The sequence below is a fragment of the Mycobacterium nebraskense genome (genome assembly GCF_002102255.1).
GTDB classification, from domain to species: Bacteria; Actinomycetota; Actinomycetes; order Mycobacteriales; family Mycobacteriaceae; genus Mycobacterium; species Mycobacterium nebraskense.
The window spans coordinates 1-57,671 of the sequence record NZ_LQPH01000132.1 but is presented as its reverse complement, the minus strand read 5'-3'; the positions used below and the strand labels follow the sequence as shown (position 1 = coordinate 57,671).

Genomic DNA, 57,671 nt, shown 5'->3' with positions numbered 1-57,671 from the left:
GCCGGAAGGACCACCCGGGCCCGAGTAACCGCTGGCGCCCGGGGGCGGCCCACCTGCTGCTGTCATCAATAACCCTCCACAGCTCAATCGGACACGACTGCTTGCACCACCACTGTCGTGGGGCCGCGACGTGCCCGCGTCCAACTATTCCAGGCCCGCCGGATTCCGTCGACGCTGGTGGTTCGCCCCCGGGATCTACTAGGCACCCCACCTCGCAACGAACCTGGATCAGTACTCGATGATCCTAGTCAGGAACGGCGTCATACCGGGCTTGCGAACCGGGCTGACGGTCACCTTGCCGGCGAGGCTCGATGCCTCCAGCATCTGGCCGTTGCCCAGGTACATGGTGACGTGCTGGCTGCCGTTCGGGCCGTAGAAGATCAGGTCGCCGCGCCTGGCCTGGTCCTGCGGGATGTGCCGGCCGGCGTTGTACTGGTCGCCGGAGAACCGCGGGATCAGCACACCGGCCCCGGCGAACATGTACCGCATCAGGCCCGAGCAGTCGAAGCCGTTGATGTTGGCGCCGTCGCCGACACCCTTGCTGGGACCGTCCAGCGACCCGCCACCCCAGGAGTACGGGACGCCCATCTGGGATCCGCCGCGCTTGATGACGTATTCGATGGCCTGCCGGCCGTAGACCCGCGGGATCTTGCCGCCGGGGTTGGTGGGAGTGGCCGCTGTGGGCGCGTCATTGCCGCCGATGTTGATGCCGAGCCCGCCGAGGAATTGCCTGCCCAGATCGAACGTGGTCTGGGTGGCCTGCGCGGTGGCCTGCAACGAGGCGTTGGCGACCGCGAGCGGGTCTCCGGGAGCGCCGGCGCTGATCGCCGCCGGCAGGGTGGGGTCCCACTGGCCGGGGTCAGCCGTGGCAGGGCTCGCCATAGATAACATGAGCCCGGTCACCACGGTGGTGATCCAGGCGAAGTTGATCAGGCGAATCCGCTTGTGGCGCATGGCTCCTCGTTCACTTGGCATTCGTTCACCACTCGATGTAGCGGACCACGTAGGGCGTCATACCGCTGGTGCGCACCGGCGCAACGCGGACCTTCAGACCGATGTCGGGAGCCTCGAGCATTTGGCCGTCGCCGAGGTAGATCGTCACGTGCTGGCTGCCGCCAGGGCCGTAGAAGATGACGTCTCCGCGGCGCATCTGCGAGGACGGGATCTTGCGGCCCAGGTTGTACTGCGACCCCGAGTAGTGGGGCAGCTTGATGCCCACCCCGGCGAACGAGTACAGGACCAGCCCCGAACAGTCGAAGCCGGTGATGCCGGCCCCGGAGTCGATGCCCTTGCTCGGCCCGGCCGCGTTGCCGCCGCCCCAGGAGTAGGGCACGCCGATCTGCGACATCCCGCGCCGGATCACGTATTCGGTGGCCTGCCGCCCGTAGACCCGCGGGATCCGCCCGGCCGTCGCGCCGGGGGACGCGTTGGTGATGCCGGTGTCGTCGGGCTTGAGGATGCCGAGCTGCTGCAGGAAGTTGCGGCCCAGGCCGGCCGTGACTTGAGTCGAGGTGGCCGAGATGCCCAGCACCTGGTTGATGACCGCGATCGGGTCACCCGGGACGTTCGCGCTGGGGATCATCGGCAGGGTGGGGTCCCAAACGCCGTCCCACCGGCGGGCCCCGGCCTGCGGCGCCGGCGCGCCCGGCGAGCCGGTTTCCCACCGGTCGCCCGACGTCGGGACGGCGGCCCCGCCCGAAGCGAGAGACCATTGCCGTTTGGCCGCTTCGAGTTTGGCCTGAGCCTCGTCGCGTTCGGCGGCCAGGCGAGTGACTTGTTCGCGCTGTTCGTCGAACTTGTGCTTGGAGTCGGTGAGCGCCGCCACCGCGGCGTCCTGGCTGCCCTTGGCGTCCGCGGCGGCCCTGTCGGCTTTCTGCTTGGCCAGCCGCGCCGCCGATTCCTTGTTCACCTGTTCGGTCCGCGCCCGCTGCAGCTTGGCCATCACCGTCTGGGAGCTCGCGGACAGGGTCTTGGCGGCGGCCTCGGTGGCGATGATGTCGTCAGGGCTGCTCGCGGTCAGGTAACTGCTCGACGGGCCATTCATATAGGTGGCGGCCGCAAAGGTGTCGAACCGCTGCTGCGCCGCGGCGATCGCGACGTTGGCGTCTTTGACCGCCTGCTGGCTGGTCTCCAGGTCGTGTTGGGCCGCCACGGCGTTGTCCCGGGAGGTCTCGACGTCGACCAGGGCCTTGTTGACGCTCTCCTGTTCCGTCTGGATTTCGGCGCTCAGGTTTTCCAGGCGTTGGTTGGCCTTGGCGACGTTGGCGATCAGTCCGGCCATGCTGTCGGCGGCGGGGTCACCGTGTGCCAGCCCCGGCGTACAAAGCAGCAGTGCCACGCTGAGGACCGACGGCACGACCGGCCGAACCAGCCTCGCAACCGGCTGCGCAGCGGAGCCCCGGCGTGTGCGTCTCATTCGACTCAGGTCTCCTACGGCTCAACGCGACGGGCGGCGCCGGCCACAGAGTTCTTTAAAGGCGCCAAAGACAACACCAGCATCATTTGCACCGTACGTCACACTATGAGGCGTGCAAACGCTCCGCAGAAATCGCACTCTCTACGTGCGTTTAATGTGACCGAACGGTGACCTACCGTGTTTGCCGCGAACAGGTGCAGACGACCGACCGGCGGGACGTGCCGAACCTGATGCGCGTGGCTAGGCCGTGTTGGTGGGCGTCACTTCCTGGGCGCCCGGCGAATCCGTCGAGGTTGCTGAACGCCTGCTGCGCAACTGCACGAATCGGGTCCCGACCGCGGCCGCGAGTACGGCGAGCAACAGGAAAATGGTCAGCCCCGTCCAGGGAAATTCGGGGGTGTTCAGCTGGTTCAGGAAATGCTGCGCCGAGACCACCGGATTGCCCGTCTTGGCGATGTCCTCGCCGGCCTCCAGCGTGACCCGCGGGAATTGCGTGCTGTAGCTGCCGACGTAGTTCGGGCTCAGCGTCAGGACGGTGGAGTCGTGGTAGTCGGCGCCGACCACGGTGGAGATGTCGCGCAGCGGGGTGTCGTTCGGAGGGTTGTGATCGAGCAGCACGATCTTGAGGTTGATGCCCTTGGCATGGGCGTCATCGACGATCTTGAGCAGGCCCGGCATGTCCGCGGGCGGCCCGCTGACGCCGGTGGCGGCGACCTGAGCCTTGACCGCGGTCATGTCGACGTCTTGTGGGATGTAGACGGGTAGGACCGTGTGCAAGGTCATAACGTCCCTCCTGCCGTAGCGCTACAGGCACCGTACGCGACTTCACTCCGGGGGGTTTAAACCGTCGACTTACGCGATAAGACTGAAACCACAGACGCCCCGCCATAATGCAGGACAAGCGTACTGTTAAAGTAGCAGCGCACCGCCGGCATGGCCCGCCGGCGGGAGAATTTAATCCTCGGGAGTTGAAGTGACTAAAGAAGATTCTGTGAATTCGTTCGGGGCACGCGACACCCTCAAGGTCGGCGACAACAGTTACCAGATCTACCGTCTCGACGCCGTTCCCAACACCGAGAAACTCCCCTACAGCCTCAAAGTCCTCGCCGAGAACCTGCTGCGCAACGAGGACGGCAGCAACATCACCAAAGACCACATCGAGGCCATTGCGAACTGGGATCCCAAGGCGGAGCCCAGCATTGAGATCCAGTACACGCCCGCCCGCGTCGTGATGCAGGACTTCACCGGGGTGCCGTGCATCGTCGACCTGGCCACCATGCGTGAGGCCATCGGCGACCTCGGCGGCAACGCGGAAAAGGTCAACCCGCTGGCGCCGGCCGACCTGGTGATCGACCACTCGGTGATCGCCGACCTGTTCGGCACCGCCGACGCCTTCGAGCGCAACGTCGAGATCGAGTACCAGCGCAACGGGGAGCGCTACCAGTTCTTGCGGTGGGGCCAGGGCGCTTTCCGCGACTTCAAGGTGGTGCCGCCGGGCACCGGCATCGTGCACCAGGTCAACATCGAGTACCTCGCCAGCGTGGTGATGACCCGCGACGGCGTGGCCTACCCCGACACGTGCGTGGGCACCGACTCGCACACCACGATGGTCAACGGGCTGGGCGTCCTGGGCTGGGGTGTCGGCGGCATCGAGGCCGAGGCCGCGATGCTGGGTCAGCCGGTGTCGATGCTGATCCCGCGGGTCGTCGGGTTCAAGCTGACCGGCGAGATCCAGCCGGGTGTCACCGCCACCGACGTGGTGCTGACCGTGACCGAGATGCTGCGCAAGCACGGCGTGGTCGGCAAGTTCGTCGAGTTCTACGGCGAGGGCGTGGCCGAGGTGCCGCTGGCCAACCGCGCCACCCTGGGCAACATGAGCCCCGAATTCGGTTCCACCGCAGCGATTTTCCCGATCGACGAAGAGACCATCTCCTACCTGCGGTTCACCGGCCGCTCCGACGAGCAGCTCGCGCTGGTCGAGGCGTACGCCAAAGAGCAGGGCATGTGGCACGACCCCAAGCACGAGCCGGCCTTCTCCGAATACCTCGAACTCAACCTGTCCGACGTGGTGCCGTCGATCGCCGGACCGAAGCGTCCGCAGGACCGAATTGCGTTGTCGGACGCCAAGTCCATGTTCCGCAAGACCATTCCCAGCTACGTCGGCGACGATCCCGACAAGCAGGAGTACTCGAAGCTCGACGAGTCCGTCGACGAGTCGTTCCCGGCGAGTGACCCCGGGCAGCCGCAGAACGGCCATGCCGACGACGCGCCGAAGATTCACTCGGCCGCCGCGCACGCGAAGGGCCGGGTGAGCAACCCGGTGACGGTGAAGTCCGACGACCGCGGCGAGTTCGAACTCGACCACGGCGCGGTGGTGATCGCCGCCATCACGTCGTGCACCAACACCTCCAACCCCGAGGTGATGCTCGGTGCGGCGCTGCTGGCCCGCAACGCCGTCGAAAAGGGGCTGTCGTCCAAGCCATGGGTGAAGACGTCGATGGCACCGGGCTCGCAGGTGGTCAGCGACTACTACGACAAGGCCGGCCTGTGGCCGTATTTGGAGAAGCTCGGCTTTTACCTCGTCGGCTACGGCTGCACCACGTGCATCGGTAACTCCGGCCCGCTGCCCGAGGAGATCTCCAAGGCGATCAACGACAACGACCTGTCGGTGTCCGCGGTGCTGTCCGGTAACCGCAACTTCGAGGGGCGGATCAACCCCGACGTGAAGATGAACTACCTGGCATCCCCGCCGCTGGTGGTCGCCTACGCATTGGCGGGGACCATGGACTTCGACTTCGATCAGCAGCCGCTCGGTACTGATAAGGAAGGTAAAGAGGTCTACTTGAAAGACATCTGGCCGTCGCAGAAGGATGTCTCCGACACCATCGCCTCGGCGATCAGCCAGGAGATGTTCACCAAGAACTACGCCGACGTGTTCAAGGGCGACGAGCGGTGGCGCAACCTGCCCACCCCGAGCGGCAATACCTTTGAGTGGGACCAGGATTCGACGTACGTGCGCAAGCCCCCGTACTTCGAGGGGATGTCGGCCGACCCGGAGCCGGTGAAAGACATCTCCGGCGCCCGGGTGCTGGCGCTGCTGGGCGACTCGGTGACCACCGACCACATCTCCCCCGCCGGGGCCATCAAGCCGGGCACCCCCGCGGCGCAGTACCTCGACGAGCACGGCGTGGACCGCAAGGACTACAACTCCTTCGGCTCGCGGCGCGGCAACCACGAGGTGATGATCCGCGGCACGTTCGCCAACATCCGGCTGCGCAACCAGTTGCTCGACGACGTTTCCGGCGGCTATACCCGCGACTTCACCCAGGACGGCGCTCCGCAGGCGTTCATCTACGACGCCGCGCAAAACTATGCGGCGCAGAACATTCCGCTGGTGGTGCTGGGCGGTAAAGAATATGGGTCCGGCTCCTCACGCGACTGGGCGGCCAAGGGCACGCTGCTGCTGGGCGTGCGGGCGGTGATCGCCGAGTCGTTCGAACGCATCCACCGCTCCAACCTGATCGGCATGGGCGTGATCCCGCTGCAGTTCCCCGAAGGCAAGTCCGCCAAGGAATTGGGGCTCGACGGCACCGAGGTGTTCGACATCACGGGCATCGGGGCGCTCAACGACGGCAAGACGCCAAAGACGGTGCACGTCAAGGCCACTAAGGATGGGAAAGACGCTGTTGAGTTCGACGCCGTGGTCCGCATCGACACCCCGGGAGAGGCCGACTACTACCGCAACGGCGGCATCCTGCAGTACGTGCTGCGCAATATGCTGAAGTCCGGCTAACCCGGCGACCCACGCACGGGCCCATGCCAAAAGTCAGCGAGGACCATCTGGCGGCTCGCCGCCGCCAGATCCTCGACGGTGCCCGCCACTGCTTCGCCGAATACGGCTACGACAAGGCCACGGTGCGGCGGCTGGAAAAGGCGGTCGGGATGTCGCGCGGCGCGATCTTCCATCACTTCCGGGACAAGGACGCGCTGTTCTTTGCGCTCGCGCACGAGGACGCCGAGCGGATGGCCGACGTGGCGTCGCGCGAGGGCCTCATCCAGGTGATGCGCGACATGCTCGCCGCGCCTGACCAGTTCGACTGGCTGGCCACCAGGCTGGAGATCGCGCGCAAGCTGCGCAACGACCCCGAGTTCAGCCGCGGCTGGGCGGAGCGGTCCGCCGAACTGGCGGCGGCGACGACCGATCGGTTGCGCCGGCAGAAGGAGGCGCACCGCGTACGCGACGACGTTCCCGGCGACGTTTTGCAGTGCTATCTGGAGTTGGTGCTCGACGGCCTGGTGGCCCGGCTGGCATCAGGCGAAGACCCGCGGCGGTTGTCCGCCGTGCTCGACCTGGTGGAGAAGTCGGTGCGCCGCAACGACTCTGGGCCGCAGGTGTAGCGCACTGCGAACAAGGGGACGTGATTTCGCAGTGACGCTATACCCGTGCGGATCGGGAGGTGTGGTTGGGGCCGCCCCGGCTGCGCATCGTCGTACCCGACTCCAACAGCATGCTGTGAATCGAGCCGTACGACCTGCCGGTGGACGCGACCAGCTTGCGAATGCTGGCCCCGCCCTCATAGGCGTTGCGCAGCTCGAACAGCAACTGCTCGCGGGTCTTCTTGGACCTTTGCAGTGTCCTTTTCATGGATGCCCTCCGCGCCTGAACACGATCGCAAGCACCTAGAGTAAGAACCCGCCGTCGGCCGCGGGCCGATTTCGGCGAAAAGCCCGTCACCAGAAGTCAGGCGAGCTCGATGAGGTCCCGGTATTCGTCGGACCAGAAGTCCTCGGTGCCATCGGGCAGCAGCACGACGCGCTGCGGGTCGAGGGCCTCGGCCGCCCCGGGATCGTGCGTCACCAGCACCACCGCGCCCTGGTAGCTGCGCAACGCGTCGAGCACCTGTTCGCGCGAGGCCGGATCGAGATTGTTCGTCGGCTCGTCGAGCAGCAGGACGTTCGCCGTGGACGCCACCAAACCCGCCAGCGCGAGCCGGGTCTTCTCACCGCCCGACAGGGTGCCCGCCGGTTGGTCGAGTTGCGGCCCGCTGAACATGAACGCGCCCAGCAGGCCGCGCAAGTCCTGCTCACCCGAATCGGGTGCGGCGTGCCGGATGTTCTCCCAGACGCTCGCGTCGTTGTCGAGCGTGTCGTGCTCCTGCGCGAAATAGCCCATCCGCAAACCGTGTCCGGGCTCCAGCCCGCCGGTGTCGGGCTCCTCGGTGCCGGCCAACAGTCGCAGCAGCGTGGTCTTGCCGGCGCCGTTCAGCCCCAGCACCACCACCCGCGAGCCGCGGTCGATGGCCAGGTCGACACCGCTGAACACCTCCAGCGACCCGTACGACTTGCTCAGTCCCTTGGCGACCAACGGTGTGCGCCCGCACGGAGCCGGGGTGGGGAACTTGATCCGGGCCACTTTGTCGGCGACCCGCTCCTCGTCGAGCGCGGCCATCATCCGGTCGGCACGGCGCAACATGTTCTGGGCCGCAACGGCTTTCGTGGCCTTGGCGCCCAGCTTGGCGGCCTGCGTCCGCAACGCGGCGGCCTTGCGTTCGGCGTTGGTGCGTTCACGGCGGCGACGCTGCTCGTCGGTGGCCCGGGCGTCCAGGTACTTCTGCCAGCCCATGTTGTAGACGTCGACCTCGCCGCGCACGGCGTCCAGAAACCACACCCGGTTCACCACATCGGCGAGCAACTCGACGTTGTGGCTGATGATCACCAGCCCGCCGGTGTGGGCCCGCAAGAAATCCCGCAGCCAGCCAACCGAATCCGCGTCCAGGTGGTTGGTGGGCTCGTCGAGTAGCAGGGTTGTCGACGAGCCGGCACCGGTGTCGGACGCGGCGAACAGGATGCGCGCCAGCTCCACCCGGCGGCGCTGTCCACCGGACAGCGTGCGCAACTTCTGCGTCAGCACCCGGTCCGGCAAGCCGAGGCTCGCGCAGATGCGGCTGGCTTCGCTCTCGGCGCCGTAGCCGCCCAACGCGACGAACCGCTCCTCCAGCTGCCCGTAGCGGCGGATGGCGCGGTCCCGGGCCTCGTCGTCGGCGACCTCGGCCATCAACGCCTGCTGCTTCTCCAGGTCGGTGAGCAGAACGTCCAGGCCGCGGGCCGAGAGGACGCGGTCGCGGGCCAGCACCTCGAGGTCGCCCTCTTTGGGATCCTGTGGCAGATAACCGATTTCACCGGCGCGCACGACGGATCCGGCATATGGTTCGGTCTCCCCGGCCAGGATGCGCAGCGTGGTGGTCTTACCCGCGCCGTTGCGGCCGACCAGCCCGATGCGGTCGCCGGGCTGCACGCGCAGGTCCGGACCGTCGGGTGAGAGCAGAATGCGCGCACCAGCGCGGACCTCGAGGTCCGTGGCCGTGATCACATCTTCTCCCTTGTCGTGACTACTTGTCGTCGGTGAAAACCGCGGGGCGTCGCTCCGCGCGCGCGGCAACCGCTTCTTCGAAGTTGGCGGTGAGCAGACGAACGAACAGCTGGCCCAAGCCTTCGGCTTGCATGTGCCCTTCCAGGCTACCGGCGTCCAGTCCCGTCCACAGTGTGCGCTTGGTCAACTCGATTCCCGGCCGCGAGAAGGCGGCTATCCGCGCGGCGATCGCATAACACGTGTCCAGCAGCTGGCCTTCGGGCACCTGATTCGACACCAGGCCGATGCGCTCGGCCTCCTCGGCGGTGACGTCGCGCCCGGTCAGCATGATCTCGAACGCGCGCGACGATCCGATGGCCCTCGGCAACAAGTAGCTGAGCCCCAGCTCGCTGGCCGTCAACCCGTTGTTGATGCCGGCCGCGCGAAAGTAGGCGCCGGTCGAGGCCACCCGGATGTCGCAGGCCAGGGCCAGGCACAGTCCCCCGCCGATGGCCGGCCCGTTGACCGCGGCGATCACCGGCTGATGCAGGCGCCGCAGCCCCAGGATGACCTCATCGAGGATCTCCATCGAGCGCAGCGCGTAGGTCGGTCTCGTCAGCCCCTCGACGTGGGGCACCGAGCCCGCGGACTTGTGGTCGGCACCCGAGGAGAACCCCCGCCCCGCCCCGGTCAGCACGACCACGCGCACCGAATTGTCGTACCTGACCTTCTCGAGTGCCTCTTTGAGCGGCACCATGACGTCGAATGCCATGGAGTTCATTCGCTCGGGCCGATTGAGGGTAACCAGCGCGACGCCGGGCCGCGGGTGCTCTACCAGTACCAGACTCACCCAAGCAACCTAGCGTGTAGCTGGGCGCCGCCCTGCGCGCGCCGCGGTGTCGGAGTCGGAGCTATTCGGCTTGGCCGGCCTGGGCCGCGTCCACGTCGAATGCCCTGATTTGCTGGACCAGGTCTTCAAGAGCCGCCGGCGGCAGCGCCCCGGCCTGGTTGAACAGCAGTTTGCCCTTCTTGAAGGCCATCAGCGTGGGGATGGACCGAATCTGGGCGGCCGCGGCCAGCTGCTGTTCGGCCTCCGTGTCGACCTTGGCGTGCACTATGTCGGGGTGCTTCGCCGCGGACGCCTGGAAAGTGGGCCCGAACTGGCGGCATGGCCCGCACCAGGACGCCCAGAAATCGACGAGCACGATGTCGTTGCCCTCGATGGTTTCGTTGAACTTCTCAGCAGTGAGATCGAGTGTTGTCACATTTGCCGTAACGCCCGAACCCGACTTGATGTTCCCAGCCGGCCAGCCGGCCGGATCGCACGACGCTGACATTCATGCCCGTCCCGCTGGATCACCCGAACCACGTTCCGAGTTTGCTTAGGGCGCAACGGAAGCGGGCTTGCGCCCGGTTCGCCGCGACGACATCGGCGCGTAACCTGCCCGCGGCCCGCCGTAGGTTACGGTTGCGTACGTTTTCCCACGTCGGAGACACTGAGGCAGACGATCCGCCGCCCCAGGGACCAGTGAGGGAATCGCGTTGGGCCACTACATCGCTAACGTCCGTGATCTCGAGTTCAACCTGTTCGAAGTGCTGGACGTGGGCGCCGTGCTGGGCACCGGACCCTACAGCGAGCTCGACGCGGAAACGGTACGCACGATCCTGGCCGAAGCCGCTCGCCTGGCCGAAGGTCCGGTGGCCGAATCCTTCGCCTTCGCCGACCGCAACCCTCCGGCCTTCGACCCCGCCGAGCACACGATCAGCGTGCCGCCCGAGCTGGTCAAGACGGTGCAAGCGATCAAGGAAGCCGGCTGGTGGCGGCTGATGCTCGACGAAGAGATCGGCGGCATGGCCGCACCGCCACCGCTGGCGTGGGCGGTGAACGAGATGATCATCTGCGCCAACCCGTCTGCAAACTTCTTCTGCCTCGGGCCGTTGATGGCCCAGGCGCTGTACGTCGAGGGCAACGAAGAGCAGCGGCGCTGGGCGGCGGAAGGCGTGGAGCGCGGCTGGGCGGCCACCATGGTGCTCACCGAACCCGACGCGGGCTCCGACGTCGGCGCGGGCCGCGCCAAGGCCATTGCGCAACCCGATGGCACCTGGCACATCGAGGGCGTCAAGCGGTTCATCTCCGGCGGGGACGTGGGCGACACGGCCGACAACATCTTCCACCTGGTGCTGGCCCGGCCCGAGGGCGCCGGTCCGGGCACCAAAGGGCTCAGCCTGTTCTACGTCCCGCAATTCCTGTTCGACCCCGACACATTCGAACTCGGTCCCCGCAACGGGGTCTTCGCCACCGGCCTGGAACACAAGATGGGCATCAAATCCTCACCGACGTGCGAATTGACTTTCGGTGCAACGGATCTGCCCGCCGTCGGCTACCTGGTCGGCGACGTGCACAACGGGATCGCGCAGATGTTCACCGTGATCGAGCACGCGCGCATGACGATCGGCGTGAAGGCCGCCGGCACCCTGTCCACCGGCTACCTGAACGCGCTGGCCTTCGCCAAAGAGCGGGTGCAGGGTGCGGACCTCACGCAGATGTCCGACAAGACCGCGCCGCGGGTCACCATCATCCACCACCCCGACGTGCGTCGCAGCCTGATGACGCAGAAGGCGTACGCCGAGGGTTTGCGGGCGCTGTACATGTATGCCGCCGCGCACCAGGAAGATGCTGTGGCGCAACATGTTTCGGGAGCCGATCACGGCATGGCCCACCGCGTGGACGACTTGCTGCTGCCGATCGTGAAGGGTGTGAGCTCGGAACGGGCCTACGAGATCCTGACCGAGTCGCTGCAGACGCTCGGCGGGTCGGGCTTCCTGCAGGACTATCCCCTCGAGCAGTACATCCGGGACGCCAAGATCGATTCGCTCTACGAGGGCACCACGGCCATCCAGGCGCTGGACTTCTTCTTCCGCAAGATCGTTCGCGACCGCGGTGAGGCCCTGCAGTTCGTGACCGGTCAGATCACGGCGACGATCGACGCCTCCGACGAGGCGCTCAAACCGCAGGCCGAGCTGCTGCAGACCGCGCTCGACGAGGTCACGGCGATGACCGGCGCATTGACCGGATACCTGATGTCGGCCGCGCAACACCCCGCCGACATTTACAAAGTGGGGCTCGGATCGGTGCGGTATCTGCTCGCGGTGGGCGATCTGCTCATCGGCTGGCGGCTGCTGGTGCAGGCCGGTATCGCACACGCCGCGTTGGCCGGCGCGGCCGGAAACGACGCGGCGTTCTATCGGGGCAAGGTGGCGACTGCGGCGTTCTTCGCCAAGAACATGCTTCCGAAACTCACATCGCTGCGCAAAGTCATCGAGTCGATCGACGGCGAGATCATGCGCGTTTCCGAAGAGGCGTTCTGACCCGCGCCCGCGTTACACACAGGTTAGCTACAGCTCCGTCGGGTAATACCCATTCCGTTGGGTCCAACCACGATTGGAGAACTGTTGATGTCTGTCAACTGTCCAACGCCTTGCCTCACCCGGGTAGCGGTCTTCGCGGTCACCGGGGTCACCGCGCTGTCCATCGCCGCTTGCAGCTCGTCCAACAAATCAAGCCCGACCACGTCGACATCAACGTCCACCTCGGTGGTGACCTCGACGACCACATCGCCGGCCCCGGCCAACGGCGAAGCCCGAGTCAGCGGCCTGATCGCGTCGGTGGCGGGCAACTCCATTCAGGTCACCAAGGAAGACAACTCCACCGCCGCGGTGAACTTCACCTCCACCACCAAGGTCACCGAGACCACCCCCGCCGCGCTGACCGACGTCACCTCTGGCAGCTGCGTCACCGTGCGGCCGACCCAGCAACCCCAGGGCGGGCAGCCCGTCACCGCGGCGTCCGTGAAGGTCAGCCCGTCGGTCAACGGCGCATGCCCGGCCAAGCCGGCGGGGCAGGGTTCGGGACCGGGTTCCACCACCCCGCCGCCCCCGGGCTCCCCGGCGCCTGCCCCGAAGCCGGCCCCGGTCCGCGGCTCGGTGGCGTCCGTGTCGGGTAACACCATCAACGTCACCGGCACCGACCCCAGCGGCAACACCACGCAGACCGCGGTGACGGTCGACGACAAGACCAAGTACAGCAAGCAGGCCTCCGCCACCACCGACGCGATTGCGCAGGGTAAGTGCCTCTGGGCGCGCGGAACGATGGGCAGCGGCGGCACGCTGCAGGCGACCAGCATCAACGTTCGGCAGGCCAGCGACGGCAAATGCGGCAAGCCCAAGCAGCCCGGCCAGGGCGGCTGATCGCGGCCCAGGCCGCCTGAGATTACCGTCACACCAGGCGAGCGCGGTTGTGATAACCGCGCTCGCCTGGGTATCCGCTGGCCACGGTGAACCCGCGCGATCGGAGATGTGACGATGCCCGCCACTTCGGTGAACTCCCGGCTCGCTCGGCTCGCGCTCGTCGCCGTCCTCGCGGTGGTCCTGCTGGGCGTCGCCATGTGCCGTTCCAGCGACACGAATTCCAGCATTCCCGCCAAGCCGACGGTGACGGCGGCCCCGCCCAGCCCAGCACCGAGCGCGGCGCCCGCCCCGGCGGCCCCGCCCGTGGGCAAAGACTATGTCGAGGGCCTGATCGAGTCGGTATCGGGCGGCACGATTGCGCTCAGGACACGAACCGGAAGCGCGACGGTGGACTTCGCGCCGTCGACGCGGGTAGTGCGGGTCGCCCCGGCCACGCTGACCGACGTCACCCCCGGCAGTTGCGTCAACGTGCGCGCCACCCCGCAGAGCGCTCCGAACGGTGGCGCGATCACGGCCCAATCCGTAACGATCACCTCCGCCGTCGACGGCAAGTGCCCGCCGCCGGCCGGCTTCTACGGCACCGTCACGTCGGTCTCGGGTGACACCATCGCGGTCAACGGCATCGGTGTGCAGGCGGCACCGACGAATGTGACGGTCGCCAACTCGACCTCATACCAGCTGCAGAATCCATCGGACGCACATGCGATCGCGAACGGTAAATGCATGGGCGCGCAGGGGATTCAGGACGCCGGCGTGCTGCATGCGGCGATGATCAGCCTGCAGGCGTGCCCGCCGATGGGGCACCCGCACCACCACCTGCACCTGCCGCACCTGCCCTTCCGCCTCTAGCGGCGATCGCAAGCGCGGCGTAGCCGGGCGCGGCGGGTCGTCGCCATGGGGCAGGGCGATCGCAAGCGCGGCGTAGCCGGGCGCGGCGGGTCGTCGCCATCGGGCAGGGCGGGCCGGCCCCTAGACGGTGAAGCCGAGGGCGCGCAGCTGCTCGCGGCCGTCTTCGGTGATTTTGTCCGGGCCCCACGGCGGGTTCCAGACCCAGTTGATCCGCAGGTCGTCGACCAGACCGCTGCTGACGAGCGCGCTGCGCGACTGGTCCTCGATGACATCGGTCAGCGGGCAGGCCGCCGACGTCAATGTCATGTCGATCAGGGCGACGGTTCCGTCGTCGCCCTCTTCCACGTTGAGGCCGTAGACCAGTCCGAGATCGACGACGTTGATGCCCAATTCGGGGTCGACGACGTCGCGCATCGCCTCCTCGAGGTCGGCAATCAATTCGTCATCCGGTGCGGCGGTCTCGCTCATCCTTCTCCTCCTCGAAGTCCGCGCCCCTGTCTGCGCAAGCCTGGGCCAATGCATCCTTGAACGCCATCCACCCCAGCAGCGCGCATTTCACCCGGGCCGGGTATTTGGCCACTCCGGCGAACGCGATCCCGTCGCCGAGGACGTCCTCGTCGCCCTCGACGGTGCCGCGCGAGGACACCATTTCGGTGAATGCGGTGATGGTGTTCAGCGCTTCGGGCACCGTCTGACCGATTACCTGCTGGGTGAGCACCGAGGTGGCCGCCTGGCTGATCGAACAGCCTTGGCCGTCATAGGAGACGTCCGCGATGCGCCGACCGTCGTCGGACAGCGCGACCCGCAGGGTCACCTCGTCACCACAGACCGGGTTGACGTGGTGGACCTGCGCGCCGAACGGCTCCCGCAGCCCGCGGTGCTGCGGATGCTTGTAGTGGTCGAGGATCACGTCCTGATACATCTGCTCCAGGCGCACTGTCATTCTCTCCCAAAGAATTCGAGCGCCCGTCGCACGCCGGCCAGCAGACGCTCGACCTCGTCGGCGGTGTTGTACACGGCGAACGACGCCCGGGCCGTGGCTGCCAGGCCGAACCGGCGGTGCAGCGGCATCGCGCAGTGATGCCCCACCCGCACCGCGACGCCGTCGTCGTCGAGCACCTGGCCGACGTCGTGCGCGTGCACGCCGTCGACGACGAACGCCACCGGCGAGCCACGGTCTTCCATCGAGGTCGACCCGAGAATGCGCACGCCCTCGATCCCGGACAAGCCCCCGATGGCCGCGGCAGCCAGCTCGCGCTCGTGGGCCTCGACGGCGTCCATGCCGATGGCGCCGAGATAGCGTGTCGCCGCAGCCAAACCGACGACCTGGGAGATCATCGGCGTACCGGCCTCAAACCGCTGCGGCGGCGGCGCGTACGTGGAGGCTTCCATGGCCACCGTCTCGATCATCGATCCACCGGTGAGGAACGGTGGCAGCTGCGATAATAGCTCGCGACGTCCATACAGCACGCCGATGCCGTTGGGGCCCAACATCTTATGTCCGGAAAACGCGGCGAAATCGACATCGAACCCGTGGAAGTCGACCCCTCGGTGCGGCACCGACTGACAGGCGTCCAGCACGGTCAGCGCACCCACGGCCTTGGCGCGGGCAACCAGCTCTCTTACCGGCCCATAGGCGCCGGTGACATTGGAATGATGGCTGAACGCGACGACTTTGACGCGCTCGTCGAGCTGCAATGAGTCCAGGTCGATGCGCCCGTCGTCCGTAACGCCGTACCAGCGCAATGTGGCCCCGGTGCGTCGGGCGAGCTCCTGCCACGGGACCAAGTTTGCGTGGTGTTCCAGCTCGGTGATGACGATGACGTCGCCGGCTCCGACAGCACGCTCGAAACGGTTGTCGCCCAGCACATATGCCACCAAGTTGAGCGACTCGGTAGCGTTCTTGGTGAACACCAATTCGTCGGCATCGGCACCGACGAACGCCGCGATGTCGGCACGGCCCTGCTCGTAGGCGTCGGTCGCCTCCTCCATCAACTGGTGCGAACCACGATGCACCGCACCATAGGACGTGGTGAGGAACTGCCGCTCGGCGTCGAGCACCTGCAGCGGGCGCTGTGACGTCGCGGCGGAGTCCAGGTACGCCAGCTGATTTCCGCCCCGCATGACACGCTTGAGGATGGGAAAGTCAGCACGGATGGCCGCCACGTCCAGCGGGGTCACAGATGCCGTCATTTGCTCAAGCTCCGGTGGCTGCCGCTTGCGTGAAGCGCTCGTAGCCGTTCTCCTCGAGTTCGTCGGCCAGCTCCGGGCCGCCGGATTCGACGATCCGACCCCCGACGAAGACATGCACGAATTGCGGGCGGATGTAGCGCAGGATCCGGGTGTAGTGGGTGATCAACAGGATGCCGCCGTGCTCGGCCTCGGCATATCGGTTGACGCCCTCACTGACCACCCGCAGCGCGTCCACGTCCAGACCGGAGTCGGTCTCGTCGAGGATGGCGATCTTGGGCTTGAGCAGTCCCAGCTGCAGGATTTCGTGGCGCTTCTTCTCGCCGCCGGAAAACCCTTCATTGACGCTGCGTTCGGCGAACGCCGGGTCGATGTCGAGGTCGGACATGGCGGCCTTCACCTCCTTGACCCAGTGCCGCAATTTCGGCGGCTCGCCGCGGACGGCGGTCGCGGCGCTGCGCAGGAAGTTCGACATCGACACGCCCGGCACCTCGATGGGGTACTGCATGGCCAGGAACAATCCGGCGCGGGCACGTTCGTCGATACTCATGTCCAGCACGTTCTGGCCGTCCAGCGTGATCGACCCGGACGTCACCCGATACTTCGGGTGACCCGCGATGGCGTAGGACAGCGTGGACTTGCCCGAGCCGTTGGGACCCATGACCGCATGCGTCTCACCGGAATTGACGGTCAGGTTGACGCCGTTGAGGATGGGAATCTCCCGGTCGGCGTCGGCGGCGTTGGGGTCCACAACGCTGACGTGCAGGTCTTTGATCTCCAGAGTGGTCATGAAGTTGTTGCTCTCGATTCGGTGATGGCCAGTTCGTGTTCGATCGCCGCGGTGAGGCGTTCCCGTATCTCGGGCACCGCGATCTTGGAGATGATCTCGCCGAAGAAGCCGCGGACCACCAGCCTGCGCGCCTGCTCTTCCGGGATGCCGCGGGAGCGCAGGTAGAACAGCTGCTCGTCGTCGAAACGACCGGTGGCACTGGCATGTCCGGCACCGACGATCTCGCCGGTCTCGATCTCCAAGTTGGGCACCGAGTCGGCTCGCGCTCCGTCGGTGAGCACCAAGTTACGGTTCACCTCGAAGGTGTCGGTTCCGGCGGCGTCGGCGCGGATCAGTACATCGCCCACCCACACGGTGTGCGCGTCGGGCAGTGACGAGTCCGGATCCCCTTGCAGCGCACCCTTATACAGCACATTGGACTTGCAGTTGGGCTGGGCGTGGTCGACCAGTAGCCGCGATTCGAGGTGCTGGCCGTCGTCGGCGAAGTACAGGCCCAGCAGCTCGGCGTCCCCGCCGGGAGCGGAGTACCGCACGTTGGCGGACATCCGCACCACCTCGCCGCCCAGCGTGACGGTGACATGCCGCAGTACCGCGTCCTTGCCCAGCCGTGCGTGCTGCGCGCTCACGTGGACCATGTCGTCGGCCCAGTCGGCGATCCAAACCACGGTGAGCCGGGCGGCGTCGTCGACGATGAATTCGACGTTGTCGGCGTAGGTTCCACTCCCATGGTGGTCGATCACTACGACCGCCTCGCCGAGCTCGGCGACGCTGATCTGCAGGTGCCCATAGGCCACCGCGCCCGCCCCGGGGCCCGTCACGGTGATGTTCACCGGCTCGGCGATCTGGATGTCACGCCCGACGCTGACCAGCGTCGCGGAGTTGAACGACGAAAATGCCTGGGCCGCTACGCGGTCGGTGGGTATGCCGCCGCGGCCGAGCCGCTGGTCGCCGCGGCGAACGACCTCGGTCTGCACACCGGGCTGCGCGCTGACGTTGATCTTGGCGGTCCCGGTGGCCGGCGCCGAGCCGTCGTGCAGGCCGCGCAGCCGCCGCAGCGGGGTGAACCGCCACATCTCGTCGCGGCCATGCGGAACCTCGAAGGCGTCGACGTCGAAGGAGGCGAACAGCTCACCCTTGTTCGGTGCGGCAAGCGATGATCCAGTCGGCGCGGTCATCCGACCGCACCCTCCATCTGCAACTCGATCAGCCGGTTGAGCTCCAGCGCGTACTCCATCGGCAACTCTTTGGCGATCGGTTCGACGAAGCCGCGCACCACCATGGCCATCGCCTCGTCCTCGGTCAGCCCGCGGCTCATCAGGTAGAACAACTGGTTCTCGCTGACCTTGGACACCGTGGCCTCGTGACCCATCGTGACGTCGTCCTCGCGGATGTCTACATATGGGTAGGTGTCGCTGCGGCTGATCGTATCGACCAGCAGCGCATCGCATTTCACGCTGGAGCGTGACCCGTGGGCGCCCTTGTTCACCTGCACCAGGCCGCGGTACGAGGTGCGGCCGCCGCCGCGGGCTACCGACTTGGACACGATGTTGCTCGAGGTGTTGGGTGCCAGGTGCAGCATCTTGGCACCGGTGTCCTGGTGCTGGTCTACGCCGGCGAATGCAACCGACAGCACCTCGCCCTTGGCGTGCTCGCCGGTCATCCAGACCGCCGGGTACTTCATGGTCACCTTGGACCCGATGTTGCCGTCGACCCATTCCATGGTGGCGCCGGCCTCTGCCCGGGCCCGCTTGGTGACCAAGTTGTAGACATTGTTCGACCAGTTCTGGATGGTCGTATAGCGAACGCGCGCATTGGGTTTCACGATGATCTCGACCACCGCCGAGTGCAGCGAATCCGACTTGTAGATCGGCGCGGTACATCCCTCGACGTAGTGCACATACGAGCCCTCGTCGGCGATGATCAGCGTGCGCTCGAACTGGCCCATGTTCTCGGTGTTGATCCGGAAGTAGGCCTGCAGCGGAATGTCGACGTGCACACCCGGCGGCACGTAGATGAACGAGCCGCCGCTCCACACCGCGGTGTTCAGTGCCGAGAACTTGTTGTCCCCGGCCGGAATCACGGTGCCGAAGTACTGCCGGAAGATCTCGGGGTGCTCACGCAGCGCCGTGTCGGTGTCCAGGAAGATGACGCCCTGCTTCTCCAGGTCCTCACGAATGGAGTGGTAGACGACCTCCGACTCGTACTGCGCGGCGACACCGGAGACCAGCCGCTGCTTCTCGGCCTCGGGAATGCCCAGCTTGTCGTAGGTGTTCTTGATGTCCGCGGGCAGATCGTCCCAGGTCGCGGCCTGCTTCTCGCTGGAGCGCACGAAGTACTTGATGTTGTCGAAGTGGATGCCCTCCAGGTTGGAGCCCCAGCTCGGCATGGGCTTGCGGTCGAAGATGCGCAGCGCCTTCAGCCGGGTCGCCAGCATCCACTCGGGCTCGCTCTTCTTCGCGGAGATGTCGCGGACCACCGCCTCGGACAGCCCGCGCTGCGCGCTGGCGCCCGCGACGTCGGAGTCCGCCCAGCCGTAGCCGTACTTGCCCAGCGAGGCGATCGCCTGCTCCTGGGTCAACGGCTCGGCATCTGCTGTTTTGAAGGCCTGTTGTGCCTCTGGCGTGAGGGTCATAACGACGCTCCTTCGATGCTCGTGGTGTCGGGGCGCGGGCTGGGCGCCGGGGTAAGAGGCACGTGGGTGGTGCAGGCGCAGTCCCCGTTGACGATGGTCGCCAACCGCTGCACGTGGGTCCCGAGCACCTCGGCCATGGCCTGCTGCTCGGCTTCGCACAGCTCCGGGAATTCCTCGGCGACGTGCGACACCGGGCAGTGGTGCTGGCAGATCTGCACGCCGTGGATCGGGCCGCCGACATGTGTCGTGGTGGCGACGTAGCCGGCCTTGCTCAGCGCGCCGGCAACCCGCTCGGCGGCCGCCTCGACTTCGGCGTCGTCGGCGCTGTCTGCCGCCGGAACGTCGGTCAGGATCGCGTCGATGCGGCGCCGGGCGAAAGTGCGCACGGCGTCCTCCCCGCCGATTTCCCGCAGCTGCCGCATGGCCGCCGCCGCCAGGTCGTCATAGGTGTGCTCGAGCTTGGCGCGGCCCGCGGCGGTCAGCCGGAAACGCTTGGCGGGGCGCCCGCGCCCCACCTGCTGCCAGGATGCGGCCGGGACCGACTCGGCGTCGCCCGCGTCGATCAGGGCGTCGAGATGGCGCCGCACGCCGGCGGCCGTCAGCCCGAGCCGGTCGCCGATCTCGCCGGCGGTGATCGATCCGGACTCCAGCAGCAACCGCACGATGGCGCGACGGGTGTGGCCATCCTGCACCGCCGCGCCCGCTGCGCCCACGGCAGCGTCGTCGAGGCCGGTGCGGATTTTCACAACACCAGTGTGACGCAATTCCGGGGATCGGTCCACCAAGGGTGCCCTGGGTGGACGTTGCGCTGGTCACACCCGGGTTGGCCAGCGGGTCCAGAACCGACGGCGGCTACGCTGCACTGATGGCAGCCCGCCACCACTTGCTGAGCTCTTCGATCGCCAGCTTGCATGGCGACGAGCAAGCGGTGGGCACGCCGCTGAACGATACCGAGCTCACCGCGCTGCAACGCACCCGCCTGTTCGGCGCCACCGGCACCATCCTGATGGCCATCGGCGCGCTGGGCGCCGGGGCCCGGCCCGTCGTGCAGGACCCCACGTTCGGGGTGCGGTTGCTCAACCTGCCGTCGCGGATCCAGACGGTGTCGCTGACGATGACGACGACCGGGGCGGTCATGATGGCGCTGGCCTGGCTGATGCTCGGCCGGTTCGCGTTGGGCAGCAAGCGGATGTCGCGCGGCGACCTGGACCGCACCCTGCTGCTGTGGATAGTGCCGCTGCTCATCGCGCCGCCGATGTACAGCAAGGACGTCTACTCCTACCTGGCCCAGAGCCAGATCTCTTTGGAAGGACTCGACCCCTACCGGGTGGGACCCGCGTCGGGGCTCGGCCTCTCCCACGTCTTCACGCTGTCGGTCCCCACCCTGTGGCGCGAGACGCCGGCGCCCTACGGCCCGCTGTTCCTGTGGATCGGGCGCGGCATCTCCGCGATCACCGGAGAGAACATCGTCGCCGCCGTGCTGTGTCACCGGCTGGTCGAGCTGATCGGCGTGGGGTTGATCGTGTGGGCGACCCCGCGGCTGGCCCGGCGCTGCGGCGTCGCCGAGGTCAGCGCGCTGTGGCTGGGCGCGGCCAATCCGCTGCTGATCATGCATCTGGTCGCCGGCGTCCACAACGAGGCGTTGATGCTCGGGCTCATGCTGGCCGGGGCCGAGTTCGCGCTACGGGGTATTGACTCGCCCCGTCTGATGCCGGACTCCTGGCGCCCCGGTCCGCACTGGGAACCGTTGGGCATGCTGCTGGCCGGCGCCATCCTGATCATCCTGTCGTCGCAGGTGAAGCTGCCGTCGCTGCTGGCGCTCGGATTCGTCACGATGGCGCTGGCCTACCGCTGCGGGGGCAACCTGCGGGCGCTGCTGCTGGCGGGCGGCGCGATGACGGCGCTGTCGCTGGCGGTGATGGCGGTCGTGGGCTGGGCCAGCGGGCTGGGGTTCGGCTGGATCTACACGCTGGGCACGGCCAACGTGGTGCGCAGCTGGATGTCGCCGCCGACCCTGCTGGCCCTCGGCACGGGACAGGTGGGGATCCTGCTTGGCCTGGGCGATCACACCACCGCGATTCTCGGGCTGGCTCGTGGCATCGGTGTGCTGATCATCATGGTGATGGTGGGCTGGTTGCTGGTAGCCGTCTTCCGGGGCCGGTTGCACCCGATCGGCGGCCTGGGCGTGGCGCTGGGCGTCACCGTGCTGCTGTTTCCCGTCGTGCAGCCCTGGTATCTGCTGTGGGCGATCATTCCGCTGGCCGCCTGGGCAACCCGCAGCGGGTTCCGGGCGGCGGCAATCGTCATCACCCTCGTGGTCGGCATCTTCGGCCCGACGGCCAACGGCGACCGCTTCGCGCTCTTTCAGATCGTGGACGCCACCCTGGCCAGCGCCGTCATCGTGGCGGTGCTCATCGCGCTGACGTACACCCGCCTGCCGTGGCGGCGACTCCAGGCCGAGGCCGCCGAAACGCCCCCGGCGGCCGTCGACACCGCGCCGGCGACCGAGACCGTTCAGACCCCCCGGGCCACCCCTAGTTCAGAGGCGGTACCTGACGCCTACGCTGATTCCACGTGAGCTCGGACGTTCCTGAAACAGTCGTGCGACTGCGCGGGGTGAGCAAGCACTACGGATCCACCACGGCCGTCGCCAATCTCGACCTCGAGGTGCACGCCGCCGAAGTGCTCGCCCTGCTGGGCCCCAACGGTGCCGGCAAGACCACGACGGTCGAAATGTGCGAGGGCTTCGTGCGCCCGGACGCCGGCACCATCGAGGTGCTCGGGCTGGACCCGATCGCCGACAACGCCCGCCTGCGCACCCGCATCGGCGTGATGTTGCAGGGCGGCGGCGGCTACCCCACCGCGCGCGCGGGCGAAATGCTCAACCTGGTCGCCTCCTACGCCGCCGACCCGCTGGACCCGGCGTGGCTGCTCGACACCCTGGGCCTCACCGATGCCGCCCGCACCACCTACCGGCGGCTGTCCGGCGGCCAGCAGCAGCGGCTCGCGCTGGCCTGTGCGCTGGTCGGCCGCCCCGAACTGGTCTTCCTCGACGAGCCGACCGCGGGCATGGACGCGCATGCCCGGCTGCTGGTCTGGGAACTGATCGACGCGTTGCGCCGCGACGGCGTGACGGTGGTGCTGACCACCCACCAGCTCAAGGAGGCCGAGGAGCTCGCCGATCGGCTGGTCATCATCGACCACGGCGCGACGGTGGCCGCCGGTACCCCGACCGAGCTGATGCGCACCGGCGCCAAGGACGAGTTGCGCTTCACCGCGCCGCCGCGACTCGATCTGTCCCTGCTGACCGCCGCCCTGCCCGAGGAGTACCGGGCCAGCGAGGTGACGCCGGGCGAGTACCTGGTCGAGGGCCCCATCGACCCGCAGGTGCTCGCCACCGTCACGGCGTGGTGCGCGCGGATCGACGTGCTGGCCACCGACATGCGCGTCGAGCAGCGCAGCCTCGAGGACGTGTTCCTCGACCTCACCGGCAGGAAGTTGCGGCAGTGACCGAATCGAACGTCTTCCCCGCGGGGACCTTCACCCCCGACCCGAGGCCGAACGCCGTGCCGCGGATGCTGGCCGCGCAGTTCGGCCTGGAGCTCAAGCTGCTGCTACGCAACGGCGAGCAGCTGCTGCTGACCATGTTCATCCCGATCACCCTGCTGGTCGGGCTGACGCTGCTGCCGTTCGGCTCCTTCGGCCACAACCGCGCCGCCACCTTCGTCCCGGTCATCATGGCCCTCGCGGTGATCTCGACCGCGTTCACCGGGCAGGCCATCGCCGTCGCCTTCGACCGCCGCTACGGCGCGCTCAAGCGGTTGGGCGCGACCCCGCTGCCGGTCTGGGGCATCATCGCCGGCAAGTCGCTGGCCGTGGTCACCGTGGTGTTCCTGCAGGCAATCCTGTTGGGCGCCATCGGGTTTGCACTGGGCTGGCGGCCCGCCCTGACCGCGCTGGCGTTAGGCGCGGCGATCATCGCGCTGGGCACCGCCGGCTTCGCGGCCCTCGGGCTGTTGCTCGGTGGGACGCTGCGGGCCGAGATCGTGCTCGCGGTGGCCAACCTGCTGTGGTTCGTCTTCGCCGGGCTCGGCGCGCTGACGGTGGAAAGCGGGATGATCCCGACCGGCGTCAAGTGGGCGGCCCGGCTCACCCCTTCGGGCGCGCTGACCGAGGCCCTGTCGCGGGCGATGGCCCTGTCGGTGGATTGGTTCGGCATTGTCGTTCTGACGGTGTGGGGAGCGGTCGCGGCGCTGGCCGCGCTTCGCTGGTTCCGGTTCACCTGACGCGTCCAGGCCGACTCACGATGAGTCAGGGCTTACTACAGGACGTAGTTTTCGTTGGCCTACCATCGGGCCATGCCCGTGGGACGAACGCTGATGCGGTTGGTGGACCTCCTCCCCGACCCGAGCGTTCGCGCGCAGAAGCTCATCGCCGCGGCGGTCATCCTCACTCAGGGCGGCATCGCCGTCACCGGAGCGATAGTCCGCGTCACCGCGTCGGGACTGGGTTGTCCCACCTGGCCGCAGTGCTTTCCGGGCAGCTTCACCCCGGTCGCCCACGCCGAGGTGCCGCGCATCCACCAGGCGGTCGAGTTCGGCAATCGCATGATCACCTTCGCGGTGGTCGTCGCCGCGGCGCTGGCCGTGCTGGCCGTGACCCGGGCCCGGCGACGCACAGAAGTCTTGGCGTACGCGTGGCTGATGCCGGTGTCGACGGTGGTGCAGGCGGTCATCGGTGGCATCACCGTGCGCACCGGGCTGCTGTGGTGGACGGTGGCCATCCACCTGCTCACCTCGATGACGATGGTGTGGCTGTCGGTGCTGCTGTACGTCAAGATCGGCGAGCCGGACGATGGCGTGGTTCGCCGGCGTGTGGCCAGGCCGTTGCGCGCCCTGACGGCGCTGATCGGCCTGGACCTGGCCGTGGTGCTGGTCACCGGCACGCTGGTGACGGCCGCCGGCCCGCACGCGGGTGACCGCAGCCCCACCCGGACGGTGCCGCGACTCGAGGTCGCGGTCGACACCCTGGTGCACGCGCACTCCTCGCTGCTGATCGCCTACCTCGCCCTGCTGGTCGGGCTGGGTTTCGGGCTGCTTGCGGTGCGCGCCGCCCGGCCCATCCTGCGGCGGCTGATCGTGCTGCTCGCCCTGGTGTGCGCGCAGGCCGCCGTCGGCACCGCCCAGTACTTCACGGGGGTGCCCGCCGCGCTGGTCGCACTGCACGTGGCCGGAGCTGCGGCGTGCACCGCGGCGACCGCCGCGCTATGGGCGTCGATGCGAGAGCGGGCCGAGCCCGAGCCGCTCGCAGGCTGACTCCACGGCCAGCGCGAACTCGCGCTGGGCGCGCTCGCGGGTGGTGACGTCGAGGTGCGCCCAGCCCAGCGACGGCGCGACGAGGTCAAGCCCCACCAGCCGGTCCCCGGCCACGTCGGCGCGGGCGTACAGCAGCTCCCGCTCGGCGATTCCGGCGCGGTCGGCGGCCGACGCGAGCGCGGCGTAACCGAGGTCCCACGCCTCGAACTCCGGCTCGGCCGGCCAGGCGTGCGACTGCTTGCCGCCCAAGAAGATCAACGCCGACTGCGCCACGGGCCGGCCGGGCGGCCCGGCGAGCACAGTGGGAATCCCATCGCTCTCGAGGTCGCGCAGATATCCCTCATCGAGGTTCCAAGCGACCGCGTCGGGCGGGTTGAGCAGATGACGCACGCGCCGGATCCAGGCCAGGAATTCGTCGCGCCGGTCCGGGTCGTCCGCTGTGGCGCGCAGGATGACCAGGTCCGCGCGCACGGTCTCGGGATCGTCCCAAGACCGCCAGCGGGCGTGCAGCCCACGGGTTCGCAGCGCGGGCACCAGCCCGGCGTCGTCGGGGTCGCCGGTCGCATCGTCGCCCGGCCCCGCCAGCACGATGCGGGGATGGAAGATGTCCGGACGGGCGAGTTTCATGCCCGGGCATGATAAGCACATGCACGCAATCGAAGTCAGCGAAACCGGCGGCCCCGAAGTGCTGCGCTACGTCGATGCGCCACAACCCACGCCCGGGCCCGGCGAAGTGCTGATCAAGGCCGAGGCGATCGGCGTCAACTACATCGACACCTACTTCCGCTCGGGGCAGTACCCGCGCTCGCTCCCGTTCATCCTCGGTTCGGAACTGTGCGGCACCGTCGGCGCGGTCGGTGACGGTGTCGACGGTTTCAATGTGGGCGACCGGGTGGTCAGCGCGTCGGCATCCGGCGGTTACGCCGAGTACGCCACTGCCCCAGCGTTTTTGACGGCACACGTGCCGGGCGGCGTGAGTTCCGACGTGGCAGCGTCGGTGCTGCTGAAGGGCCTGACCGCGCACTACCTGCTCAAGTCGGTGTATCCGGTGCAGGCGGGCGACACCGTGCTGGTGCACGCCGGCGCGGGGGGCGTCGGACTGATCCTGACGCAGTGGGCTCATCTGCTCGGCGCGCGGGTCATCACCACGGTCTCCACGCCGGAGAAGGCGCGGCTGTCCCGGCAGGCCGGCGCGGACGAGGTGCTTTCCTACGCTGATGACCCGGACGAGTTCGGCCGGCAGATTCGTGGGCTCACCGACGGCCTCGGCGTCGAGGCCGTGTACGACGGCGTCGGCGCCACCACCTTCGACGCCAGCCTGGCCAGCCTGGCCGTGCGGGGCACGCTGGCGCTGTTCGGCGCGGCCAGCGGACCCGTTCCACCGTTCGATCCGCAGCGCCTCAACGCCGCCGGCTCGGTGTTTCTGACCCGGCCGTCGCTGGCCCACTTCATCCGCACCGGCCAGGAGTTCAGCTGGCGGGCAGAGGAATTGTTCGACGCGATCGCCGGCGGCGCCATCAGCATCGAGGTCGGTGGGCGTTACCCGCTCGCCGAAGCCACGCGGGCCCACCAGGACCTGCAGGGCCGCAAGACCGCCGGCTCGATCGTGCTGCTGCCGTAGGCATTTTCAACCGACCACTGGTTCGCCGAATCACTGAAGAGGCGGATGCGACGCGGTACGTCAGAACAGGTGCGGCAGCGCGATCACCGAATCGACCGCCAGCGCGCAAAACACAACAGCCAGATAGTTGTTCGATTGCAGGAACAACCGCAGCGGCTTGACCGGCTCGCCGGCGCGAACCCCGGCATGCAGCTGGTGGGCCATCGCCAGGAACCACACCCCGGCCACCACGGCGACCGCCGCGTACAGCCAGCCCGTGGCCAGCGCCAGCGCCAGCGTCGCCGCCACCGTCAGCCAGGTGTAGATCAGGATCTGCTTGGTGACCTGACGCTCGGTCGCCACGGCGGGCAGCATCGGGACGCCGGCCGCTATGTAATCGTCCTTGTAACGCATCGCCAGCGCCCAGGTGTGCGGTGGCGTCCAGAAGAAAATGATCGCGAACATCACCAGCGCCGGCCAGCCGATGGTGCCGGTGACGGCCGACCAGCCGATCATCACCGGCATGCAGCCGGCCGCGCCGCCCCACACGACGTTCTGCGAGGTGCGGCGCTTGAGCAGCAGGGTGTAGACCAGCACGTAGAAGGCGATGGTGGCGCCGGCCAGGTGTGCCGACAGCATGTTCGTCGTCCACCACAGCCAGAAGAACGACGCCACCGACAGCGCCAACCCGAACACCAGCGCGTGGCCGCGCGGGACCGTGGCCCTGGCCAGCGGCCGGCGCGCCGTGCGCTTCATCACCTTGTCGATGTCGGCGTCGGCCACGCAGTTCAGGGTGTTGGCTCCCCCGGCGGCCAGCATCCCACCGATCAACGTGTTGAGGATCAACAGCGGATTCACGGTGCCGCGGTGGGCAAGCAGCATGGCCGGAATGGTGGTGACGAGCAGCAGCTCGATGACCCGCGGCTTGGTCAGCGCCAAATACGCCAGCACCGTGCCGATTGCCCGACTGCTCACCGGGCCTGATAACCGGCTCGGTACTTGGCTCGGGGCGACGCGCCCGCGAACGCTCACGCAATAACTCCTTGGGGTCGCAGCGGCGCGCAGCATCTACTACACACGATGGTAGACCGAGGGCCGGTAACGGCCTGCCCGCAGGGTCCAATCCGGGAGATTTCTCCTGTGATTTCCGAACTGAATGTTACGGGTCAACGGCCACCGCGTAATTTTCACACCAGCCGGCGGCGGGTACCCAAAACCTGCACTGCAAGAGCCGGCCCTCCCGCACTAGGGTGGGATTGATCAGCTTGATGACCCCAAGGACTGAGTCTGTGACCACACTCGAAGAGATCTCTACGCTGACCCAACCGCACCTCCCCGACGACTGGTCCGAGATCGACTCGGCCGCCGTCGACACGATTCGGGTGCTGGCCGCCGACGCGGTCCAGAAGGTCGGCAACGGACATCCCGGAACCGCGATGAGCCTGGCTCCCCTGGCCTACACGCTGTTCCAGCGAGCGATGCAACACGATCCCAGCGACACCCACTGGCTCGGTCGCGACCGGTTCGTGCTGTCGTGCGGGCACAGCAGCCTGACGCTGTACATCCAGCTCTACCTGGGTGGGTTCGGTCTGGAACTGTCCGACATCGAGTCGCTGCGCACGTGGGGATCCAAGACGCCCGGGCACCCAGAGTTCCGTCACACCAAGGGTGTTGAGATCACCACCGGCCCGCTCGGCCAGGGTCTGGCCTCGGCGGTGGGCATGGCGATGGCGTCGCGCTACGAGCGCGGCCTGTTCGACCCGGACGCCGCCCAGGGCACCAGCCCGTTCGACCACTTCATCTACGTGATCGCCTCCGACGGCGACATCGAAGAAGGCGTGACCTCGGAGGCGTCGTCGCTGGCGGCCGTGCAACAGCTGGGCAATCTGATCGTCTTCTACGACCACAACGAGATCTCGATCGAGGACGACACCAACATCGCGTTGTGTGAGGACACCGCCGCGCGCTACGAGGCCTACGGCTGGCACGTGCAGAGGGTCGAAGGCGGCGAGAACGTCGTCGGCATCGAGGAGGCCATCGCCAACGCCAAGGCCGTCACCGACCGGCCGTCGTTCATCGAGTTGCGCACCATCATCGGCTATCCCGCGCCCAAGCTGATGAACACCGGCAAGGCCCACGGCGCGGCGCTCGGCGACGAGGAAGTGGCGGCCGTCAAGAGGGAACTGGGCTTCGACCCCGACAAGACGTTCGAGGTGCGCGACGAGGTCATCGCCCACACCCGCAAGCTCGTGGACCGGGGCAAGGAAGCGCACGAGAAGTGGCAGGGGGACTTCGACGCCTGGGCGCAGCGCGAACCCGACCGCAAGGCGCTCCTGGACCGGTTGACAGCCGAGGAGTTGCCCGACGGCTGGGACGCCGACATCCCGTATTGGGAGCCGGGGTCCAAAGCGCTGGCCACCCGCGCGGCGTCTGGCGAGGTGCTGTCCGCGGTGGGCCCGAAACTGCCAGAGTTGTGGGGCGGCTCGGCCGATCTGGCGGGCAGCAACAACACCACCATGAAAGGCGTCGATTCCTTTGGGCCGCCGTCGATTTCGACGAAGGACTACACCGCACACTGGTATGGCCGCACGCTGCACTTCGGTGTCCGCGAGCACGCGATGGGCGCGATCCTGTCCGGCATCGTGCTGCACGGTCCGACCCGGGCCTACGGCGGCACCTTCCTGCAGTTCTCGGACTACATGCGCCCGGCGGTGCGGCTGGCCGCGCTGATGGACATCGACACCATCTACGTGTGGACGCATGACTCGATCGGACTCGGCGAGGACGGCCCGACCCATCAGCCGATCGAGCACCTCGCGGCGCTGCGTGCCATCCCCAAGCTGTCGGTGGTGCGACCGGCCGACCCCAACGAGACCGCCTACGCCTGGCGCACGATCCTGGCCCGCGGCAACGGCAGCGGTCCGGTCGGGCTGATCCTGACCCGCCAGGGCGTGCCCGTGCTGGAGGGCACCAGCGCCGACGGCGTGGCCCGGGGCGGCTACATCCTCGGCGACGAGGACGGCCGCCGGAAAGATGAGGACCCGGACGTCGTGTTGATCGCCACCGGATCGGAGGTTCAGCTCGCGGTCGAGGCCCAGAAGCTGTTGGCCGACAAGGACATTGTCGCGCGGGTGGTGTCCATGCCGTGCGTGGAATGGTTCGAGTCGCAGCCCGAGGACTACCGCGACAGCGTGTTGCCCCCGTCGGTGTCGGCCCGGGTGGCCGTCGAGGCGGGCGTCGCGCAGCCCTGGCACAAGCTGGTCGGCGACACCGGCAGGATCGTGTCGATCGAGCATTACGGCGAATCCGCCGACTACAAGACTTTGTTCCGTGAATTCGGTTTCACCGCAGAAGCCGTCGCGGCCGCCGCGGAACAGGTAGTGGATAACTGAGAAGGGGTAATTCACATGACTCAGAACCCTAACCTCGCGGCGCTCAGCGCTGCGGGCGTATCCGTTTGGCTGGACGACTTGTCGCGCCAGCGGCTGCAGTCGGGCAATCTGCAAGAGCTGATCGACACCAAAAGCGTTGTCGGAGTGACCACCAACCCGTCGATCTTCCAGAAGGCGCTGGCCGACAGCGATACCTACAACGACCAGATCTCCGAGCTGGCCGAGCGCGGTGCCGATGTGGACGCCACCATTCGCACCGTCACCACCGATGACGTCCGCAACGGATGCGACGTGCTCAGACCACAGTGGGAAGCCTCCGACGGCGTCGACGGCCGGGTGTCCATCGAGGTCGACCCCCGGCTGGCGGCCGAGACCGACAAGACCATCGCGCAGGCCGTCGAGCTGTGGAAGATCGTCGACCGGCCGAACCTGTTCATCAAGATCCCGGCCACCAAAGCCGGGATTCCGGCCATCACCGCCGTTCTGGCGGAAGGGATCTCGGTCAACGTGACCCTCATCTTCTCGGTGGAGCGGCACCGTCAGGTGATGGACGCCTACCTGGCCGGCCTGGAGAAGGCCCGCGAGGCGGGACACGACCTGTCCAAGATCCATTCCGTGGCATCGTTTTTCGTGTCCCGGGTGGACACCGAGGTGGACAAGCGGCTGGAGAAGGTCGGCACCGAGGAGGCGCTGGCGTTGCGTGGCCAGGCCGGTGTGGCCAACGCCCGGCTGGCCTACGCGGCCTACCAGGAGGTGTTCGAGGGCGGCGATCGCTACGAGGCGCTCAAGGGTGACGGTGCCCGCGTGCAGCGTCCGCTGTGGGCGTCGACCGGGGTCAAGAACCCCGACTACTCCGACACCCTGTACGTCACCGAGCTGGTCGCGCGGAACACGGTGAACACCATGCCGGAGAAGACAATTGACGCCGTCGCGGACCACGGCGTGATCAAGGGTGACACCGTCACCGGCACCGCTTCCGCCGCGCAGGAGGTGTTCGACAAGCTGGCCGCGGTCGGCCTCGACTTGACCGACGTCTTCGTGGTGCTGGAGAACGAGGGCGTGGAGAAGTTCGTGGATTCGTGGACCGAGCTGCTGGAGGAGACGCAGAAGCAGCTGGATTCCGCCTCGAAATGACTCCGGCCCGTACCGCTGCGCAATGGCATAACCCGTTACGGGACAAGCGCGACAAGCGGCTGCCGAGGATCGCCGGCCCCTGCGGCATGGTGATCTTCGGCGTCACCGGCGACCTCGCCCGCAAGAAGGTGATGCCGGCCATCTACGACCTGGCCAACCGGGGGCTGCTGCCGCCGAGCTTCTCCCTGGTGGGCTTCGCCCGGCGCGACTGGGAGACCCAGGATTTCCGCAAGGTGGTCTACCAGGCCGTCAAGGATCACTGCCGGACGCCCTTTCGGGAGGAGAACTGGGAACGCCTGGCTGAGGGATTCCGTTTCGTGCCAGGCTCCTTCGACGACGACGCGTCGTTCGGCCGGCTGGCCGAAACCCTGGACAAGCTCGACGCCGAGCGCGGCACCGGCGGTAACCACGCCTTCTACCTGGCCATCCCACCCAAGTCCTTCCCGGTGGTGTGTGAACGGCTGCACAAGTCCGGGTTGGCCCGGCCGCAGGGCGATCGATGGAGCCGGGTGGTCATCGAGAAGCCGTTCGGTCACGACCTGGAGAGCGCGCAGGCCCTGAATCATGCGGTCAACGCCGTCTTCCCCGAAGAGGCGGTGTTCCGCATCGACCACTATCTGGGCAAGGAGACGGTGCGAAACATCTTGGCGTTGCGGTTCGCCAATCAGTTGTTCGACCCGATCTGGAACGCGCACTACGTCGATCACGTGCAGATCACCATGGCCGAGGACATCGGATTGGGCGGGCGGGCCGGCTATTACGACGGCATCGGCGCCGCCCGCGATGTCATCCAAAACCACCTGATGCAGCTGCTGGCGCTGACCGCCATGGAGGAACCTGTCAGCTTCAACCCGGCGGCGTTGCAGACCGAGAAGATCAAGGTGCTCTCGGCGACCCAGCTGGCCCAGCCGCTCGACGAGACCACCAGCCGCGGCCAATACACCGGCGGCTGGCAGGGCGGCGAGAAGGTGGTCGGGCTGCTCGACGAGGAAGGGTTCGCCAAGGACTCCACCACCGAGACGTTCGCCGCCATCACACTGGAGGTCGACACGCGCCGCTGGGCCGGCGTGCCGTTCTATCTGCGGACCGGAAAACGCTTGGGCCGAAGGGTGACCGAGATCGCGCTCGTCTTCAAACGCGCACCGCACCTGCCGTTCGACGCCACCATGACCGACGAACTGGGCGCCAACGCCATGGTCATCCGGGTGCAGCCCGACGAGGGCATCACGCTGCGGTTCGGTTCCAAGGTACCGGGAACCGCGATGGAGGTCCGCGACGTCAACATGGACTTCTCCTACGGCTCGGCGTTCGCCGAAGAGTCGCCGGAGGCCTACGAACAGCTGATCCTCGACGTGCTGCTGGGCGAGCCGTCCCTGTTTCCGGTCAACGAAGAGGTCGAATTGGCTTGGGAGATATTGGATCCCGTCCTCGATAACTGGGCGGCCGACGGCAAGCCCGAGCCGTATGAGGCGGGCACTTGGGGTCCGGAGTCCTCGTTCGAGATGCTGCGCCGGACGGGGCGCGAATGGCGGCGGCCCTGATGATTATCGACATGCCGGACACCAGCACCACCGCGGTCAACAAGCGGCTCGACGAACTGCGCGAGAAGGTCGGCGCCGTGACGATGGGCCGGGTGCTGACGCTGATCATCACGCCGGACAGCGAAGCCATCCTCGAAGAGTCGCTCGAGGCGGCCAACAACGCGAGCCACGAGCATCCCAGCCGGATCATCGTCACGATGCGGGGCGACCCGTACGCGGACGAGCCGCGCTTGGACGCGCAGTTGCGCGCGGGTGGCGACACGGGCGCCAGCGAGGTGGTGATCCTGAATCTGTCCGGGGCGCTCGCCGGGCACGCCGCCAGCGTCGTGACCCCGTTCCTGCTCCCCGACATCCCGGTGGTGGTGTGGTGGCCGGACGTCGCCCCGGCCGTTCCGGCCCAAGACCCGTTGGGCAAGTTGGCGATTCGGCGCATCACCGACGCCACCAACGGAACCGACCCCCTATCGGCGATCAAGAGCCGACGGTCCGGATACACCGCCGGCGACACCGACCTGGCGTGGGCGCGCATCACCTACTGGCGGGCGCTGCTCACCTCCGCGGTCGACCTCGCCCCCCACGAGCCGATCGAGTCGGCCCTGGTGTCCGGCCTGAAAAACGAACCGGCGCTTGACATCCTCGCGGGCTGGCTGGCCGACTGCATCGACGGCCCCGTGCGCCGCGCGGTTGGCGAGCTCAAGGTGGAGCTCGTACGCAAGAGCGAGACCATCGTCTTGAGCCGGCCCCAACAGGGCAGGACGGCGACGCTGAGCCGCACCGCCAAGCCGGAGGCCCTGCTTCCCTTGGCGCGCAGGGAAACCGGCGAGTGCCTCGCCGAAGACCTGCGGCGGCTGGACCCCGATGAGATTTACCAGACAGCGCTAGAAGGCATTGAGAAAGTGCAGTACGTGTGAGCACCATCATCGAAGTTTTTCCGGAAGGTCGGGCGCTGATCGAGGCCGCCGCCAACCGATTGTCCGAGAGCATCCGCAACGCCGTGGCGGCCCGGGACCGCGCACTCGTCGTGCTGACCGGCGGCAGTAACGGCATCGGGTTGCTCGAGGCGCTGGTGGGCTACGAGATCGCCTGGCCCAAGGTGCACCTGTTCTGGGGCGACGAACGCTACGTCCCCGAGGATGACGACGAACGCAACGACAAGCAGGCGCGGGAGGCGTTGCTGGACCGGATCGACATTCCGTCCAGCCATGTGCACACCATGCCGGCCAGCGACGGCGAATTCGGCAGCGACCTCGCGGCCGCAGCGCTGGCCTACGAACAACTGCTGGCGGCCAACGCCGAACCCGGTCAACCGGTCCCGAATTTCGACGTGCATCTGTTGGGCATGGGGCCGGAGGGGCACATCAACTCGCTGTTCCCCGACACCCCCGCCGTGCTGGAAACCAGCCGCATGGTGGTCCCGGTCGAGGACTCCCCCAAGCCACCTCCCCAACGAATCACTCTGACCCTGCCCGCAATTCAGCGTTCACGCGAGGTCTGGCTGATGGTGTCCGGGGCTGCCAAGGCCGACGCGGTGGCCGCGGCCATCGGCGGCGCCCCGCCGGTCTCGGTGCCCGCCGCCGGGGCGATCGGCCAGGAAACCACGCTGTGGCTGCTCGACGAGGAGGCCGCGGCCAAACTGCCCTCGCGCCCGGGTCAGTCAACCTAGTCCCGACCCGGTTTGATCCGGGTGATAATGACGGTCATGGCAGACAGAACCGTGCGCGGTGGGCAAGAGCGAAGCCGGATCAAAACCCTCACCCAGGCTGCGTTGAACGCCGACAAGACGGTGGAGCAGGTCGAAGACGTCCTCGACGGCCTGAGCAGGACCATGACAGAGCTGAACAGGTCGCTTTCCAACCTCAATGCCACGGTCCAGCGGATGGAGAGCGGCCTGGACCACCTGGACGGCACCCTGTCCAGCCTGGACGACCTGGCCAAGCGGCTGATCGTGCTGGTCCAGCCGGTGGAGGCGATCGTCGAGCGCATCGACGACATGGTGAAGGTGGGCGAGACGATGATGACGCCGCTCGCTATGACCGAGCACGCGGTACGCGGTGTTTTCGACAGGCTGCGGAACCGCTGAGACGTCGCCGGCCTACATCTTGGTTGACCGGGCCATCACGAAGCTGTACAGCCCGTAGGTGATGATCCCGACACCGGCAGCGATCAACAACGCTGCCCCATAGTGCTGAGCCCCGAGTGTCTTGAGCGCCCCGTCGAGTCCTGTGGCCTTCTTCGGTTCTGAGCGGCACGCGGCGACGATCACCAGCGCACCCGTCAGCATTATCACGACGCCCTTGCCGACATACCCGGCCACGCCAAGCCGCCGCACCAAGTCACCCGACCTGCCCTGGAGGTCGTTGACGAAGTTGCGGCTGGCGCCCTTGTAGATGTGATAGCCGCCGACCGCGACAACGACCACGCCGCAGCAGATGAGCGCGATGGTGCCGCCCGTCGTTTCCATCAGGCGCGCGCTGATGCCCGAATTCTGTTGATCCGCCGGCCTCCCGGCGCCCCGGGCGAATCCGAACGCTGAGTACGCGAAAGCGAGGTAGACCGCTGCCAGCCCAAGGGCCTTCACCCGGGAGGACGCATCCGATGACGAGCCGTTCGACTCACGGTCGCTCGATCGGCCGAGGGCGGTTTCGACGAGCCGCCAGATGCCCATCGCCAACAGGCCGGCGGTGGCGATCCAGAGCGCGAGCGGGCCGCCCGGTTTGGCGGCCAACGTCGCCAGGGCGCCGGTCTGGTCAGCGGTGCCGCGGTCGCCGCACGCAACCCGGATGGCGAGATAGCCGACGATCAGGTGCACTACCCCGCTTACGACGAACCCAACGCGGGCTAGCCGTTCGAAGACGCTGTTCTGTGCCAACCGGGCCGCGGTGACGGGCGAGGCGATGTCCGACATGGACTTATGAATGCCCGTCACCCACTGTTACGTAACGCGCTGGCCAATCCGTTCATCGTCAGCAGGATGCCGCGCTGCACCAACTCGTCGTCGTCGCCGGAGCGGTAGCGGCGCAGCAACTCCACCTGTAGGTGGTTCAGCGGCTCGAGATAGGGGAAGCGGTTGAACACCGAACGCGCCAGCGCGGGGTTGTCGGCGAGCAGGTCGTCGTGACCGGTGATGATCTTATGCATCGCAATGGTTCGCCGGTGCTCGTCCACGATCTTGTCGAACACCCGGTCGCGCAGTTCTTCGTCCTCGACCAGCTCCGCGTAGCGCGCCGCCAGGCCGAGGTCGCTCTTGGCGAGCACCTGCGCCATGTTGGACAGCACGCTGGCGAAGAACGGCCACCGCTCGTACAGCTCGTGCAGGATCGCCACGCGTTCGTCTTCACTTTCCGGGCCCGCCGCGATCCACTGCTCGAACGCCGACCCGGTGCCGTACCAGCCCGGAAGCATGACCCGTGACTGGCTCCACGCCAGCACCCAGGGGATGGCGCGCAGGTCCGCAATCGACGAGGTGGGCTTGCGTGACGTCGGGCGGCTGCCGATGTTCAGCGAACCGATCTCGCTGACCGGTGTGGAAGCCATGAAGTAATCGACGAAACCCGGTGTGTCGTGCACCAATTCGGCGTAAGCACGCTGCGCAAGAGTGGCCACTTCGTCGAGCACCGCGTAGGCTGGCTCCGCGGCGTCGCCCAGGCCCTCCACGTCGAGCAGCGTCGACTCCAGCGTGGCCGCCACCAAGCTCTCCAGGTTGCGCCGCGCCGCCTGCGGTTCGGCGTACTTGGCGGCGATCACCTCGCCCTGCTCTGTGAGCCGCAGCGAGCCGTTCACCGCGCCCGGCGGTTGCGCCAGGATGGCCTGATAGCTCGGCCCACCGCCCCGGCCGACGGTACCGCCGCGACCGTGAAAGAGCCGCAACCGAATTCCGGCCTTGCGGGCCACCTCGACCAGCGCCAGCTCGGCGCGGTAGACCGCCCAGCTGGAGGCCAGGTAACCGCCGTCTTTGTTCGAGTCGGAGTAGCCGAGCATCACCTCCTGACGCCCGCCCTGCGCGTCGACGACCGCCCGGTACAGCGGAAGGTCCAGCATCGCGGCCAGAATGGCTGCGCCGTGGTGCAGGTCGTCGATCGTCTCGAAGAGCGGCGAGATGGCCACCGGGCAGTACGGTTCGGGCCCGGAAGCATCCAGCAGCCCACCCTCTTTCAGGAGGATGGCCACCTCTAAGACGTCGGACACCGAGCGGCACATGGAGATGACGTAGTTCGGTACGGCGGCCGGGCCGTAGCGTCCGACGGCGTACGCCGCGGCGCCGACGACCTCGAGCTCCTTGCGGGCCAGGTCGGACAGGCCCCCCCGATCACCGACAAGGGGACGGCGGGTGCCCAGCTCGCGCGCCAGCAGCGCGACCCGCTCGTCCTCGGGCAGCGACCCGTAGTCCGGGTGCACCCCGGCCCACGCCAACAGCTCCCCCACCACCTCTTCGTGGACGTCGGAGTTTTGCCGCATGTCCAGACCGCACAAGTGAAACCCGAAGACACTCACGCCTTCTCGCAGCAGGGCCAGGCGGTCGTCGGCCAGCAGTGCGCTGCCGTGGGTGCGCAGCGACTCGTCGATCGTGTCCAGATCCCTTTGTAGTTCGGCCGGGGCGGAATACGGTGTCAGGCCGAGGTCAAGCTCGTGCTGCGGTCGGCGGTCCAGGATCTCGGCGCCCGTCGCGGTGAGCCGGGCGCGGATCACCCGCACCGCCCGCCGGTACGGCTCCTCGCCGCGGGCTTTCTCTTCGCAGCCCTCGGCCAGGTCCGCCAGCCCGGGCGTGACGGAGACGAGCCGCGCCGACATCGACAGATCCTGCTCGAGGGCGGTGAGTTCGGCCAGATAATGCGACAGCGCGGTGAACGCGGCGCTGCCGGTGGCCTGGCGGATCACGTCACCCGTCACGTTCGGATTGCCGTCGCGGTCGCCACCGATCCAGGAGCCCGGCCGCAGGATCGGCGCGGCAAGCAGATCGGTGTCGGGCCAGCGCGCCCGCAACGCGTCCCGGACCTCGGCGTTGACCTGCGGAATGACCTGGAAGAACGCAGCGGCGTAATAGCGCAGCCCCACCTCGATCTCGTCGGTGATCTGCAGGCGGGACAACCGGAGCAGCGCTGTCTGCCACAGGGTGAGGACCTGGCGGCGCAACTCGTGCTCGACGTTGCGGCCGTCGTCGGTTTCGGTGTGCCCCTCCGCGTGCAACCGCATCAGCTGGGTTATCCGGTGCTGGGTGACGAAGACGGTGCGCCGCCGGGTTTCGGTGGGGTGGGCGGTGATCACCGGGGAGATCAGGGCATCGCGCAGCGCGTCGGCCACCGCGGCCGAATCAAGTTCGGCGCCATCGAGTTTCGCGTATGTTGCGGCTAGGCTGCTGTCCTGCGGCGGCTCACCGGCGGAGACGTGGATGGCGCGGCGGCGCTCCCGATGGATGTCCTCGGCCACGTTGGCCAGCAGCGCGAAGTGGCTGAACGCGCGGATGACCGGGATCGCTCGGTGAATGTCGATGCCGTCGAACATCCGCGCCAGGTCGGCCCGGTCGATCTCGGAGCGGCGCACCCGAAACGATTCCACCCGGGCGCGTTCCACGAGGTCGAAAACCTCGTTCCCGTTCTGCTCGCGCACGGTGTCGCCGAGGATGGCGCCCAGCAGCCTGATGTCGGCGCGCATCGGCTCGGTCGCCTCGCGACCGACCAACGTCCGTTGCACGGCGCCGATCGGTTCCAGCGCTATGTCGGAAACGTCAACCATGTGTCCCAGTATCGGTGCGGATCACGTGGTCCGCCCGCCGACGGGTCACCGGTACTTGATCAGCAGTGCTATCCCGATGATGGAGACCAGCCAGATGCCGGTGATGAACAGGGTCAACCGGTCCAGGTTCTTCTCCACCACCGTCGAGCCGGAGAGGCTGGACTGCACACCGCCGCCGAACAGCGTCGACAGGCCGCCACCCTTGGCGCGGTGCAGCAGCACCAGCAACACCACCAGCACGCTGGTGACCACCAGGGTGATCTGCAGGGCAAACTCCATGACGCGAAATCCTACCGGTGACGCCGTGGTGTCACAGCCCCGGCCCTACGGAAGAGGCCCGCCGGCGGCGATCGCCGCCAGCGTCGCGAACTGCTCACCGTCCAGGGACGCCCCACCGACCAGGGCCCCGTCGATATCGTCGCGGGCGATGATGTCGCCGATGTTCTTGGCGTTCACCGAGCCGCCGTAGAGCACCCGTACGGTGTCGGCGACCTGCGGCGACGCGAGCGCGGCCAGCTCTTTGCGGAGCGCGGCGCACACCTCCTGGGCGTCGGCGGCGCTGGCCACCCGCCCGGTGCCGATGGCCCACACGGGCTCGTAGGCGACGACGACCTGGCCGATCTGCTCGGCGGACAGGCCGGACAGCGAGCCGCGCAGCTGCTCCTCGCAGTGGCTGACGTGCCCACCGGCCTCGCGGACGTCCAGGTGCTCGCCGAGGCACACGATCGGGGTCAGCTCGTGCTTGAGGGCCGCGGCAGCTTTGGCGGCCACCAGCGCGTCGTCCTCGTTGTGGTAGGTGCGCCGTTCGGAGTGGCCGACCACGACGAAACTGCAGCCCAGCTTGGCCAGGAACGCGCCGCTGATGTCGCCGGTGTACGCGCCCGAGTCGTGCTGGGACAGGTCCTGGCCGCCGTAGGTCAGCCGCAGCTTGTCGCCGTCGACCAGGGTCTGCACGCTGCGCAGGTCGGTGAACGGCGGCAACACCGTGACGTCGACCTTGTCGTAGTACTTGTCCGGCAGCGCGAACGCGATTTTCTGCACCAGCGCGATCGCCTCGAAGTGATTGAGGTTCATCTTCCAGTTGCCGGCGATCAGTGGCTTGCGGCTCACGCGTCTCCTCCACTTGGTTGCGGACGGCCGAGTACCTCGATGCCCGGCAGCGTCTTGCCCTCGAGGTATTCCAGTGACGCGCCACCGCCGGTGGAGATGTGCGAGAAGTCGCCCTCCGGGATGCCGAGGGCGCGCACCGCGGCCGCGGAGTCACCGCCGCCCACCACGCTGAACGCACCCTTGCCGGTCGCCGCGGCGATGGCCTCGGCGACGCCCCGGGTGCCCGCGGCGAACGTCGGGAACTCGAAGACGCCCATCGGGCCGTTCCAGAAGACAGTCCGCGCGTTGGACAGCAGCGCCGCAAAGCGTTTGACCGATTCCGGCCCGATGTCCAGCCCGATCATGTCGTCCGGGATGGCGTCGGCGGCCACTGTCTGCGGCGGCGAGTCAGCGGCGAACTGCTCGGCCACCACGACGTCCTTCGGCAGTCGCAGCACGTCGACATAGGTGTCCAGCAGCCGGCGGCAGGTGTCGACCATCTCTTCCTCCAGCAGCGACTTGCCCACCGGAAAGCCTTGCGCGGCAAGGAAGGTGAAGCACATCCCGCCGCCGATCACGATGCTGTCGGCCTTGGTCGCCAGCGATTCGATGACGCCGAGCTTGTCGGACACCTTCGACCCACCGAGCACCACCGCGTAGGGACGGGCGGTCGAGCTGGTCAGCTGCTCCAGTACCTGGATCTCGTTGGCCACCAGGGTGCCGGCGTAGTGCGGTAGCAGCGTGGCCACGTCGTACACCGAGGCCTGCTTGCGGTGCACCACCCCGAAGCCGTCGGAGACGAAAGCCCCTTCCGGCGAGACCAATTCGGCGAGTTCGCGGGCGAGCGCGAGCCGCTCGCCGTCGTCCTTGCTGGTTTCCCGGGGATCGAACCGGATGTTCTCCAGCAGCAGGACGTCGCCGTCCGTGAGCCCCTCGGCCCGGGCCAGCGCGTCGCCGCCGACGACTCGGGAACGATCGGAGCCGGCCAGCTGCACGTGCCGGCCCAGCTGCTCACCGAGCGCGGCGGCGACCGGCGCCAGCGACAGCTTCGGGTCGGGCCCGTTCTTCGGCCGACCGAGGTGCGCGGCGACCACCACCTTGGCACCGGCGTCGACGAGCGCCTGCAACGTCGGCACCGACGCCGTGATCCGGCCCGGGTCGGTGATGACCCCTTCGTCGTCGAGCGGGACGTTGAGGTCGGAGCGCACCAGCACGCCCCGACCCGAAACCCCTTCGGCCAGCAGGTCTGAGAGGTTCGGCGGCAAGGAATCCGTCACGACTACAGTGACTTGCCGACCAGCGCGACCAGGTCGATGAGGCGGTTGGAGTAGCCCCATTCGTTGTCATACCAGGACACCACTTTGGCCTGGTTGTCGATCACCTTGGTCAGGCCGGAGTCGAAGATCGAGCTGTGTGGGTCGGTGACGATGTCGGTGGAGACGATCGGGGCGTCGTAGTACTTCAGGATGCCCTTGAGTCGGCCCTCGGCGGCGGCCTTGAATGCGGTGTTGATCTCCTCGGCGCTGGCGGCCTTGGACAGCTCGACGGTGAGGTCGGTGACCGAGCCGGTCGGGATCGGCACGCGTAGCGCATAACCGTCCAGCTTGCCCTTGAGCTCGGGCATCACCAGGCCGATCGCCTTGGCGGCTCCGGTGGAGGTCGGCACGATGTTCAGCGCGGCCGCCCGTGCCCGGCGCAGGTCCTTGTGCGGGCCATCCTGCAGGTTCTGGTCCTGGGTGTAGGCGTGGATGGTGGTCATCAGGCCCTTGACGATGCCGAACTCGTCCTGGAGCACTTTGGTCACCGGCGCCAGGCAGTTCGTGGTGCATGAGGCATTGGAGATGATGTTCTGGCTGCCGTCGTACTTGTCGTCGTTGACGCCCAGGACGATGGTGATGTCCTCGTCGGTGGCGGGCGCCGAGATGATCACCTTCTTGGCACCGGCGTCCAGGTGGCCCTTGGCCTTGGCCGCGTTGGTGAACAGCCCGGTGGACTCCACGACCACGTCGACACCCAGGTCGCCCCACGGCAACGCTGCCGGGCCCTCCCTGACCTCGAGCGCCTTGATCTTGTGCGGACCCACCACGATGGTGTCCTGGCCTTCCAGGCTGACGTCGAAGGGCAGCCGGCCCAGGATCGAGTCGAATTTGAGCAGGTGCGCCAGCGTGTGGTTGTCGGTGATGTCGTTGACCGCCACCACCTCGATGTCCGCGGTGCCCTGCTCCTGTTGGGCCAGTAGGGCCCGGTAGAAGTTTCGTCCGATTCGACCGAAGCCGTTGATGCCTACTCGGACCGTCACTTGATCTCTCCCTGCCTTGGCGATGTCTTTCCTGAGTCCGCTGAATACGCGCTCGTGGTCAGCCTAGATGAGCAACATGCGCGGTTGCCGCCCCGGTTCCCGCGGCCAATGTGACGTCAGCCGCGGCGCGGCTTCTTCAGCCACTTCAGCGCCGACTCGGCGGCGTGGTAACCGCACAGACCATGGACACCGGCCCCCGGCGGTGTGGACTGTGAACACAGGTAGACGCCCGGGACGCCGATCGCGTAGGGATCCACGGCGATGCGGGGGCGGAAGATGACCTGGAGTCCGTCGTTGGCGCCGCCGATGATGTCGCCGCCGATGAAGTTGGCGTTGTAGGCCTGCAGTTCGGCGGTCCCCTTGCTGACCGTCGCGAGGACACGGTCGGAGAAGCCTGGCGCGAACCGCTCGATCTGGCCGACGACGGCGGCGGTGGCGTCGCCGTCGTAGCCGAACGGCACGTGCGCGTACGCCCAGATCGGGTTGACATTGCCCGCCGAGCGGGACGGGTCGGCCAGGTACTGCTGCCCGAGGAGCACGAAGGGGCGGTCGACCATTTTGCCTTGTGCGCGTTGGCGTTCGGTGTCCGCCACCTCGTCGAACGTCCCGCCGAGGTGCACCGTGCCGGCGCGGGCGCAGTCGGGATTCGTCCACGGGATGTCGCCCTCGATGGCGAAGTCGACCTTGAACGCCGACGAGCCCTCGCGGTAGCGCCGATACGAGCGCCTGATCCGGCCCGGCATCGCGTCGCCGTAGATGGCGAGCGCCGCGGCCGGGCTGAGGTCGAGCATGACGATGTCGGCGTCCGGGATGTCTTTGCGGCTGGCGACCCTCACCCCGGTGGCCACCGAGCCGCCGTACTCCTTCAGGGCGGCGGAAAGCGCCTGGCTGATCGACCCGGATCCTCCTTGCGCGACGGGCCAGCCGTAGCGGTGCCCGCTGGCCAGGATCATCAGCCCCAGGGAAGCGGTGAGCGGCCGGTCCAGCCGGGTGTAGACGTGCGCGGCGGCGCCGCCGAACAACGCGCGCGCCTGCCGGGTGCGAAACCAGCGGGCCATGGTGGTGGCCGGCAGCAGCGCCCGCGGCCCGAAGCCGGCCAGGCGAACCGGGTGATGCGGTATGCCCAGCACCGGGCCGAGCAGATCCTCGGCCAGCTCATCGAATCCCGCCGCCAGGTCCCCGATCGCCCGCCGCCACCGGGTGCCGTCGGGCCCCATGCGGGCCACCGTCTCATCGATCGACTGGTAGAGCACCCCGGTGGTGCCATCGTCGAGCGGGTGCGCGCAGTCGATCTCCGGCCACTTCCACTGCAGCCCATGGCGTTGCAGGTCGATCTGCTTCCACAACGGCGAACCGACGCCCAGCGGGTGAAACGCCGAGCAGTGGTCGTGGATGACCCCGGGCATGGTCAGTTCGCCCGAGCGGGCTCCCCCGCCGACGGTCTCGCCCGCCTCGATCACCTGCACGTCGACACCGTTGCGGGCGAGGTGGATCGCCGCGGCCAGGCCGTTGGGGCCGGCGCCGACCACCACCGCCCTGGTCATCGAGCGCTGCGCCGGGTCGTGACGTGGACCGGGTACTGGTCTCCGGGCTCCGGCCACGGCTGGCGGGAGAGCATGCTTTCCACGTCGACGTAACCCTCTTCGATCAACCCGGTTTTGGCGTCGACGATGCGGTACTCCTGGCGCTGAATGTGGATCGGTTGGCTTTCCAGAATGATCACCCGGACATCCCCGTCTTCGAACTGGCAGCGCCGCTGCACCGCCTCGAGCAACTGCTCGTTGTGCAGGTGGCCTTCGCCGAAGTTCCACCCGATCAGCGGTCCGGCGATGATTTCGCCGTCACGCAGTTTGTAGTCCGCCTCGTCCAACCCGTCCAGGGCGCGCGCCACCAGCCCGTTGAGCGTCCGCCCGTGGGTGTGCATGGACCGCCACCCCATCAACTTGTCGATCATCATTTCGGCGGTGCTCGGATCGTAAAGCCGGGCAAGCTGTTTGGGGACCAGCGCCGAGGCCTTGGTGATGTTCGCCTCGATCTTGTCCTCGGCGCCCGCGCGTAGGCACCACGTGCTGGTGGCCCAGTTGCCGGCGTAGTAGCGCATCGCGGGCAGGAATGAAACTTGTTTGGGGAAAAGGTTTCCCACGATCGGCACCACAGCGAGCGCGGCGATCAGGATGATCAGCAGCAGCGGCGAATGCAGGCCCGTGGCCGTGACGCCGGCGTAGTGCCCGAACAAGTAGAACAGCGAGAAGAGGAAGAACACGTTCCATTCCAGGGGAACTCCCATTGGAATGGTGGAGGTGATGTTGAGGTGGAAGAGGACCATGAACCCGATGAGGAACCACGCCCACCGGTGGCCGTCGGCGAAGAAGACCAGGACCAACGGCACCAGGAATTCGGCCGTCGTCCCGCCGACATGGGCCATCACCTTCGGCACCCACGACGGCCGCAGGTCGTTCACCGGGTCGAGGTAGAGCCTGCGCTTGAACCAATTGAAGGCGTTGCTGCGCAACAGCGGGCTGTTGCTCATCATCACGGCCACGACGTACGGGAAGTGGTGGTTGAGTTTCGACGTCGCGGCTCCCCACCACAGCGCGAGCATGATGATCTTGAAGGCGGCGATCTGGTCGGTGAACGGAAAGAAGAACACCAGCAGGGTCAGCCCGTAGTGTTCGCCGCGCGCGGCGAGGAAGACGGTTTTGTCGCGTAGCCCCAGCAGGCCCAGCGCGACGATCGTCGGCACCACCAGAGCGGGATTGATCAGCCCGACGTCGCCGCCGGCGGTCACCGGCCCGCCCCGCCCGGGCGACAGCAACGCCCAGGCGCCCGAGACCAGCACGATCAGGTAAAGCGCCACGTCGACGACGGTGCGGTTGTCGCCACCGGTGAACGGGACCTTGCCCGGCCATGGCGGCAGCCGAATCGTGTTGGGCCGCAACCAATACAGGAAGCCACCGAATACCGGCCAGAACCGCGCGGTCAGCGGTCCCGATCCGCAGCCCAGGCCCAAAATCTCGAACAGCAGCGTGAAGATGACCACCTTCTGATACACGATCGGCTGCGTCCACCAGTCGGCGATGCGCCCGAGGCCACCCAGGCCCGGCGTCAGCGAGATCACCGCGGCGGCGCCGGCGACGTACAGGGCGATCTTGACGACGTAGAACAGATAGACCGCGTACGGGGAGCCGAAGCCGTGTTCGACCCAGTGCCGGGTCATGATCTGCCGCCTGGCCGAGCGCGGCAGACCGGGCCAGCTCTCCGGGTCGACGTCGGGAATTTCCGGGGTCATGAATCCCATGGGCGGCCTCGTTCGGTGTCGGAGGAAACCAGTTGGCCCGTCAAATGTATCGGCACCGCGATGCGGGTGTGGCCGATTCCGCGTGCCTCGGTCTTCCGCCAGTCGCCTGAGCGACGAAAACCACTGCGCCGACGGTGAATTGACGCCGGCCGGAACTAGCGGACTGCGGAGCGCGGCCGCGGGGAAAGCGCGGGCGGCTCCTCCGGGGTCCGCTGGGCAAATCGGCGGCGCAACTTCTCGAGCATGCCGTCCAGGTTGTCCCGGTCCTGTTCCTCGATCCGCGCCATGCGCCGAAGGTTGCAGACGGCATCGGCGTCGCCGCTTGCTTGCGCGATGGCGATCGCCTTCTGATAGTCAACGATCCGCTGTTCGATGAGCCTGCGGTTCTGGGAGAGCACCCGAACGAAGTAGTCGGCCTGGAGATGGTCCGCCGCGTCCGGGGTGGCCGGATCGACGTCCCCGGCCGGGCCGTCGATGCCAGGTGCGGACGGCGAGGATCCCTGACTGAGACGGGCCGGTTCGGCGCGGGCCATGCCGGCGCGGGGCCGGCGGGCGCGTGGGTCACGAGAGCTGATTCTGCGTGCAGCACCCGAGCGGGCACGACGCTCGGGGGACAAACCGGCAACGTCCATCGTGTCCCGATTCTCGAGGTTTTCACTTAGGGCGTCGTAACAATAACGCCCGCGCCCGGCCGGCACCATATCCGCAGACGCGGAAAGAGATAAACACCATGAAGGCCGCCACTCCCCGCTCGCTACCATCGAGGAACTCGACGCGGCCCCCTAAACTTCAAGCGGCCTCGCGGGAGCGTCAAGGGAGGAACGTGACCGACAACGATCTCCCCGATGTCGGCGACATCGGCAAATTCGACCCCGTCCTGACCCAGCGACTGATGGGCGTGATGCGCCCGGCCCTGAAGGCCTACTTCCGCTCGGAGGTGCACGGCCTCGGTTCGTTCCCGTCCGGCGGGGCGCTGGTCGTCGGCAACCACTCCGGCGGCATGTTCCCGATGGACGTCCCCATCTTCAGCGTCCACTTCTACGAGAAATTCGGCTACGACCGGCCGGTCTACACGCTGAGCCACGACATCCTGATGACCGGCCCCACCGGGGACTTCTTCCGGCGCACGGGATATATCCGGGCCAACCGGGAGAACGCGGCCCAAGCCCTGCGGTCCGGCGGGGTCGTCATCGTCTTCCCCGGCGGTGACTACGACGCATACCGGCCGACGCTCTCGGAGAACGTCATCGACTTCGACGGCCGCAAGGGATACGTCAGGACGGCGATCGAGGCCGGCGTCCCCATCGTGCCCGCGGTGTCCATCGGCGGGCAGGAGACCCAGCTCTACCTGTCGCGCGGCACGTGGCTGGCCGAGCGGCTCGGGGTGAAGCGCTTGCTGCGCAGCGCCATCCTGCCGCTGTCGTTCGGCTTCCCGTTCGGCTTCAGTGCGGTGATCCCGCCCAACCTGCCGCTGCCCACCAAGATCGTCACGCAGGTGCTGAAGCCGATCGACATCGCCACGCAATTCGGTGACGACCCGGACGTCGACGAGGTCGACGAGCACGTGCGGTCGGTGATGCAGCAGGCCCTCAAGGACCTGGCCACCAAGCGACGTTTCCCGATCCTGGGCTGAGCCGTGGCTTCTCCTATCAATCAGGCCCTCGGCATCATTACCACCCTGAGGCGCGCCGGCATGATCGCGCCGATGCGACCCGACCGCTACCTGAAGATGGCCGCGGCCATGCGCCGCGAGGGCATGGGAATGACCGTGGGCTTCGCCAGTGCGGCGCAACGCTGCCCGGACCGGCCGGGCCTGGTCGACGAACTCGGCACGCTGACCTGGCGCCAGCTCGACGAGCGGATCAACGCGCTCGCCGCGGCGTTGCAGGACCTGCCGGGCCGGACGTCGGCGCCCGGGGTTGTCGGGATCATGTGCCGCAACCACCGCGGCTTCGTCGAGGCGGTGGTGGGCGCCAACCGGATCGGCTCCGACGTCGTGCTGCTCAACACGTCGTTCGCCGGTCCGGCGCTCGCCGAGGTGGTCAACCGCGAAGGCGTCGACGCCGTCATCTACGACGAGGAGTTCACCGAGACGGTGGACCGCGCGCTGGCCGACAAGCCGGACGCCACCCGTATCCTGGCCTGGACCTCGGACGGGCGCGACGAGCTGACGGTCGAGCAGCTCATCACCGATCACGCCGGCCGACAGCCCGAGCGCACCGGCCGCAAGGGCAGGATGATTCTGCTGACCTCAGGCACCACCGGAACACCCAAGGGCGCCAACCAAACTGGCGGCAACGCCGGCATCGGCACGCTCAAGGCCATCCTGGACCGCACGCCGTGGCGGGCCGAGGAGACGGTCGTGATCGTGGCGCCGATGTTCCACGCCTGGGGTTTCTCGCAGTTGATCTTCGCCGCGTCGATGGCCTGCACGGTGGTCACCCGCCGCAAGTTCGACCCGGAGGCGACGCTGGACCTCATCGACCGGCACAAGGCGACCGGTCTGGCGGTGGTGCCGGTGATGTTCGACCGCATCATGGAGCTGCCCGCCGAGGTGCGAAACCGGTACAGCTGCAAGTCATTGCGATTCGCGGCGGCATCCGGTTCGCGAATGCGGCCCGATGTCGTCACCGCGTTCATGGACGAGTTCGGCGACGTGATCTACAACAATTACAACGCCACCGAGGCCGGCATGATCGCCACCGCCACCCCGCAGGACCTGCGTGCGGCACCCGACACCGCCGGCCGGCCGGCGGGCGGGACCGAAATCCGGATTCTGGACCCGGATTTCAACGAGCTGCCCACCGGTGAGGTCGGCACCATCTACGTCCGCAACGACACCCAGTTCGAGGGCTACACCTCGGGCACCACGAAGGATTTTCACGCCGGGTTCATGTCGTCGGGCGACGTCGGCTACCTGGACGAGGCCGGCCGGTTGTTCGTGGTCGGCCGCGACGACGAGATGATCGTCTCCGGCGGCGAGAACGTTTACCCGATCGAGGTGGAGAAGACGCTGGCGGCACACCCCGACGTGGCCGAGGCCGCCGTGATCGGCGTCGACGATGAGCAGTACGGCCAGCGCCTGGCGGCATTCGTCGTACTGAGCGCGGGCGCCCAGGCGACGCCGGAGACCCTCAAACAACACGTCCGGGAAAACCTGGCCAACTACAAGGTGCCCCGCGAGATCGTCGTCCTCGACGAACTCCCGCGCGGCAGTACCGGCAAGATCCAGCGCAACGAACTGCAATCTCGGGTCAACGGCTGATGCCTCCGTTGTTGGACCGCCTCACCCGCCCCCGGCCGCTGGCCCGCGCCGCGCTGGAATTGGCCAACGCCGCCAACGGGTTACGGCCGTTGGCCCGCAAGGGCTACAGCACCGTGCTGGTCTTCTGGTTCGGCTGGCCGACGTCGGAGGTGCCGGGCATCTACTTCTCCGTCTCGCTGCTGGACGCGTTGCGGCGCGGCCGGCGCGGCCACTTCGCGGGGCGGCGCGGCAAGGCGGCGCTGGCCCTGACGGCCGCCTCGTGGGCGATCCTGGGGGTGATCCGCTACCGCGGCGTCACCACCCCGGGCCCGGTGCTGGAGGCCGGCCTGCGCGATCAGCTCGGACACGACTACGAAGAGGCGCTGAGCAAGCTGCCACACACCAAGCCCACGCGCAGCGGGCGGCGCAGCCTGCCGCTGGGCAACACCGTGGCGCGCCGGCGCTACGTCGAGAAGACGAACGTGGTGGCCTACGGCCCGAACGGGCGCGCCAACCTCGCCGACGTCTGGCGGCGCCGCGACCTGCCGCGCGACGCCAAGGCGCCGGTGCTGCTGCAAGTGCCGGGCGGCGCCTGGATGATCGGGATGCGCCGCCCGCAGGCCTACCCGCTGATGAGCCACCTCGCCGCCCGCGGCTGGGTGTGCGTGTCGATCGGTTATCGCGTCTCCCCCCGCCACACCTGGCCCGACCACATCGTCGACGTCAAACGGGCGCTGGCATGGGTCAAGGAGAACATCGCCGACTACGGCGGCGACCCCGACTTCGTCGCCGTCACCGGCGGCTCCGCGGGCGGGCACCTGTGCGCGCTGGCGGCGCTGACCCCCAATGACCCGACATTCCAGCCGGGCTTCGAAGACGCCGACACATCGGTGGCGGCCGCGGTCCCGATCTACGGGCGCTACGACTGGTTCTCCACCGAGGGCGAGGGCCGGCCCGAGTTCGTCTCCCTGCTCGAAAAGTTCGTGGTGAAGCGGGGATTCGCCTCGCACCGCGACGTCTACGTCGATGCCTCGCCGATCCGGCGGCTGCGGGCCGACGCGCCGCCGTTCTTCGTCCTGCACGGCCGCGACGATTCCCTCATTCCCGTCGGCGAGGCCCAGGAGTTCATCGAGGAACTGCGCGCGGTGTCGAAGTCCCCGGTCGCCTACGCCGAATTGCCTAGCGCGCAACACGCTTTCGACATCTTCAGTTCGCCGCGGGCGCATCGTTCCGCGGAGGCCGTCGCGCGGTTCCTGTCCTGGGTGTACGCGACGAACCCACCCGATCGCGACTAACCCGACGGCGGCGACCCGCTTCACCCGGCTTCGCCGCGCTCGCGATCGCGACTAACCCTGATGGCGGCGACCCGCTTCACCCGGCTTCGCCGCGCTCGCGATCGCGACTAACCCTGATGGCGGCGACCCGCTTCGCCCGGCTTCGCCGCGCTCGCGATCGCGACTAGGGCGGGCCCTATTTCCGGCCTTTCAGCTCCTCTGTAATCCCTTGTGTCACTTCAGCTTCAATGGTCACAGAGTGGTCATTTTTGTCGGTGGGTGCTCCTAGAGTTTTAGGCATGGCCGCGAATAGTCGTGAGGAGATTGTCGAGGTCATCGACGCGCTCGACGACGACGCGGACCGCCTGTGCGAGTTGTCCTTTGACGTGCTCACCACCCCGGAGCGGTTGCGCGCCTTAGAGCGGGTGGAACGCGTGGCCCGCCGGCTGCGCACCCCGCAGCACGCGTTGATCAACCAGCTCGGCACGCAGGCCAGCGCCGAAGAGTTGGGCGGCTCGCTACGCCTGGGGTTGGCCGACCGGTTGCGCATCACCAAGACCGAGGCCGGCCGGCGCATCGATGAAGCCCGGGATCTCGGGGAGCGGCGCGCGTTGACCGGTGAGCCGTTGACCCCGCAGCTGAGCGCGACCGCGGCCGGCCAACGCGACGGGCTCATCGGTGATGGGCACGTCAAGGTAATCCGCGGCTTCTTCGCCCAGCTGCCGGTTGAGGTCGACGTGTTGACCCGGCAAGCCGCCGAAGCCGACCTGGCCGAAAAGGCCGGCGGGTATCGGCCCGACGAGTTGGCCAAGTACGCCCAGCGGATCATGGACTGGCTGCACCCCGATGGGAAATTCAGCGACGCCGAGCGGGCCCGCAAGCGCGGAATCACGCTGGGCACACAGGAATTCGACGGTATGTCACGCATCAGCGGCCTGGTGACCCCGGAGTTATGCGCCGCGATCGAGGCCATGCTCGCCAAGCTTGCCGCCCCCGGGGTATGCAACCCCGACGACGAGACCCCGGTGGTCGATGCGACACCCGACGAGGACGCGGTGCGCCGCGACACCCGATCCAAAGGGCAGCGCAACCATGACGCGCTCTTAGCCGGACTGCGCGGCCTGCTTGCCTCCGGCGAACTGGGCCAGCACAACGGCTTGCCCGTGTCGATCGTGGTGACCACAACGTTGAAGGACTTGGAGGCCGCCGCCGGCAAGGCCCTAACCGCCGGCGGCACGCTGGTGCCCATGTCGGATGTGATCCGCTGGGCCGGTCACGCTCATCACTACCTGGCGATTTTTGACAGGGGCAGGTCGCTGGCTCTGTATCACACGAAACGGTTGGCTTCTCCCGGACAGCGAATCATGTTGTATGCCAAGGATCGTGGGTGTACCAAGCCAGGGTGTGATGCCCCCGCCTACCACAGCCAAGTCCACCACGTCCGCGGCTGGACGACCACCCGCCGCACCGACATCGACGACCTCACGCTGGCCTGCGGCCCCGACAATCGGCTCGCCGAAAAAGGCTGGACCACCCGAACCAACGCCCGAGGCGAAACCGAATGGCTACCGCCAGCGCATCTGGACCGCGGGCAACCCAGAACCAACAGCTTTCACCACCCCGAAAGATTCCTTCGCGGTGCAGACGACGACGAACCCGTTTGAGTTGGGGGTCTAGCCCTGATGGCCGCTCACTCCCGCGCGGCAGCCTTCTCCAGCTCGGTGAGCGCCGGCTCGATGCGGTCGGCCATGTCGTCGATGTCGTTGGCCACCTCGGGCGTCGTCACGAAGCCGAAGTCCAGATAGTCGGTGTAGGAGAAGCAGGTGATGTTCAGGGCGACGTCCATGACGGGCGGCCCGAGCGGCACCAGCGAATCGAGTCTGGCGCCGGCCATGTACAACGGGAACGGCGGGCCCGGCACATTGGAGACAACGAGGTTGATGGGGGCCAGATTTCGCGATAACCCACTGGCCGTGTAGGCCCGCGCGGCCAACTGCAGCAGCCCCGGCGGCGTGGTCTCGGTCAGCCCCATGATCTGGTGCGCCGACAACGCCTTGGCCATCAGCTTGGCGTTCTGGGTGCTTTCGTGGATGGCCCGCAGCCGCTCGGCGGGATCTTCGATGTCGGTCGCGAGCGACACGGTCATCGAGCTCACCTTGTTGCCGACGTCGTCCTTGTTCTCGTCGGTGCGGGTGGAGACGGGAATCTGGGCGATGAGCGGCTTGGCGGGCAGCTCACCGCGCTTCTGCAAGTACTCGCGGGCGGCGCCGGACACGAGCGCCAGCACGACGTCATTGAGCTTGACGTCGTAGGCGTCCTTGACGGCCTTGGCCCGGGCCAGCTCGACGCGGCATCCGGTGATCCGCCGGTGCGGCGACACGGACGCGTTGAACCGGGTCTTGGGCGCTTCGAAGTAGCGGGGGGGCCGGTCGCTCACACCCAGCGCGGCGACCTGCTGCCGCACGGTCTGCTCCAGGAGTCTCGCGATGCGGAAGGGCGTCTTGACGCCGACGTTGATGAGCGCGCCCACCGCCCGCCGTTCAATGCCCGGAATCTTCGATCCCACCAGTGATCCCACTGTTTCCTGTTGCGGCGGGCGCGGTTCCGGGGTGACGTCCAAGAGAATCTCACCCAGGCCGGCGCCCGAGACGCCGTCGACGATGGCGTGGTGCATCTTGGTCAGCGATGCGATCCGGCCGCCCTCGACGCCTTCGATCACCCACATCTCCCACAGCGGCCGGGCGCGGTCGAGCTTGTACGACATCAACCGGCCCACCAGCTCCTCGAGATCGCGGCGGCCGCCGGGCGCCGGAACGGCGATGCGCCGGATGTGAAAGTCGATGTCCAGGTCCTCGTCTTCGACGAACCACGGCCGGTCCAGTCCGAGCGGCGCCCCGGTGACCCGCCACCGCAGCTGCGGCAGCTCCGGCAGCCGCTCGATGATCAGTTCGCGGAGTCGCTGAAAGCTGTACTCGGGTGTTTCCTTCGGGTCGCAGATCGCCAGTGCGCCCACATGCATGTGCCAGCCCGCAGTTTCGGCCGACCAAAACGCCGCATCAACGCTTGAAAGCCGTTTCATCCCCCGACCGTAGCCCCCCCTACCCGTTGCGAACAGCGATTCGCGTGACCAGTTACGCGTCTTCCAGCAAATCCGGCGTCACCGCCGACTCGGTGTCCGGGATGCCCTCGATCTTCGCCTTCCGGTCTGCCATCGACAGCAGCCGGCGAATGCGGCCCGCCACAGCGTCTTTCGTCATCGGGGGGTCAGCGAGCCGACCGAGCTCCTCCAGCGAAGCCTGCCGGTGCTCGACGCGCAGTTTGCCGGCCGAGGCCAGGTGGTCGGGGACGGTGTCGCCGAGAATCTCCAGCGCGCGTTCCACCCGGGCGGCCGCCGCGACCGCCGCGCGCGCCGAGCGGCGCAGGTTCGCGTCGTCGAAGTTGGCGAGCCGGTTGGCCGTCGCCCGCACCTCGCGGCGCATCCGGCGCTCCTCCCAGATGAGCCGGGTGTCCTGGGCGCCCATCCGGGTCAACAATGCACCGATAGCCTCGCCGTCACGCACCACCACCCGGTCGGCGCCCCGCACCTCGCGGGCCTTCGCGCTGACCCCGAGCCGGCGCGCCGCGCCCACCAACGCCAACGCGGCCTCCGGTCCGGGGCAGCTGACCTCCAAAGCCGACGACCGTCCCGGCTCGGTCAGCGAGCCGTGCGCCAGGAAGGCTCCGCGCCAGGCGGCTTCGGCGTCGCCGATGCTGCCGCCCACAACCTGGGCGGGCAGACCGCGCACGGGCCGGCCGCGATTGTCGAGCAGGCCGGTCTGGCGTGCCAGCGCTTCGCCGTCGTTGGCAACCCGCAGCACGTAGCGGGTGGTCTTACGAATCCCGCTGGCCGACAACACATGCACGACCGCGTTATAGCCGTAGAGCTCGAAGATGTCCTTGCGCAGCCGCCGCGCGACGTTGCCCAGGTCCACCTCGGCCTCCACGACCACCCGGCCGCCGACGATGTGCAACCCGCCGGCGAACCTCAGCAGCGACGTGACTTCCGCGCGCCGCGCGCTGACCGACTTCACGACCAGGCGGCTGAGTTCGTCCTTGACTTCGGTCGTCATCGCCACGCGTCGTCACTCCTCGGTCCGCTTCCGGCCGGTCCATTTCCACCGGTCTGTGGACTTGCACCGTCGACCCGAATATCCGCGGTGGCCGTGACCGGAGTCGCTCCCGGACCCTTGCGTGTCGCCCGCACCCCGTCCAGGGCCGCCGCGAGTTTGCCTGGATCATGTAAAGGTGTACCAGGTCGGGCCACGTCGGCGAAGTGGACCTCGGCCGATAGCAGCGTCGCGGTGCGGCGCAGATGCTCCCGCTCCCGCTCACTGGGCACCCGTTCGGCGTCGATGATGATGTCGTGCACGGTGAACCCGGGTGCGTGCTGGGCCAACACGTGCAGATGACGCTCGACGGAGAAGCCGGCCGTCTCCCCCGGCTCGGCCACCAGATTGAGCACCAGTGCGCGACGGGCGGTGGTGGCCCGCAGCGCCGCCGCCAGCTCCGGCACGAGCACGTGCGGGATCACGCTGGTGAACCACGAGCCGGGACCCAGGACCACCAGGTCGGCGGCCATGATGGCGTCGACGGCTTGCCGGGTCGCCGGCGGGTCGGACGGCAGCAGCCGCACCCGCCGCACCTTGCCCGGTGTGGTGGCGATCGCGACCTGGCCGCGAATCAGGCGGAATATCCGCGGATCGGTCTCCAGGCCGGAAACGTCCGCCTCGATCTGCAGCGCGATCGGGCACATCGGCAGCACCCGGCCCTTGACGCCGAGAATGCGGCCCAGCTCGTCGAGGGCGGCAACCGGATCGGCCAGCACCTCCGACAGCCCGGCGAGCATCAGGTTGCCGATCGGGTGCCCGGCCAGCGCCCCGTTGCCGCCGAAGCGGTGCTGCAGGATGGTTGCCCACAGCCGTCCGCGCGGGCTGTCGGATGCCAAGGCCGCCAACGCCATTCGCAGATCGCCCGGCGGCACCACATCCAATTCGCTGCGCAGTCGCCCGGACGAACCACCGTCGTCGGCAACGGTTACCACCGCGGTGACGTGCGGAGTCAGCCGGCGGGCCGCGGACAACGTCGCGTACAGGCCGTGACCGCCGCCCAAAGCGACGATGCCCTGATTCGTCGGCGCGCTCATTCGCGGCCCAGATCCCGGTGCAGCACCCGCACCGACAGTTGGGGATTGGACTTAAGCAGCCGCATCAGCGCCTCGGCGATCGCGACACTGCGGTGCTTGCCGCCGGTGCAGCCGATGGCGACCGTCATGTAGCGCTTGCCCTCCCGGCGGTAACCGTCGACAACCAGAGACAGCAACCGATGGTAGGCCTCGAGGAAGTCCGCCGCGCCCGGCTGACTCAGCACGTATTCACTGACCGCCGGGTCCTGTCCGGTGAGCGGACGCAGCTCGTCGACCCAGTGCGGGTTGGGCAGGAATCGCACGTCCATCACCATGTCGGCGTCCATCGGCAGGCCGTACTTGAAGCCGAACGATTCGACGGTGACGCTGATCGACGTGCCGGCATCGCCACCGAACGCGCGCTCGATGCTCTCCCGCAAGCCCCGCACCGACAGCGTCGACGTGTCGATGATCAGGTCGGCGGTGGCGCGCACCGGGGCCAGCATCCGACGCTCGGCGGCGATGCCCTCGGCCAGGGTCTGGTCGCCCTGCAGCGGGTGACTGCGGCGGTTCTGTTCGTAGCGGCGCACCAGCATGTCGTCGGACGCCTCCATGAACACCACCCGCGGGCTGATGTTGCGGGTGGCCAGCTCGGTGCGCACCGAATCGAGATCGCCGGTGAAGCCGCGCGACCGCACGTCCATCACCACCGCCAGGCGGGTGATGCGCGACCCCGCGTCCATACCGAAATCCACCATCCGCGTGATCAGCTGGGGCGGCAGGTTGTCGGCCACATACCAGCCCAGGTCCTCGAGCACCTTGGCCGCAGTACCCCGCCCGGCGCCCGATAATCCGGTCACCAGCACGACGTCGATGCCCGCCGCGGCATCCCTCGGGCGGCCCTCCGCCAACTCACCCGTCATTCGGCTTCGCCGGCCTGCTCGGGTCGCAACGCCTCCAGGACGGCGGTGGCGGTGGCCACTCCGATGCCGGGAACGGCCGTGATCTGGTCGACGGTGGCCTCCTTGAGGCGGGCTATCGATCCGAAATGGGTTACCAGCGCCTTGCGGCGATGTTCCCCCAATCCTGGCACCGAATCGAGCGCCGAGGCGGTCATTCGCTTGGATCGCTTGCTGCGATGGTAGGTGATGGCGAACCGATGCGCCTCGTCACGAATCCGTTGCAGCAGATAAAGCCCCTCGCTGTTGCGCGGCATGATGACGGGATCGGGCTCGGCCGGCACCCATATCTCTTCCAGTCGCTTGGCCAGGCCGATCACCGCGACGTCGGTGACGCCGAGGTCTTCGAGCACGGCGCTGGCCGCATTGACCTGCGGCGCGCCGCCGTCGACGACGTAGAGGTTGGGCGGATAGGCGAATCGGCGCGACTTCCCTTCGGCCGAAAGCATATTCGGATCGCTCTGTTCGCTCAGGTGCCGCGCGAACCGGCGGCGGGTCACCTCGGCGATCGAGGCGACGTCGTCGGAGCGTCCCTGCCCAGCGGCTTCGCGGATCCCGAAGTGGCGGTAGTCCGACTTGCGGGGCAGGCCGTCTTCGAACACCACCAACGAGCCGACCACGTCGGTGCCCTGCACGTGGCTGATGTCGACGCATTCGATGCGCAGCGGCGCGTCGGCCAACCCGAGCGCTTCCTGGATGTTCTGCATCGCAGCCGATCTGGCGTTGAAGTCGCCGGCCCGCTTCAGCTTGTGTTGCTGCAGCGCCTCTTTGGCGTTGCGTTGCACGGTTTCGGCCAGCGCTCGCTTGTCGCCGCGGCGCGGCACCCGCAGCGCGACCCGTGAACCGCGCAGGCCGGAAAGCCAGCTGGTCAATTCGTCGGAGTTGGACGGTAGGCAGGGCACCAGCACCTCGCGGGGAACCGGGTTGGCGGCTTCGTCCGTGGTTTGTTCCAAGGCCCCACCCAGCTCCGCCTGCTCGCCGTAGAACTGGGTCAGGAATTGCTCGACCAACTGCTCCTCACCGGAATCACCGGCCTCCGCAGACTTTTCGACGATCCAGCCGCGCTGGCCGCGCACCCGGCCGCCGCGGACGTGGAACACCTGGACCGCCGCCTCCAGCTCGTCATCGGCGAAGGCGACCACGTCGGCGTCGGTGCCGTCGCCGAGCATCACGGCCTGCTTCTCCATCGCGCGCTTGAGCGCACCCAGGTCGTCCCGAAGGCGCGCGGCTCGCTCGAAGTCGAGTTCGTCGGAGGCGGCGTGCATCCGCTGTTCCAGCTCGCGGGCGAAGCGGTCGGTCTTGCCGGACAGGAAGTCGCAGAAGTCGTCGACGATTTGGCGGTGCTGCTCGGCGCTGACCCGGCCGATGCAGGGCGCCGAGCATTTGTCGATGTAGCCGAGCAGGCACGGACGGTCGATCTGCTTGTGCCGCTTGAACACACCGGCCGAACAGGTGCGGGCCGGAAACACCCGGGTGAGCAGGTCCAGTGTCTCGCGGATCGCCCACGCGTGGGAGTAGGGCCCGAAATAGCGCACGCCCTTGCGACGTGGGCCGCGATAGACCATCAGCCGGGGAAACTCTTCGTTGAGAGTGACGGCCAGCACCGGGTACGACTTGTCGTCGCGGTAGCGGACGTTGAAGCGCGGATCGAACTCCTTGATCCAGTTGTATTCGAGCTGCAACGCCTCGACTTCGGTGTTGACCACCGTCCACTCGACTTTGGCGGCGGTGGTCACCATCTGCCGGGTTCGCGGGTGCAGGCCGGCGACGTCGGCGAAATACGACGTCAGCCTGCTGCGCAGGCTCTTGGCCTTGCCGACGTAGATGACTCGGCCGTGCGCGTCCCGGAATCGGTAGACGCCCGGTTCGACCGGGATGGACCCGGGCGGGGGGCGGTAGGTCGCGGGATCTGGCACCCATCCAGGCTAGTAGTCGCTCAAGCGATGGCGGCCCGTCGGGATCCGGTGCTCGGGCCCCGGAAGCATCGCGTCCTGGTTGGCGGGGCCGGGCTGTCGTTCACCGGGTGGCGCGCCCCCTCAAGGGCTGTGATTCGGTCGGCGGCCGCGCCTGGTATTCGAACTTAGGTACTGCTTATCTGCTTAAGTGGACTTACGCTGGTCGGTGTGGATTTTGCTGGTGTGAGTCCGGTTGGCGGGATGGA

General features: G+C 67.8%; 51 protein-coding genes (1 of these 51 running past the window's edge). 20 read left to right on the top strand and 31 right to left on the bottom strand.

What is annotated here, in order from left to right; all coding sequences use genetic code 11:
- From moxR1 to AWC17_RS17845, 4 genes are all read right to left on the bottom strand, one after another.
- A protein-coding gene (gene moxR1 / locus AWC17_RS17860) for a chaperone MoxR1 (protein ID WP_046186988.1) crosses the window boundary here: on the bottom strand, positions 1-66 show its 5' end (the start). It extends 1,068 nt beyond the left edge of the window; only the first 66 of its 1,134 coding nucleotides appear in the window; it begins with the start codon at positions 64-66; its stop codon lies off the left edge, out of view.
- 162 nt (positions 67-228) lie between these two features.
- Positions 229-954 carry an NlpC/P60 family peptidoglycan endopeptidase RipB gene (gene ripB, locus AWC17_RS17855; RefSeq protein WP_046186989.1) on the bottom strand — a complete coding sequence of 242 codons (726 nt, stop codon included), beginning with the start codon at positions 952-954 and terminating at the stop codon, positions 229-231.
- Positions 955-979: 25 nt separating this feature from the next.
- Positions 980-2,416 (bottom strand): NlpC/P60 family peptidoglycan endopeptidase RipA, encoded by a 1,437-nt coding sequence (gene ripA, locus AWC17_RS17850; protein ID WP_085164903.1) that lies wholly within the window; start codon positions 2,414-2,416, stop codon positions 980-982.
- A 240-nt stretch (positions 2,417-2,656) separates the two neighbouring features.
- Positions 2,657-3,199 carry an Rv1476 family membrane protein gene (locus AWC17_RS17845; RefSeq protein ID WP_046185050.1) on the bottom strand — a complete coding sequence of 181 codons (543 nt, stop codon included), beginning with the start codon at positions 3,197-3,199 and terminating at the stop codon, positions 2,657-2,659.
- A gap of 190 nt (positions 3,200-3,389) precedes the next feature.
- Between AWC17_RS17845 and AWC17_RS17840 the strand changes: the two genes are divergently transcribed.
- Together AWC17_RS17840 and AWC17_RS17835 are read left to right on the top strand one after the other, a co-directional pair.
- The gene (locus AWC17_RS17840) at positions 3,390-6,209 is read left to right on the top strand and encodes an aconitate hydratase (RefSeq protein WP_167385596.1); all 2,820 of its coding nucleotides are present in this window, start codon (positions 3,390-3,392) and stop codon (positions 6,207-6,209) included.
- 23 nt (positions 6,210-6,232) lie between these two features.
- On the top strand, positions 6,233-6,814 hold the full coding sequence (locus AWC17_RS17835) for a TetR/AcrR family transcriptional regulator (RefSeq protein WP_046185052.1): 582 nt from the start codon (positions 6,233-6,235) through the stop codon (positions 6,812-6,814).
- 37 nt (positions 6,815-6,851) lie between these two features.
- On the opposite strand, the gene AWC17_RS17830 is transcribed toward AWC17_RS17835, so the two are convergent.
- The 4 genes from AWC17_RS17830 to trxA all read right to left on the bottom strand — a co-directional run bounded on the left by AWC17_RS17830 (position 6,852) and on the right by trxA (position 10,030).
- Complete coding sequence (locus AWC17_RS17830; protein WP_046185060.1) at positions 6,852-7,049, bottom strand: helix-turn-helix domain-containing protein; 198 nt, start codon at positions 7,047-7,049, stop codon at positions 6,852-6,854.
- 108 nt (positions 7,050-7,157) lie between these two features.
- Positions 7,158-8,786 (bottom strand): ABC-F family ATP-binding cassette domain-containing protein, encoded by a 1,629-nt coding sequence (locus AWC17_RS17825; RefSeq protein ID WP_046185053.1) that lies wholly within the window; start codon positions 8,784-8,786, stop codon positions 7,158-7,160.
- Between the two features lie 19 nt (positions 8,787-8,805).
- Positions 8,806-9,615, bottom strand: a complete 810-nt coding sequence (locus AWC17_RS17820) for an enoyl-CoA hydratase (RefSeq protein WP_046185054.1) — start codon at positions 9,613-9,615, stop codon at positions 8,806-8,808.
- 61 nt (positions 9,616-9,676) lie between these two features.
- Entirely contained in the window at positions 9,677-10,030 is a 354-nt protein-coding gene (gene trxA / locus AWC17_RS17815; protein WP_046185055.1) for a thioredoxin, read from the bottom strand.
- A 277-nt stretch (positions 10,031-10,307) separates the two neighbouring features.
- Between trxA and AWC17_RS17810 the strand changes: the two genes are divergently transcribed.
- The 3 genes from AWC17_RS17810 (at position 10,308) to AWC17_RS17795 (ending at position 13,862) form a co-directional block, all read left to right on the top strand.
- Positions 10,308-12,134 (top strand): acyl-CoA dehydrogenase, encoded by a 1,827-nt coding sequence (locus tag AWC17_RS17810; protein ID WP_046185056.1) that lies wholly within the window; start codon positions 10,308-10,310, stop codon positions 12,132-12,134.
- Between the two features lie 87 nt (positions 12,135-12,221).
- The gene (locus AWC17_RS17800) at positions 12,222-13,013 is read left to right on the top strand and encodes a DUF5666 domain-containing protein (RefSeq protein WP_197083451.1); all 792 of its coding nucleotides are present in this window, start codon (positions 12,222-12,224) and stop codon (positions 13,011-13,013) included.
- Positions 13,014-13,127: 114 nt separating this feature from the next.
- On the top strand, positions 13,128-13,862 hold the full coding sequence (locus tag AWC17_RS17795; RefSeq protein WP_046187430.1) for a DUF5666 domain-containing protein: 735 nt from the start codon (positions 13,128-13,130) through the stop codon (positions 13,860-13,862).
- 120 nt (positions 13,863-13,982) lie between these two features.
- Here the strand turns inward: AWC17_RS17795 and AWC17_RS17790 are convergent, their stop codons facing one another.
- From AWC17_RS17790 to AWC17_RS17760, 7 genes are read right to left on the bottom strand one after another with little or no spacing between them, the layout of a single operon-like run.
- Positions 13,983-14,330, bottom strand: a complete 348-nt coding sequence (locus AWC17_RS17790) for a metal-sulfur cluster assembly factor (RefSeq protein ID WP_046186310.1) — start codon at positions 14,328-14,330, stop codon at positions 13,983-13,985.
- Positions 14,305-14,805, bottom strand: a complete 501-nt coding sequence (gene sufU / locus AWC17_RS17785; protein ID WP_046186311.1) for a Fe-S cluster assembly sulfur transfer protein SufU — start codon at positions 14,803-14,805, stop codon at positions 14,305-14,307. The genes AWC17_RS17790 and sufU overlap by 26 nt, the downstream gene beginning before the upstream one ends.
- A complete protein-coding gene (locus AWC17_RS17780; RefSeq protein ID WP_046186312.1) occupies positions 14,802-16,055 on the bottom strand; it encodes a cysteine desulfurase in 1,254 nt (417 codons plus the stop codon). The genes sufU and AWC17_RS17780 overlap by 4 nt, the downstream gene beginning before the upstream one ends.
- A gap of 4 nt (positions 16,056-16,059) precedes the next feature.
- The gene (gene sufC, locus AWC17_RS17775; protein ID WP_046186313.1) at positions 16,060-16,842 is read right to left on the bottom strand and encodes a Fe-S cluster assembly ATPase SufC; all 783 of its coding nucleotides are present in this window, start codon (positions 16,840-16,842) and stop codon (positions 16,060-16,062) included.
- Positions 16,839-18,017 carry a Fe-S cluster assembly protein SufD gene (gene sufD / locus AWC17_RS17770; RefSeq protein ID WP_046186314.1) on the bottom strand — a complete coding sequence of 393 codons (1,179 nt, stop codon included), beginning with the start codon at positions 18,015-18,017 and terminating at the stop codon, positions 16,839-16,841. Before sufD ends, sufC begins: the two co-directional genes overlap by 4 nt.
- Complete coding sequence (sufB, locus tag AWC17_RS17765) at positions 18,014-19,474, bottom strand: Fe-S cluster assembly protein SufB (RefSeq protein WP_046186315.1); 1,461 nt, start codon at positions 19,472-19,474, stop codon at positions 18,014-18,016. Before sufB ends, sufD begins: the two co-directional genes overlap by 4 nt.
- Positions 19,471-20,259 carry a helix-turn-helix transcriptional regulator gene (locus AWC17_RS17760; protein ID WP_085164901.1) on the bottom strand — a complete coding sequence of 263 codons (789 nt, stop codon included), beginning with the start codon at positions 20,257-20,259 and terminating at the stop codon, positions 19,471-19,473. The genes sufB and AWC17_RS17760 overlap by 4 nt, the downstream gene beginning before the upstream one ends.
- Before the next feature lie 80 nt (positions 20,260-20,339).
- Here AWC17_RS17760 and mptB point away from each other — a divergent pair, with 80 nt between their 5' ends.
- From mptB to AWC17_RS17740, 4 genes are all read left to right on the top strand, one after another.
- Positions 20,340-22,052, top strand: coding sequence for a polyprenol phosphomannose-dependent alpha 1,6 mannosyltransferase MptB (gene mptB / locus AWC17_RS17755; RefSeq protein ID WP_046183699.1), 1,713 nt, complete (start codon positions 20,340-20,342; stop codon positions 22,050-22,052).
- On the top strand, positions 22,049-22,984 hold the full coding sequence (locus AWC17_RS17750; protein ID WP_141224671.1) for an ABC transporter ATP-binding protein: 936 nt from the start codon (positions 22,049-22,051) through the stop codon (positions 22,982-22,984). Before mptB ends, AWC17_RS17750 begins: the two co-directional genes overlap by 4 nt.
- A complete protein-coding gene (locus AWC17_RS17745) occupies positions 22,981-23,760 on the top strand; it encodes an ABC transporter permease (protein WP_046183693.1) in 780 nt (259 codons plus the stop codon). Before AWC17_RS17750 ends, AWC17_RS17745 begins: the two co-directional genes overlap by 4 nt.
- A gap of 93 nt (positions 23,761-23,853) precedes the next feature.
- A complete protein-coding gene (locus tag AWC17_RS17740; protein ID WP_197083396.1) occupies positions 23,854-24,789 on the top strand; it encodes a COX15/CtaA family protein in 936 nt (311 codons plus the stop codon).
- Here AWC17_RS17740 and AWC17_RS17735 read toward each other — a convergent pair.
- Entirely contained in the window at positions 24,739-25,416 is a 678-nt protein-coding gene (locus AWC17_RS17735; RefSeq protein WP_046183691.1) for a hypothetical protein, read from the bottom strand. The genes AWC17_RS17740 and AWC17_RS17735 overlap by 51 nt on opposite strands.
- Positions 25,417-25,435: 19 nt before the next feature.
- Here AWC17_RS17735 and AWC17_RS17730 point away from each other — a divergent pair, with 19 nt between their 5' ends.
- Complete coding sequence (locus AWC17_RS17730) at positions 25,436-26,410, top strand: quinone oxidoreductase family protein (RefSeq protein ID WP_046183697.1); 975 nt, start codon at positions 25,436-25,438, stop codon at positions 26,408-26,410.
- A gap of 60 nt (positions 26,411-26,470) precedes the next feature.
- Here AWC17_RS17730 and AWC17_RS17725 read toward each other — a convergent pair whose 3' ends face one another.
- A complete protein-coding gene (locus tag AWC17_RS17725) occupies positions 26,471-27,421 on the bottom strand; it encodes a heme o synthase (protein WP_046183690.1) in 951 nt (316 codons plus the stop codon).
- 257 nt (positions 27,422-27,678) lie between these two features.
- Between AWC17_RS17725 and tkt the strand changes: the two genes are divergently transcribed.
- From tkt to AWC17_RS17695, 6 genes are read left to right on the top strand one after another with little or no spacing between them, the layout of a single operon-like run.
- Positions 27,679-29,781, top strand: coding sequence for a transketolase (gene tkt, locus AWC17_RS17720; protein ID WP_085164899.1), 2,103 nt, complete (start codon positions 27,679-27,681; stop codon positions 29,779-29,781).
- Between the two features lie 15 nt (positions 29,782-29,796).
- On the top strand, positions 29,797-30,915 hold the full coding sequence (tal, locus tag AWC17_RS17715; RefSeq protein ID WP_046183688.1) for a transaldolase: 1,119 nt from the start codon (positions 29,797-29,799) through the stop codon (positions 30,913-30,915).
- Positions 30,912-32,456, top strand: a complete 1,545-nt coding sequence (gene zwf / locus AWC17_RS17710) for a glucose-6-phosphate dehydrogenase (protein ID WP_046183687.1) — start codon at positions 30,912-30,914, stop codon at positions 32,454-32,456. The genes tal and zwf overlap by 4 nt, the downstream gene beginning before the upstream one ends.
- Entirely contained in the window at positions 32,456-33,367 is a 912-nt protein-coding gene (opcA, locus tag AWC17_RS17705; protein ID WP_046183696.1) for a glucose-6-phosphate dehydrogenase assembly protein OpcA, read from the top strand. The genes zwf and opcA overlap by 1 nt, the downstream gene beginning before the upstream one ends.
- Positions 33,364-34,119 carry a 6-phosphogluconolactonase gene (pgl, locus tag AWC17_RS17700; RefSeq protein WP_047323604.1) on the top strand — a complete coding sequence of 252 codons (756 nt, stop codon included), beginning with the start codon at positions 33,364-33,366 and terminating at the stop codon, positions 34,117-34,119. Before opcA ends, pgl begins: the two co-directional genes overlap by 4 nt.
- 27 nt (positions 34,120-34,146) lie before the next feature.
- Positions 34,147-34,536, top strand: coding sequence for an ATPase (locus tag AWC17_RS17695; RefSeq protein ID WP_046183685.1), 390 nt, complete (start codon positions 34,147-34,149; stop codon positions 34,534-34,536).
- Between the two features lie 12 nt (positions 34,537-34,548).
- On the opposite strand, the gene AWC17_RS17690 is transcribed toward AWC17_RS17695, so the two are convergent.
- The 9 genes from AWC17_RS17690 to AWC17_RS17650 form a co-directional block, all read right to left on the bottom strand.
- Positions 34,549-35,361, bottom strand: coding sequence for a DUF1206 domain-containing protein (locus tag AWC17_RS17690; protein WP_082122994.1), 813 nt, complete (start codon positions 35,359-35,361; stop codon positions 34,549-34,551).
- A 17-nt stretch (positions 35,362-35,378) separates the two neighbouring features.
- Positions 35,379-38,186, bottom strand: coding sequence for a phosphoenolpyruvate carboxylase (ppc, locus tag AWC17_RS17685; RefSeq protein WP_085164897.1), 2,808 nt, complete (start codon positions 38,184-38,186; stop codon positions 35,379-35,381).
- A 45-nt stretch (positions 38,187-38,231) separates the two neighbouring features.
- Positions 38,232-38,465, bottom strand: a complete 234-nt coding sequence (gene secG / locus AWC17_RS17680; protein WP_046183683.1) for a preprotein translocase subunit SecG — start codon at positions 38,463-38,465, stop codon at positions 38,232-38,234.
- A 45-nt stretch (positions 38,466-38,510) separates the two neighbouring features.
- Entirely contained in the window at positions 38,511-39,296 is a 786-nt protein-coding gene (gene tpiA / locus AWC17_RS17675) for a triose-phosphate isomerase (protein WP_046183682.1), read from the bottom strand.
- Complete coding sequence (locus AWC17_RS17670) at positions 39,293-40,540, bottom strand: phosphoglycerate kinase (RefSeq protein WP_085164911.1); 1,248 nt, start codon at positions 40,538-40,540, stop codon at positions 39,293-39,295. Before AWC17_RS17670 ends, tpiA begins: the two co-directional genes overlap by 4 nt.
- 14 nt (positions 40,541-40,554) lie before the next feature.
- Entirely contained in the window at positions 40,555-41,574 is a 1,020-nt protein-coding gene (gap, locus tag AWC17_RS17665; RefSeq protein ID WP_046185772.1) for a type I glyceraldehyde-3-phosphate dehydrogenase, read from the bottom strand.
- 116 nt (positions 41,575-41,690) lie between these two features.
- Positions 41,691-43,118: a phytoene desaturase family protein gene (locus AWC17_RS17660; RefSeq protein WP_046185773.1), complete on the bottom strand. Its 1,428-nt coding sequence runs from the start codon at positions 43,116-43,118 to the stop codon at positions 41,691-41,693.
- Positions 43,115-44,872 (bottom strand): DUF3556 domain-containing protein, encoded by a 1,758-nt coding sequence (locus AWC17_RS17655; RefSeq protein WP_046185774.1) that lies wholly within the window; start codon positions 44,870-44,872, stop codon positions 43,115-43,117. The genes AWC17_RS17660 and AWC17_RS17655 overlap by 4 nt, the downstream gene beginning before the upstream one ends.
- Before the next feature lie 155 nt (positions 44,873-45,027).
- Positions 45,028-45,504, bottom strand: a complete 477-nt coding sequence (locus AWC17_RS17650; protein ID WP_046185778.1) for a hypothetical protein — start codon at positions 45,502-45,504, stop codon at positions 45,028-45,030.
- 260 nt (positions 45,505-45,764) lie between these two features.
- Here AWC17_RS17650 and AWC17_RS17645 point away from each other — a divergent pair, with 260 nt between their 5' ends.
- The 4 genes from AWC17_RS17645 (at position 45,765) to AWC17_RS17630 (ending at position 51,054) form a co-directional block, all read left to right on the top strand.
- Entirely contained in the window at positions 45,765-46,505 is a 741-nt protein-coding gene (locus AWC17_RS17645) for a lysophospholipid acyltransferase family protein (protein WP_231588647.1), read from the top strand.
- A gap of 3 nt (positions 46,506-46,508) precedes the next feature.
- The gene (gene fadD12, locus AWC17_RS17640; RefSeq protein ID WP_046185776.1) at positions 46,509-48,137 is read left to right on the top strand and encodes an acyl-CoA ligase FadD12; all 1,629 of its coding nucleotides are present in this window, start codon (positions 46,509-46,511) and stop codon (positions 48,135-48,137) included.
- Positions 48,137-49,411 (top strand): alpha/beta hydrolase, encoded by a 1,275-nt coding sequence (locus AWC17_RS17635; RefSeq protein ID WP_047323613.1) that lies wholly within the window; start codon positions 48,137-48,139, stop codon positions 49,409-49,411. Before fadD12 ends, AWC17_RS17635 begins: the two co-directional genes overlap by 1 nt.
- A gap of 278 nt (positions 49,412-49,689) precedes the next feature.
- A complete protein-coding gene (locus AWC17_RS17630) occupies positions 49,690-51,054 on the top strand; it encodes an HNH endonuclease signature motif containing protein (RefSeq protein WP_046186637.1) in 1,365 nt (454 codons plus the stop codon).
- Between the two features lie 26 nt (positions 51,055-51,080).
- On the opposite strand, the gene AWC17_RS17625 is transcribed toward AWC17_RS17630, so the two are convergent.
- Genes AWC17_RS17625 through uvrC form a run of 5 tightly spaced genes read right to left on the bottom strand, consistent with a single transcriptional unit; the run spans position 51,081 to position 57,426 of the window.
- Entirely contained in the window at positions 51,081-52,469 is a 1,389-nt protein-coding gene (locus tag AWC17_RS17625) for a WS/DGAT/MGAT family O-acyltransferase (protein ID WP_046186638.1), read from the bottom strand.
- 52 nt (positions 52,470-52,521) lie between these two features.
- On the bottom strand, positions 52,522-53,499 hold the full coding sequence (whiA, locus tag AWC17_RS17620; protein ID WP_047323623.1) for a DNA-binding protein WhiA: 978 nt from the start codon (positions 53,497-53,499) through the stop codon (positions 52,522-52,524).
- Complete coding sequence (gene yvcK / locus AWC17_RS17615; RefSeq protein ID WP_085164895.1) at positions 53,496-54,572, bottom strand: uridine diphosphate-N-acetylglucosamine-binding protein YvcK; 1,077 nt, start codon at positions 54,570-54,572, stop codon at positions 53,496-53,498. The genes whiA and yvcK overlap by 4 nt, the downstream gene beginning before the upstream one ends.
- Entirely contained in the window at positions 54,569-55,474 is a 906-nt protein-coding gene (gene rapZ / locus AWC17_RS17610) for an RNase adapter RapZ (protein ID WP_046186845.1), read from the bottom strand. Before rapZ ends, yvcK begins: the two co-directional genes overlap by 4 nt.
- Positions 55,471-57,426 carry an excinuclease ABC subunit UvrC gene (gene uvrC, locus AWC17_RS17605; protein WP_046186846.1) on the bottom strand — a complete coding sequence of 652 codons (1,956 nt, stop codon included), beginning with the start codon at positions 57,424-57,426 and terminating at the stop codon, positions 55,471-55,473. The genes rapZ and uvrC overlap by 4 nt, the downstream gene beginning before the upstream one ends.
- Between the last annotated feature and the right edge of the window lie 245 nt (positions 57,427-57,671).

Bases quoted from the DNA above. Each gene is read 5' to 3' on its own strand.
- AWC17_RS17625 (WP_046186638.1), bottom strand. From the start codon at position 52,469: ATGAAACGGCTTTCAAGCGTTGATGCGGCGTTTTGGTCGGCCGAAACT.
- sufU (WP_046186311.1), bottom strand. From the start codon at position 14,805: ATGACAGTGCGCCTGGAGCAGATGTATCAGGACGTGATCCTCGACCAC.
- AWC17_RS17780 (WP_046186312.1), bottom strand. From the start codon at position 16,055: ATGACGGCATCTGTGACCCCGCTGGACGTGGCGGCCATCCGTGCTGAC.
- sufD (WP_046186314.1), bottom strand. From the start codon at position 18,017: ATGACCGCGCCGACTGGATCATCGCTTGCCGCACCGAACAAGGGTGAG.
- AWC17_RS17655 (WP_046185774.1), bottom strand. From the start codon at position 44,872: ATGGGATTCATGACCCCGGAAATTCCCGACGTCGACCCGGAGAGCTGG.
- sufC (WP_046186313.1), bottom strand. From the start codon at position 16,842: ATGACCACTCTGGAGATCAAAGACCTGCACGTCAGCGTTGTGGACCCC.
- opcA (WP_046183696.1), top strand. From the start codon at position 32,456: ATGATTATCGACATGCCGGACACCAGCACCACCGCGGTCAACAAGCGG.
- AWC17_RS17800 (WP_197083451.1), top strand. From the start codon at position 12,222: ATGTCTGTCAACTGTCCAACGCCTTGCCTCACCCGGGTAGCGGTCTTC.
- AWC17_RS17695 (WP_046183685.1), top strand. From the start codon at position 34,147: ATGACGGTCATGGCAGACAGAACCGTGCGCGGTGGGCAAGAGCGAAGC.
- mptB (WP_046183699.1), top strand. From the start codon at position 20,340: ATGGCAGCCCGCCACCACTTGCTGAGCTCTTCGATCGCCAGCTTGCAT.
- AWC17_RS17660 (WP_046185773.1), bottom strand. From the start codon at position 43,118: ATGACCAGGGCGGTGGTGGTCGGCGCCGGCCCCAACGGCCTGGCCGCG.
- AWC17_RS17835 (WP_046185052.1), top strand. From the start codon at position 6,233: ATGCCAAAAGTCAGCGAGGACCATCTGGCGGCTCGCCGCCGCCAGATC.
- AWC17_RS17730 (WP_046183697.1), top strand. From the start codon at position 25,436: ATGCACGCAATCGAAGTCAGCGAAACCGGCGGCCCCGAAGTGCTGCGC.
- AWC17_RS17630 (WP_046186637.1), top strand. From the start codon at position 49,690: ATGGCCGCGAATAGTCGTGAGGAGATTGTCGAGGTCATCGACGCGCTC.
- AWC17_RS17645 (WP_231588647.1), top strand. From the start codon at position 45,765: ATGGGCGTGATGCGCCCGGCCCTGAAGGCCTACTTCCGCTCGGAGGTG.
- whiA (WP_047323623.1), bottom strand. From the start codon at position 53,499: ATGACGACCGAAGTCAAGGACGAACTCAGCCGCCTGGTCGTGAAGTCG.
- AWC17_RS17690 (WP_082122994.1), bottom strand. From the start codon at position 35,361: ATGTCGGACATCGCCTCGCCCGTCACCGCGGCCCGGTTGGCACAGAAC.
- AWC17_RS17740 (WP_197083396.1), top strand. From the start codon at position 23,854: ATGCGGTTGGTGGACCTCCTCCCCGACCCGAGCGTTCGCGCGCAGAAG.
- yvcK (WP_085164895.1), bottom strand. From the start codon at position 54,572: ATGAGCGCGCCGACGAATCAGGGCATCGTCGCTTTGGGCGGCGGTCAC.
- AWC17_RS17795 (WP_046187430.1), top strand. From the start codon at position 13,128: ATGCCCGCCACTTCGGTGAACTCCCGGCTCGCTCGGCTCGCGCTCGTC.
- sufB (WP_046186315.1), bottom strand. From the start codon at position 19,474: ATGACCCTCACGCCAGAGGCACAACAGGCCTTCAAAACAGCAGATGCC.
- ripA (WP_085164903.1), bottom strand. From the start codon at position 2,416: ATGAGACGCACACGCCGGGGCTCCGCTGCGCAGCCGGTTGCGAGGCTG.
- AWC17_RS17735 (WP_046183691.1), bottom strand. From the start codon at position 25,416: ATGAAACTCGCCCGTCCGGACATCTTCCATCCCCGCATCGTGCTGGCG.
- rapZ (WP_046186845.1), bottom strand. From the start codon at position 55,474: ATGACGGGTGAGTTGGCGGAGGGCCGCCCGAGGGATGCCGCGGCGGGC.
- secG (WP_046183683.1), bottom strand. From the start codon at position 38,465: ATGGAGTTTGCCCTGCAGATCACCCTGGTGGTCACCAGCGTGCTGGTG.
- AWC17_RS17650 (WP_046185778.1), bottom strand. From the start codon at position 45,504: ATGGACGTTGCCGGTTTGTCCCCCGAGCGTCGTGCCCGCTCGGGTGCT.
- AWC17_RS17845 (WP_046185050.1), bottom strand. From the start codon at position 3,199: ATGACCTTGCACACGGTCCTACCCGTCTACATCCCACAAGACGTCGAC.
- ripB (WP_046186989.1), bottom strand. From the start codon at position 954: ATGCGCCACAAGCGGATTCGCCTGATCAACTTCGCCTGGATCACCACC.
- AWC17_RS17635 (WP_047323613.1), top strand. From the start codon at position 48,137: ATGCCTCCGTTGTTGGACCGCCTCACCCGCCCCCGGCCGCTGGCCCGC.
- AWC17_RS17790 (WP_046186310.1), bottom strand. From the start codon at position 14,330: ATGAGCGAGACCGCCGCACCGGATGACGAATTGATTGCCGACCTCGAG.
- tal (WP_046183688.1), top strand. From the start codon at position 29,797: ATGACTCAGAACCCTAACCTCGCGGCGCTCAGCGCTGCGGGCGTATCC.
- zwf (WP_046183687.1), top strand. From the start codon at position 30,912: ATGACTCCGGCCCGTACCGCTGCGCAATGGCATAACCCGTTACGGGAC.
- ppc (WP_085164897.1), bottom strand. From the start codon at position 38,186: ATGGTTGACGTTTCCGACATAGCGCTGGAACCGATCGGCGCCGTGCAA.